Below are 55518 nucleotides of genomic sequence, written 5' to 3'. Positions count from 1 at the left end.
GGGCGAAGGCGGTCAGCGCCATGGAGTCGGCGTACAGGGTGTCCTGGTGGCCGAGGAACCGGCAGTGGTGGAACGCGGACCGGTCGCCCTGCACCTTGATGGCGACGGCCTGCGTGCCGGTGATGTCGGGGTGGTCGGCGCGCAGCCAGTCGTTGGCGAAGGTGATCCAGCGGGCGGTGAAGCCGTCGGCCTGCACGGTCGTGGTGGCGGACCCGGTGGTGCCGTAGGTGCCGCCGCCGGGTTTGGGGGTGCCGGCCGCGTTGTCGTACACGATCACGACGTCACGGGGGTTCTCGGAGGCGCCGATCCAGGTCGCCTCGGTCCGGGTGACGTCGACGGCGACCGTCTCGCGGTAGGTGCCCGGTGCGATGACCAGGGTCCAGCCGCTGCCGGTGGCGGCGGCCACGGCGGCCCGGACGGAGGTGTGGTCGCCGCGGCCGTGCGGATCGACGTACAGGGTCTTGGGGGTGAGGCGGGCGGCCGGGGAACCGTACCGGCCGAACGGGCGGGGCCGGGCGGCGGCCCGTGCGGGGCCCGACGCGAGGCCGAGCGCTGCGCCCGCGCCGAGGCTCACGGTGAGGAAACCCCGGCGGGAGAGGGGGAGGTGGGGATGCGAGGGCATGCGGCTGCTCCTTCGCGGTGCGGCTCGTGTGAAGGGGAGGGCGGGCCGGGGCGGTGGGTGCGCCCCGGCCCGGTTCGGGAGCGTCAGCGCAGGCGGCCGGCGCCGGCGCAGTGGTCGACGATCCCGGGGACCGCCTTGGCCGGGTCGACCTCGGTGCGCAGGGTCGGGGTCCAGCCCGCGCCCGACTGGAGGATCTCGCCGGGGATCTCCGCGTTGTGCACGGCGATCAGGTCGACGGCCTTGCCGTTGACGCGGTTGCCGGCGGCGGTGACGGGCGCCTCGTTCCACTTCTTCAGCACCTTCGCCGGGCTGATCCCGTCCGGCAGCGTGAAGGCGTTGTGCTCCGCGACGAGCTGGGACTCCTTGCCGATGCCGAAGCTGTAGACGTAGGAGTCGTCGGCGACGAAGTGGTTGTTGTAGGAGTCGACCTGCCCGAAGCGGACCCGGGGCGCGCGCTCGACCAGGTTCGAGAACAGGTTGTGGTGGAAGGTCACCTTCAGCTTGCCCCGGTCGCCGGCGGCGGTGGACTCGCTGTCGCTGTTGCCGATCAGGATCGTCTTGTCGTGCTCGGTGAAGACGTTCCAGGAGGCGGTGACGTAGTTGGAGCCGCGGACGACGTCCAGCTCGCCGTCGTGCTGCTGGTACAGCATGCCGAAGTACGTGGGTGCCGCACTGTCGGGGTGGCTGCCGTCGGTGAAGGTGTTGTGGTCCAGCCAGACATGGGTGGACCCGTAGACGACGGCGGTGTCGTACTCGGAGTTCCAGTTGCCCTTGGAGCCGTCGGTGGGGTCCCACTGCGGGAAGCAGTCGACCGGGCTCTCGAAGCTCAGGTTCCGGATGATGACGTTGTCGACGCCCTTGATCTGCAGGCTGGCGCCCTTGAATCCGGCGTTCCTGCCGATCCCGATGATGGTGGTGTTGGCGGGGACATTGGCCTTGATGGCCTTGTCCTGGTTGGCGGCGGAGACGCGCCGCAGCCCCTCGGGACTGTCGGCGGGCTCACCGCTCAGGTCCTCCTCCAGGCCCCACTTCTCGGGTGCGTACTTCTCCAGGTAGGCGGAGAAGTCGTACCCCGGCGCGGCGAAGGCCTCGCAGCCCTCGGAGACGGCGTCGATCGTCCCCTTCACCTTGATGATCTTGGGGGCGCTCCCGCCTGCGGCCAGGGCGGCCTTGAACTCCGCCCAGGTGGTGACGGTGTACACGTGCTCGGCGTCGGCCGCGGCACCGCCCGTGGTGCCGGTGCCGTAGGAGCCCCAGCCGTCGTTCGCGGCCAGCGTCTGACGGGTGAGGTCACGGGGGCCCGCCTGGGCGCTGGTGCCCGTCACGGACAGCGCGAGGGCGGCGCAGCCGACGACGGCGACCGCCCTCACTATGGCATGCCCATGCCATTTCTGTGCTCTCATTGTGCGGCTCTCCTTCTTCAGGATCGGGGGGTGTTACGCGGCGGCCTCCGGCCAGGTGATCCAGGACTCGGGGATCTGCGCGTCCAGCCGGCGCACGTCCCGGGGCGCCAGCACCCGCGTGCGCAGCAGCTCCCGCACGACGAGCCGCGCCACGGCGATCGCGCCGGGCGGGTTGAAGTGCGTGTTGTCCTGCTCCGTCGCGGTCCAGTTGAAGTACTTCTTCGTCTCCTCGACCCCGAGCTGCTGCCACAGCGCGATCGACAGCGCCTGGACGTCGAGCAACGCCACGCGCTCCTCCTCGGCCAGCGCCCGCATCGCCGCCGGGTACTCACCGTGGCTCGGCAACGCCTTGCCCTCCGCGTCGAACCTCCGCCGCTCCACCGACGTGGCCAGCACGGGCCGCGCCCCACGGGCACGGGCGCCGTCGATGTACCGGCGCAGATAGTCCTGGTACGTCGTCCAGGGCTCGGTGTAACGGGCCGGGTCGTTCGCCTTCTCGTCGTTGTGCCCGAACTGGATGAGAAGGAAGTCCCCCGGCTTGATCTCCCCGAGAATGACGTCGAGACGCCCTTCGTCGACGAAGCTCTTGGAACTCCGCCCGTTCACCGCGTGATTGGCGACGGGCCGGTCATCGTGCAGGAAGAACGGGAATGCCATGCCCCACCCGGTTTCCGGGGCTGCGTCGGCGTACTTCTGGGCGGCGGTGGAATCGCCGGCGATGTAGAGGGTGCGGGAGCGGCGACCGCCGGCTTGTGCGGTGCCGGTGGCGGAGAGGGCGAGAGGGAGGGCGGCGAGGGCCGCGTAACTGACTTGTCTTCGCGTAAGAGACACGAAGGGTGCCTTTCCGATCGGGGGTGACCCCCGCGCCCCCGAGGGGGCGCGGGGAACTGCGCGACCGGCCACAGACGACCCGCAGCCGGCCACCGGCATACAGGACCGGGCTCTTAGCCCTGCTGCTGCTTCCACTCGGCCTGAGCCTCATTCAGCTGATCGGCCAGCGTGTCCAGGAATTCCTTGGCCTTCATCTTCCCGAGCAGCACCTTCTGGAAGTTCGGCTCGTTGTCCGCCTTGGAAATGGTGTTCCAGTCCGGCAGGTAGTACGGCAGCTGCACAATCGTCGTGGAACCGTCGCTCAACGCGTCGGCGGCCAGCTTCGTGGGCTCGGCCTTCGAAATCCACGCGTCCTTCGCCGCCTCCGTGTTCGCCGGCACCTGTCCCGCCGACTCGTTGAACTTCGAGTTCTCCTCGTGCGAGAGCGCGAACTCGATGAACTTCCAGGCGGCCTCCTTGTTCTTCGAGCTCTTGAAGAGACCGATCCCGTCGACCGGGTTGGAGACCTGCACCCGCTTCCCACCGGGCCCGATCGGCTGCGGAATACCCCGGAACTTGTCGACGCCGAGCGCCTTCACGTGATCCTGGTAGGAGCCCAGGTTGTGGTTCAGCATCCCGATCTTGCCGGCGTCCCACTGGGCGACCATCTTGGTGAAGTCGTTGTTCAGGTCGGCGGCCGGAGTGGCCTTCTTGTACAGCCCCACGTACTTCTCCAGGGCGGCCACGTTCTTCGGGTCGTTGACCGTCGTCTTGTCCCCGTCCCAGAACGACGTGATGCCGGACTGCCCGTACATCGCGTCCAGGGCCTGGGCGATGGAGCCGGCACCGCCACGGATGGTGTAGCCGAACTCGTTCTTGCCCTTGTTCGTGAGCCTGTCCGCGGCCTTGAAGAACGTGTCCCAGGTCGTCGGCTCGTCCAGCCCCGCCTTCTTGAACAGGTCGGTGCGGTAGTACAGGACGCCGTTGTTCGCGGAGGTCGGGATCGAGTACAGCGTGCCGTCGCCGCCGCCGGCGGCCTTCAGGGACTCGACCATGTCCTTGTTGAGCTTGCCGTTCAGCGAGGACTTGCCGAGCCGGTCGTCCAGCGGCTCCAGCGCGTTCTGCGCGGCGAACCCGGCGAGCATCGCGGCGCCGACGCCGCCGACGTCCGGCAGGCCGCCGCCCTGGATGGCGGTGTCGACCTTGGACTGGTACTCGGTGGAGGCGATCCCGACGTAGTCGACCTTGATGTCCGGGTTCGCCTTCTCGAAGTCGGCGATGACCTCCTTCCAGATGTCCGTGCGGACACCGCCATTGTTGTCCCAGAAGACGATCTTGCCCTTGCCGCTGCCCTCGGAGCCCTTGTCGCCGCCCGCCCCGCTGCCGTCGTCACCGCAGGCGGTGGCGGTCAGCGCGAGCACGGCCCCCAGGGCGACGGCGGCCGACGTCCGGCGCCTGCCTGTGCTTTCGGTGCGATTGCTGATCTTCATTGGTCGGCTCTCTTCTGCTTCTGGATCCAACGGAGATGTGACGTTGTGGGGGGTCAGTGGCGGGCGTGGGGTGCCCAGTCGTCCGTGCCCTTGAGGTAGGCGGCGACGGTGTGGGCGCGGGCGTCCTCGTCGCTCATCTGCGGACGGTCGGCGGTGACCGTCGCGCCCGGGCCGTAGTTGCGGTACTCGGTGAGCCGAGCGTCCTTCCAGGAGAAGCCGCTCATGTCGGTCCAGGGCGAGGACTTGATCGCGGCGGGCAGCTCCGTGTCCCGGATCAGCACCTGGGCGACCGCCGCCGGTTCGCCGCCCGGGTGCCAGGGACGCCCGAGGTGGAAGGAGTCCGCGGGCGCGTCACTCACCACCTTCGACCGTGTGATCAGGAAGCCGTACGGATTCCCGGTCCAGGTCGAAGCGGCGGTGATGTAGCCGTTGTTCGTGGCCGAACCCCGGCTGAGCGCGCGGATGACGGAACCCTCGATCACCGTCGTCGCCCGCCCGTAGATGAAGTCGACATCGCCCTCGATGTACGAGTCGCGGATGTAGACCCGGCTGATGGTGGTCAGCTTGGGACTGTCGGTCATCAGGGTGTCCTGGTTGCCCAGGAAGGCGGTGTCCTCGAAGACGATCCGGTCGCCGGTCGTCTTCATCGCCAGCGCCTGCTCGCCCTTCAGCTCGTGCGCGGCCTCGTCGAAGTCGTTGCTGAAGGTGAGGTTGCGCGCCGTGACGTCGTTCGCGGCGATCCGTACGGTCGCGCTCCCGGTGGAGCCGCCGTACTCGGCGGGCGTGTCGTAGACGATGACGGTGTCGGACCGGTCGTGTCCAGTCCCCCGCAGCACGATCTTCGGCTTGCTCGCGGGGATGAACACCTTCTCCCGGTAGGTGCCGGGCGCGACGGCGATGGTCACGGGCACGTCGTTGCCGTCGGGCACGGCGTCCACCGCGGCCTGGACGGTCGGGTAGGCACCCGGGACGTGCAGCACCACGGAGTCACCGATCCGCTTCTGCGGCCCGGAGAACCGCTTCACCAGCGCCGGCACGGCCGCCGCCGGATCCAGCCGGTAGGCGTAGAACTCCCGCGGCTCGAAGGCGGCGCCCCACGCGTCGTGCCGCCCCGTCGTGTTCTTCAGGATCGACCCGCGCTGCACCAACTCCGCTGTGGCGTCTGCCTGGTAGGGATGCTGGACACCGTCGTAGTAGCTGTTCTCGATGACCATTCTGGTCCTGCCCCGCGACCAGTTCCCGTACGTCCACACCGGGTCGCCGTCGGACACCTGCGCCGAGAGGTAGTTGTTGTACAGGTGCGCGTAGGCGCAGTTGTCCGCCGAGGGGTTGCGCTGCTTGGTGCCGGTGAACCAGTTGTGGTCGATGGTGATCTGCGTCCGGACGTTGCTGGTCCAGCCGATCCCGAGCGCCTTGTTGTGGTTGCTGAACCGGTTGTGGGAGACGGTGACGTACTGGCTGTCCTTGCGGATGTCGAGCAGCCCGTCGCCCATGTGCGTGAAGCGGTTGTGGTCGATCCAGACGTGGTCCACGGAGTCCATCTGGATCGCGTCGAAGTCGGTGGTCTTGCCGTCCCAGTCGCCCTCGACATAGGAGTCACGGATCGTCAGGTTGCGGATGATGACGTTTCTCGTGCCGGGGCCCAGATGCAGCTCGCCGTGGACGATCTCGCCGGTGTCGCCGACGCCGATGATCGTCTTGTCGGAGCCGACCACGATGTCCGAGCCGAAGGGTGCCACGGGAATCGAGCCCGCCACCCGGATGACGTACGGCTCCTCGGCCGCCGCGTACTTGGCCAGCGAGGCCTGGTCGGTGACGGTGACGACCTTGCCTCCCGCGCCGCCGGTGGTGCCGCCGGCGAGGGAGGCGAAGCCGTGCGGCTGGTCGGTCCAGCGCTCCGCGGCCGGTGCTGTCCGAGCAGCGGGTAAGGCACTGGCCTCCCCGATCGCCCCGAGGCCCAGCGCGGCGACCAGGCCGATCACGGTGGCCACGACCTTGCCGTGCCCCGATCTCGGCAAGCGCTTGCCATGGAGGTGCGTCATTGCGGCTCCCAACAGGCGTACGGGTGAGTTATGCGGGTGTGACTCTGAACTGTGTGAAGGTCGCCGCGCCGGCGTGCCCCTGACCGGCGGGCGCGAGGGCGAACAGGCCGAGCAGGGCGCCGACCCAGCGCCAGGGGGTGGCGGCGAAGACCTGACCGGAGGGGCGGGAGCCCTCCCCGACGTCGTAGGAGAAGCGACAGCGCGCCCCGGCGCCGATCTCGATCCGCAGCCGTGCCCGTCCCTCGGGGGCGAGCCGCGGATGGTCGGCGTCCCGTTCCCTCTCCGCGACCGCCTCCGCGAACCGGTGCACCAGGTGCACGGTCCCGTCCGCGCCCCGCTGGAGCCCGATCCAACCGAACGCGTCGCCGAGCACCGCGAGCCCGGCCCGCGCTCCCGGCTCCTCGCTGTCCAGCCGTAGCTCCACCTCGACGGCGCAGGGGGTGCCGGGCAGCCGCTGGGTGAGCACGTTCGGCAGTGTGCGCAGGTCGTGCGCGGTGGCCGAGCGGACGCAGGCCAGCCGCAGTCCGTCCCCGGAGTGCTGGGTGGCCCAGCCGTCCTGCGGGTTGGCGGTCCACTGCCACTGGCGGCCGAAGCGTCCGCCGGGGAAGTCGTCGTCGGTGGCGGGCGCGGCGGTCGGCTGAGGCGGCAGGCCGGGCCGCCGGTGTACGGCGACGGGGGCGCCGTCGTCGCCGAGCACCGGCCACCCGTCCGCACCCCAGCGCATCGGCTGGAGGTGGACGACCCGGCCGTAGGCGCCGCGCTGCTGGAAGTGCAGGAACCAGTCCTCGCCGGACGGGGTGCGCACCCAGCCGCCCTGGTGCGGCCCGTTGACGTCGGTGTCCTTCTGTTCCAGGACGACCTTCTCCTCGTACGGCCCGAAGAAGCCGCGCGAGCGGAAGGCGCCCTGCCAGCCGGTCTCCACTCCCCCGGCGGGGGCGAAGATCCAGAACCAGCCGTCGTGCCGGTAGAGCTTGGGTCCTTCGAGGGTGAACCAGCCGGGGATGCGGTCACCGTCGACGATCATCTTGCCCTCGTCGAGCAGCTCGGTGCCGTCGGGGTGCATGCGGTGACCGGTGAGCCGGTTCTTGATGCCGGAGCGGGACTTGGCCCAGGCGTGGACGAGGTAGGCCTCGCCGGTCTCCTCGTCCCACAGGGGGCAGGGGTCGATCAGGCCCTTGCCCTCCTTCAGAAGGTGCGGACGGGTCCAAGGTCCCCTGATCTCAGGGGCGTTGACCTGGAAGATGCCCTGGTCGGGGTCGCCCCAGAAGATCCAGAAGCGGTCGTCGTGATGCCTCAGCGAAGGGGCCCAGACGCCGCAGTCGTGCCGGGGCGTGACGAACTCCTCAGCCGGTTCCAGGCGTTCGAGGGCGTGGCCGACCAGGGTCCAGTTCACCAGGTCGCGGGAGTGGAGCAACGGCAGGCCGGGCGCGCGGCCGAAGCTGGAGGCGGTCAGGTAGAAGTCGTCGCCGACGCGGACCACGTCCGGGTCGGACCAGTCGGCGTTCAGGATGGGGTTCGTATACGTTTCGGCGGTCACGGGCTCACCGCCTTCCGTACGAGGGCCGCGGCCGCGTCCCGGTCCAGGCGGCCGTCGGCGACGACGGTGACCACCCGGCGGACGACCGTCTCCCCCGGCGGGATCGGCAGCCGCTCGTCGTACGCCAGCGAGGAACCGACCCCCGGGTACTCCTCGGCGCGCACGAACCACGGGTCCCGTCGGGTCTGTTCGGTGGCCCCGGCGAAGACCAGGGTCCAGGTGCTGCCGGCGAGGGCGAGCCAGCCGGCGGGGCGGCCGTGGACCTCGGCCTCCCCCTCGCGGTCGGCCGTGAAGACCTCCGGTGCGGCGGACTCCTTGCGGGCCCGCCAGAAGAACCCGCCGTAGGCCGCGCCGGGGCGCCCGTTGGTGGCGGGGCTGCCGATCGACAGCGTCTCCGGCGTGACGTTGGTCAGGGAGAAGGTGAAGTCCAGCGCCCAGGCGGCGCCGGTCAGCTCCGTGGCCGCGACCGTACGGCGCTCGCGCAGCAGCTCGGCTCCGGACGCCACCCAGCGCAGCTCCTCCACGAAGCCGTCGGGGTCGCGTAACTGGAAGGAGACGTGCCGCTGGGCGCCGTGGTTGTCCAGCTCGGTCGGGCCCTGGTCGCGGACGAAGGTGCGTCCGCCCCAGAAGTTGTGCCCCTCGACGTCGGGAACGGCGACACCGACGCCGAGGTGGTGTGTGTGGTCGGCGGGGCTGAGCTCGGTCACCGCCGTGCCGGCCAGGGTGGTGACGGGGTGCAGGTACGGGCGCGGGGAGTGCCGGGCGGGCAGCTCGGGGCGGGTGACGTACCGGCCGACCGGTCGGCCCGCCACGCGCAGCACCACGGTGTCGTTTCCCGTCACCGGGCGCTCACCTCCTTCGGCAGGTGCTGTGCGGGGAGCGCCCAGGGGGCGCCCAGCTCGGAGTAGAGGGAGAGGGTGTCGGCGGCGGCCGCGACGAGTCCGTCGATGCCGGGGACGACCCGGCGGTTCTCGCCGGGGATCCGGTGCCAGGCGGTGTCCGGCAGCGCGGCCGGGTCGGGGGCCTGGCGGATCGCCTCCACGACCTGCATGAAGGCGCCCGTCCCGTCCGGGGTGACGAGGAGGCCGGCCCCGGTGGTCAGGTGGTCGACGAGGTTCTCCAGCAGGTCGGTGCGGCCGTACTCGTACTCCTCGGGGCCGTGGTCGGCGCGCTGGAGCAGGACGCGGTCCTGCTTGTACCAGAAGGTGATCCGGCCGCGGCTGCCGTGCACGAGGACGTACGGTTCGTCGGCCCGCTCGGCGCACAGGGTCGCGGCGACGGTGACCGGGTGGCCCTGCGCGGTGGTGATCCGGACGCAGGAGGTGTCGTCGGACTCGATGTCGTTGGCGTGCAGCAGCTCGGTCTCGATGCCGGTGACGTCCTCGGCGCGGGTGCTGCCGCCGAGGGCGAGTGCGGTGGCGACGGCGTGCGCGAGGGGGTTGGTCAGTGCCCCGTCGATCACGTCGGCACCGTTCAGCCGCCGCTTGCCCGCCCAGGGCGCGCGCCGGAAGTAGGCCTCGTCGCGTACCCAGGCGCCGGCCCCGCCGAGCCCCACCAGCTCGCCGATCGCGCCCTCGGCGACCAGCTCACGGATCGCGGGCAGGGCGTGCGAGCCCAGCGACTGGAACCCGATCTGGCAGGCGACGCCGGCCTCGGCGACACCGTCGGCCATCCGCCGGTACTCGGCGTACGAGGGAGCGGGCGGCTTCTCCAGCAGGAGGTGCACGCCCCTGCGGGCGGCGGTCAGCGCCAGGTCGGTGTGGGTCGGGATCGGCGTGCAGATCACGGCGATCCGCGCGCCGGTGGAGTCCAGCAGGGCACCGAAGTCGGGGGACTGCTCGGGGGCGCCCAGGCCGTCGAGCTCGTCCTCCGTCAGGGGGGTCAGCTCGCAGATGCCCGCGAGCCGGACGAGGCCCTTGTCCTGGAGCCGGCGGATGTTGTTCATGTGCCAGCGGCCGTGGCCGCGGGCGCCCGCGAGGACGAGGGACAGTGGTTCGCTCATGGGATCCTCCCCGCGCCTGCGCCGCGAGCCACCTCTCGATCGGCCTGAGCGGCGCTGTCGATCGCTGTGTGCCGGGTGGGTACCCAGCCGACGTCGGCGGTCAGGTCGCGCTCGCTGCCCGAGTTGTAGGCGTTGTGGATGGCGAGCAGGTCGACCGGGTAGCCGTTGAAGAGGGTGCCGGACTGGTGCAGGGCGCTGCCGTTCCAGCTCTTGACCAGGTCGGCGACCTCGACGTGGCCGGGTGCGGTGAAGGCGTTGTTCTCGGCGTAGATCGCCGATTCGGTGGAGACGCCGAGGGAGTAGCGGTAGTCGGTGGCGTCCTCGGGGATCACGTACCGGTTGTTGTAGAGGTGCACCTGGCCGAAGCGGACGCGCGGTGCGCGCTGGACGACCGAGGAGAACTCGTTGTGGTGCAGGGTGACCCTCAGCTTGCCGCGGTCGCCGGTGGCCGTGTCCGCGTTGCCGATGAGGATCGCCTTGTCGTGCTCGGCGAACCGGCTCCAGGAGACGGTGACCAGGTCGGAACCGTTGGTGATGTCGAGCAGGCCGTCGTGGCGCAGGTAGTTGCGGGCGAAGTAGGTGGGTTCCTTGGCGTCGGGGTGGCCCTTGTCGGAGGCGGTGACGTGGTCGATCCAGACGTGGGTGGCGCCGCGCAGCCAGAGGGTGTCGTACGCCGTCTTCCAGTCGCCGAGGCCGCCGGTGTTGGGCTGCCAGACGGGGAAGCAGTCGTAGGCGTCGCGGAGCTCCAGGTTGCGGACGATGACGTTGTCCGCGTCCTTGATCTGGAGGCTCGCGCCCTTCAGGACGGCTCTGTCGCCGAGGCCGACGATGGTGGTGCGGGAGCCGACGGGCAGCACGATCCGCTCCGCCTGCTTCGCCGCCGAGGCCTGACGGGCCTCCTCCTGCGGCCCGCTGGGCCTGGCGGAGCCCCAGGTGCGGGGATCGTAGGCGGCCAGGTACTTCTTCAGGCTGTAGCCGCCGGTGGCGTAGTCGGCGCAGTCCAGGTGGTCGCCGTCGTCGTCGGTGCCGGCGTCGATGGTCCCGGCGATCTTGATGATCTTCGGGGTGTCGCTGCCGCCGTCGAGGGCGCGGACCAGCCCGGCCCGGTCGGTCACCGTGAAGACATGGGCGTCGTCGGCCGCGGCGCCTCCGGTGGTGCCTGCGCCGTCAGAGGCCCAGCCGTCGTTCGCGGGAAGGGTGTCGCGGCTGATGTCCCGGGCATCGGCGTGCGCGGGCACGCACAGCAGTCCCAACAGGCCGACGATGACGGCGATGTGACGTACTCTCATCCCTTCACCGCCCCCGCGCTGAAGCCGGTGATCAGCCACTTCTGGATGAAGGCGAAGACGATCACCACGGGCACGGCGGCGATGATGCCACCCGCCGCCAGTGCGCCCAGGTCGACGCTGTCCGCGCTCATCAGGGTGTTCAGGCCGACCGGGATGGTCTGCTTCTCCTGGTTGTTGAGGAACATCAGGGCGAACAGGAAGTGGTTCCAGGAGTGCACGAAGGCGAAGGAGCCGACGGCGATCAGACCCGGTCGCAGCAGCGGCAGGACGATGATGCGGAAGGCCGTCATGCGATTGCAGCCGTCGACCCAGGCCGCCTCCTCCAGGGAGTACGGCACGTTCTTGATGAAGTTGCTGATCAGGATCATCGACAGCGGCAGCTGGAAGACCGTCTCGGCGATGATGACGCTGCCGAGGGAGTTGATCATCTGCAGCTCGGCGAAGATCTCGAACAGCGGGACCAGGAGCAGGGCGCCCGGCACGAACTGGGAGCACAGCAGGCCGAGCATGAAGGCCCGCTTGATCTTGAAGTCGAACCGGGCGAGGGCGTAGCCGCCGGCCAGCGCGACGATCGTCGTCATCAGCAGGGTGGCGACGCCGACCAGCACGCTGTTGCCGAAGTAGGTGCCGAACTGCCGCTCCGTCCACACCTTCTCGAAGTGGTCGGAGGTGATCGGCCAGGGCACGAGCGAGGTGGAGCCGGCCGGGCGCAGGGCGAACAGCAGGATCCAGTAGAACGGGATGAGCGTGAAGATCAGGTAGACGCCGAGCGGCAGGTAGATCTGCCAGCGGGGGACCTCGTCCCAGGCGGGGCGGCGCTTCTTCGCCGGCCGCCGCGGTTCGGGGGCGGCGCGCACGGGCGCGGGCTCGACCTTGGTGGCCTCCTTGATGCTCACTTGTTCTCGCCTCCGAACTTGCTCAGCCGCAGATAGACGATCGAGCAGAAGAGCAGAATCACGAACGCGACCGTGGTCAGGGCCGACGCGTAGCCGAAGTTGTGGGACTCGACGCTGGTGTTGGCGATGTACAGCGGGAGGGTCGTCGTCTCCCCGGCCGGTCCGCCGCCGGTCAGCGTGTAGAGCAGGTCGACGTTGTTGAACTCCCACACCGCGCGCAGCAGCGTGGACAGGATGATCGCGTCCTTCAGGTGCGGCAGCGTGATGTGCCAGAACTGCTTCAGCCGGCTCGCCCCGTCGACCTCGGCGGCCTCGTACAGGTCCTTCGAGACGGACTGGAGGTCGGCGAGGATGAGGATCGCGAAGAAGGGGACGCCGCGCCACAGGTCGGCGACGATCGCCGCCGGGAACACGGTGGAGGTGTCCGACAGCCAGCTGGTGCCGTAGTCGCCGATGCCCATGTCCGCGAGGTAGCGGCTGATGCCGGTCTGGGAGTTGTAGAGCAGCACCCAGATCGCGGAGGTCAGCACGCCGGAGACGGCCCACGGGGAGAAGACCAGCGCGCGTCCCACCGCCCGGCCCACGAAAGTCTGGTTGACGATGAGGGCCAGCGCGAGCCCGAACAGCAGCTGCAGCCCGACCTCGACGAAGACCCACTTGGCGCTGAAGACCAGCGTGTCCCAGAACTGCGGGTCCTTGGTGAAGATCTGGACGAAGTTGTCGAAGCCCGCGTAGCCGTTCCGCCACGGCTTGGTGGGGTTGTAGTTCTGCAGGCTGTAGTAGAAGACGCTGATGACCGGGTAGGCGATGAAGCCCAGCATCAGCAGGGCCGCCGGCGCGATCAGCAGGTACGGCAGCCTGCGCGGCGTGGCGGAGGCACGGCGCCGCTGGGGTGGCGCGGGCGGTTTCGCCACGGCTGCGGCTTGGGCCATGACTGTTCTCCGTTCTCAGTACGTCGTGCTTCGTCGTGCTTCGTCGTGCTCGGTCGTGCTCGGTCGTGCGTTCGCGTGCGGGTGAAGCGCTTTCTCGACGGGCGTGGTGCGGTGACCGGGTGGGGCGGTGGTACGGAGGGTCAGCCCGCGTACGGGTCCGCGACCTTGCCCGGGCGGGCCAGGAACTCGAAGTCGCAGCCGGTGTCGGCCTGGGTGATCTGTTCGTTGTAGAGCGCGCCGTAGCCGCGCTCGTACCGGACGGGCGGCGGCGTCCACTCGGCCCTGCGCCGCTGGAGCTCCTCGTCGTCCACGTGGAGGTGGAGGGTGCGGGCCTCGACGTCGAGGGTGATGCTGTCGCCGGTGCGGACCAGGGCGAGCGGGCCGCCGATGTACGACTCGGGTGCCACGTGCAGCACGCACGCGCCGTAGCTCGTGCCGCTCATACGCGCGTCGGAGATCCGCACCATGTCCCGTACGCCCTGCTTGAGCAGGTGGTCGGGGATGGGCAGCATCCCGTACTCCGGCATGCCCGGCCCGCCCTTGGGCCCGGCGTTGCGCAGCACCAGCACGCTGTCGGCGGTGATGCCCAGGGACGGGTCGTTGATGGTTCGCTGCATGGTCCTGTAGTCGTCGAAGACGACCGCGGGACCGGTGTGCTTGAGCAGGTGCGGCTCGGCGGCGATGTGCTTGATGACCGCCCCGTCGGGGCAGAGGTTGCCGCGCAGCACGGCGACCCCGCCCTCGCTCGCGACCGGGTTGTCCCGGGGGCGGATCACGTCGTCGTCGTGCACCTGCGCGCCGTCGATCTGCTCGCGCATCGTGTCGCAGGAGACGGTGGGCCGCTCCAGGTGGAGCAGGTCCGGGATCCGGGAGAGGAACCCGGGCAGACCGCCCGCGAAGTGGAAGTCCTCCATCAGGTACCTCTGTCCGCCGGGACGGACGTTGGCCAGCACCGGCACCGTGCGCGCGATGCGGTCGAAGTCGTCCAGGGTGAGCCGGACGCCCGCGCGGCCCGCCATGGCGATCAGGTGGATCACGGCGTTGGTGGAGCCGCCGAGGCCCAGGACGGTGGTGACCGCGTCCTCGAAGGCCTCGGGGGTGAGGATGTGGGAGAGCTTCCGGTCCCGGTGGACCAGCTCGACGATCGCCATGCCGGCCTTGGCGGCCATCCGGTCGTGGCCCGAGTCGACGGCCGGGATGCTGGAGGCGCCCGGAACCGTGACGCCGAGGGCCTCGGCGGCGGCGGTCAGCGTGGACGCCGTACCCATCGTCATGCAGTGGCCGGGCGAGCGGGCGAGGCCGCTCTCCAGTTCCTGCATCTCGCAGTCGCCGATGAGGCCGGCCCGCTTGTCGTCCCAGTACTTCCACATGTCGGTGCCGGAGCCGAGGACCTCGTTGCGCCAGTGGCCCGGCAGCATGGGCCCGGCCGGTACGAAGACGGCCGGCAGGTCGACACTCGCGGCGCCCATGAGCAGGGCGGGCGTGGACTTGTCGCAGCCGCCCATCAGCACGGCCCCGTCGACGGGGTACGACCGCAGCAGCTCCTCGGTCTCCATCGCGAGCATGTTGCGGTAGAGCATCGGGGTCGGCTTCTGGAAGGTCTCGCTGAGCGTGGAGACCGGGAACTCCAGCGGGAAGCCGCCCGCCTGCCACACCCCGCGCTTCACGGCCTGCGCGCGGTCGCGCAGGTGCACATGGCAGGGGTTGATGTCGGACCAGGTGTTGAGGATCGCGATGACCGGCTTGCCGAGGTGTTCCTCGGGCAGGTAGCCGAGCTGGCGGGTGCGGGCGCGGTGGCTGAAGGAGCGCAGGCCGTCGGTGCCGTACCACTGGTGGCTTCTGAGGTCTTCGGGCCGCTTCCGTTCGGTCATGTCGGTCATATGGACCACCCGGCGGCGATGGCGGCGACCTCGGCGCGCTCGTTCTCGGGCAGCGGCTTGCTCGGCGGGCGGACCTCGCGGCGGCAGAGCCCGAGGGAGGCGAGGGCCTCCTTGACGACGGTGACGTTGTTGGCGGAGCCGTTCGCGGCGCGCAGTTCCTCGAAGCGGCGGATCTGCTCCCAGACCTTCATGGCGGCCGGGTAGTCGCCGGCGCGCAGGGCGTCGATCATGTTCCGGGAGACGGCCGGGGCGACGTTCACGAGTCCGGACGTGAAGCCGGTGGCACCGGCCGAGAAGTAGGAGGGGGCGTACGGCTCGGCGAGTCCGGCCACCCACACGAACCGGTCGAGGCCGGCGTCGCGGGCGAAGGCGGCGAACCTGGCGGCGTCCGGGACGGCGTACTTCACACCGATGACGTTGGGGCAGGAGTCGGCGAGTTCGGCGAGGCGGGCGCCGGCCAGCTGCGCGTTGCGGATGTACGGGACGACGCCCAGCTCGGGCACGGCCTCGGCGATGGCGCGGTGGTAGTCGACCCAGCCGGCCTGGGAGACATAGGGGTGGACGGGCTGGTGGACCATCACCATCTGCGCGCCGAGTTCGCGGGCGTGGCGGGCGGAGGCGGCGGCGGTGGGCACGTCATGGCCGACGCCGACGAGGATCGCCGCACGGTCGCCGGCCTCGTCGATGGTCAGCTCGGTGACGAGACGGCGTTCTTCGGGGGTGAGGGCGTAGAACTCGCCGGTGTTGCCGTTGGGGGTGAGGGTCGTGATGCCACCGTCGAGCAGACGACGCAACAGGGCCCGGTAGGTGCCCTGCTCGACGGAGCCGTCCTCGGCGAAGGGTGTCACCGGGATGGCCACCACGTCGGCCAGGGCCGCCCGCTGGGTCTCGAACGTCGTTGTCATGCCTGACCGTCCTCTCCCTGGGCCTCGGACCCCGCTTCGGGAAAGGCCCGCTCGACGAACGACGCGATGTGCGCGTGGAGGGCGCTCGCCGCGCCGTCCGCGTCGCCCGCGAGGGCGAGGCGCAGGATCTCCCGGTGCTCGCCGGCCTCCCGCTCCCAGGAGGGGGAGGCGGCCCAGGCGACGGCGGAGACGAGGGCCGCCTGGTCGCGGACCTCGTCGAGCATCCGGCCGAGCAGCGGGTTGCCGCACGGCAGGTACAGGGCGCGGTGGAACTCGCGGTTGGCCAGGGAGCGCTCGGCGGTGTCGGTGGCCTCGTCGGCCCGCGTCAGCGCGTTCTGCGCGGCGTCCAGGGAGGCGCCGCGTCTGACGGCACGCTTGAGTGCCTCGGGTTCGAGGAGCAGCCGCACGTCGTAGACCTCGCGCGCCATGTCCGCGTCCACCATGCGCACGGTCACGCCCTTGTACTGGCTCATCACGACCAGCCCGGTGCCGGCCAGGGTCTTGAGCGCCTCGCGCACCGGGGTCTTCGACACCCCGAACTGTGCGGCGAGCTCGGTCTCGACCAGGGCCTGGCCCGGCGTCAACTGCCCGGTGAGGATGCGGCGTTTGATCTCCTCCAGCACGTACTGCGTGCGGGAGGGGATCGGCGTGGGCACAGAGGTCATGCGCGCCTCTCGGATCTCGTCGATCACATCACGGTCGATCGCGTATCGGATCTCGCGTATCGCGTCTCATATATGACGTACGAAGTACGACCCGTTGAAGGTAGGAGCGGCTCTGTGTTTCGTCAACGCTTCCGGCAAAAGAAGTCGGGGTGACCGGCGGATAGGCCCCGGAGGGTGCGGATGGGCGAGAGATGTCTCAGATGCGCTGGATGTCCCCTTCGCGGGCGGTGGCGGTGGGCCCGCCGAAGGCCCCGGCGGCCCGGACGGTGGCCGCCTCGGCGGTGAGTGCGGGGCCGACGTGGGTGATGAGCAGCTGCCGTGCTCGCGCCGCCCGCGCGCAGGCGCCGGCGTCCTCGGGCGTGAGATGGACCTGTTCGCCTTCGCGATGCGCGTCGATGTCGGCCTCGCAGAGGAACAGGTCGGCGTTCCGGGCGGCCTCGGTGAGGCCGCCGCACGGCCCGCTGTCCCCGGAGTACGCCAGCACCCGCCCTCCGCTTTCGGCCCGCAGCGCGTAGGCCTCGACGTCGTGCGTGACGGCGTGGGCGGTGAGGAGCAGGTCGCCGTGGCGGGCGGTGTGCCCGTCGTGCAGTGCCCTGAAGTCGAGGATTCCGTTCAGAAAACCGGCGTCCGGGCGCCCGGAGAACCCGGCGAGCCGCTGAGCACCGTCACCCGGCGCGTAGACGGGAACGGGCGCGGGCGGAGTGAGCCCTCCGTACGCGTGCCCGTAGACCGCGGACAACAGGTCGGCGATGGGGGCACCGCCCGGTCGAGCGAAGCCGAGACTGGGGGAGGTCGGCGTGCAGGTGCGAGATCCAGATCGCGCTGAGCCGCGCCGGGTCGGTGTGCCGCTGCAACTTCGCGAAGGTGCCGGGACCGGCGTCCACCCACCTCTCGGCGCCACCGTCCCTCAGCAGGTAGCCGGAGCAGGGGCGGCCGGGCCGGGGGTGGGGGGAGGCGGTGCCGAGGACGGTGAGCGTGAGAGGCATGCGGGGAGGCTACGTGCCGCCGGATCACCCGGGCAGGTGGAATTCCGGGTGCCGGAGCCGGTCGTCCAGACACTGACGAGCGGTCCGTATCCGTTTCTCCTGGACCTACCCCTTCCGTGTCCAGCCCGGGTCCCGTCCGCTCAACCCGACGGCCCGGTCCAGGAGGGGCGCGTCGTCCGGGACCGGTACGACGGGGCCGAAGATGCCGCCGCCGCGGTCCTGTTCGGCGGCGGCTGCGGCGAGCAAGTCGTACGACACCCGCAGTGCGGCCGGATCGGGCTCGTAGGGCTGACCGGTGGCTCGGGCGAGGTCCCAGCCGTGGATCACCAGTTCGTCGGCCGCCACGGCTGCGGCGACCGCGCCGGGGAGGTCGATGCCGCCCGCGCGGGTCATGCCGGTCCACGCGGACGGGTCGCGCCAGGCGTCGGCGAGTTCACCGAGGGCCTTGGGCAGCTCCTCGCGCCAGCCGGGGCCGATCTCGCAGGCGGCGGCGTCCGGGGCGGTGCCGGTGGTGGCGCCCAGGTCCTTGCGCGCGGCGTCCCGGAAGGCGACGGCCAGACCGTGGAGGTGTCCCAGCATGTTGCGCACCGCACAGCCGGGGCACGGGGTCTCGTCCGGCAGTTGCTCGTCGGTCACGCCCTCCGCCAGGCGTGCCAGGATCAATGCCTGCGGTCCGAAGTCGAAGGTCGTGTCGGTCATCGCTGCTCCTCACCCGATCGGTTTCTCGGGAGGTAGACCGATGCCGGCCCCGGAACTCATCGCCCGCCCGCCTCTCCCCCAAGGCACCTGCCCGATCACCGAGCAGGGGCCTTAGCCCCACGATGACCAGGTATGACGACGCAAACGACGACCTGGACAGTGGTGCGTGTGCTGCGTGACCGCAACGCCGGTCCGTATCTCGCCGGAGTGGTGGTCTCCGGCTTCGGCACCTCCGCGCTCTGGCTCGCGTCCGGCGTGTGGGTGAAGGACCTCACCGGCTCGGACGGGCTGGCCGCCCTGTGCGTGCTGGCCATGTGGGCCTCGGCCCCGGCCGGCCCGGCCCTGGGCACGCTCGCCGACCGGGTCCGCCGCAAACCGCTGCTCATCGGCACGAACCTGCTCCTGGCCGCCCTGCTGCTCACCCTTTTCGCCGTCGACTCCCCGGACCGCGTGTGGATCGTGTTCGCGGTGCTGTTCGTGTACGGCGCGGCGGGCATCGTCCATGACGCCGCCGAGTCGGCACTCGTCGCCGCCGCCGTCGACAAGCACCTGCTCGGCGACTTCAACGGGCTGCGCATGACGGCCACCGAGGGCATGAAGCTCCTCGCCCCGCTGGCCGGAGCGGGCCTGTACTCGGTGTACGGCGGCCCGGTCGTCGCCCTCCTCGACGCGATCAGCTTCGTCCTCGCCACCGGCTTGTACGCCTGCCTCCGCGTCCGCGAGAGCAGGCCCGAGCCGCCCGCCGCCGGCTGGCACGCGCGGACGGCGGAGGGCGCCCGCCACCTGTGGGCACACCCCCGGCTGCGCCCCCTGGTCGTGGCGGGCGGCGCCACCATGCTGTTCGCGGGGCTCAACGGCGCGATGGTGTACGCCGTCGTAGGCGGCCTCGGCCACTCGCCCGCCTACGCGGGCGTGCTCGCCGCCGTGCAGGGCGCCGGTTCGGTGGCGGTCGGGCTGCTCTCCGGAACCGCCCTGCGCCGGCTCGGCCGCCACCACTTCGCGGCCTGCGGCATCGGCCTCACGGCCGTCGGGGTGGGTCTGCGGGCGGTCCCGGCCGACCCGGCGGCCCTGGCGGGCAGCGCGGCGATCGGCGCCGGGCTGCCCTGCGTGCTGATCGCCGCGCTGACCGCCGTGCAGCACGAGACGCCGGACGCGCTGCTCGGCCGTACCGCCGCCACCGCGAACACCCTGCTGTTCACGCCGAACGTGATCGGGCTGAGCGCCGGGGCCGCGCTGGTCGAACTGGCCGACCTCCGGCCGACCCTGCTGGCCCTGGGTCTCGCGCTGCTGGTGACGGCGGCGGTCCTGCGTCAGAGCCCGGCGAGCGCCGAGCGCACCGTCTCCAGGTCACCGTCCGACGCCAACCCGGCGTGATACAGCCGCACTTCCGTCGCGCCGAGCCGCCGGGCCTCGGTGATGTCCGCCGCGAGCGTGCCGGGGCTGCCCCCCATGCCGGAGACCACGGTGAAGTTGGCGGCGATGACGGCACCGTCAGGGCGCTGCTGCGCGAAGGGGGTCAGCAGGCCGGGACCGCCCGCGCAGGGCACGACCACGCCGTCCGCGACGGACAGGATGTGCGCCGGGTCGACGCCGGGGTTGGCGCCGCAGTGGTACGACACCGGGTCGGCGTGCAGCAGCACCTGGAAGCCGTCGGGCGCGGCGTCCCGGACGGCACGGACCGCCGTCTCCTGGAGCGTACGGGCGGTCTCGTCCCGCCACGCGCGTGTGGCGTTCGCCGTCGTCTCACCGAGCAGCTTCTCCACGCCCGCCCAGCCGCCATCGGAGGGCGCTCCCTGCCACACCGGCTCCAGCGCGGTCCGTACGGCGTCCGCCAGCTCGTCGGCGTCCAGGCCCTTGCTGCCGTAGCCCTCCCGGCAGGCCGGGCAGAAGCACAGGGCCATCAGGTACTGCCCGGCGTCGCCGAGACCGACCCCGCCGGTCTTGTCGTGGGCGTGCAGGTGCTGCAGCCCGTACCAGCCGAGGGACTCCAGCTCCGTACCGCGCGCCCCGGGCCGTACCGCCGCCTCGGCGGCGAGGTCCACCAGGTACGCGCGCGTGGCGGGCTGTGCGATGCACGGCGCCCAGGGGTAGCGGTCGCCGTAGGCGTTGACGACCGAGGTGTCCGGATGCTCGGCGCCCAGGCGGGAGTTGTGTGCGAGCACGACCCAGGTGTGCACTTCGAGGCCCGCGTCCGTGAGTGCGGCGGCGGCCTCGCCGAAGGCGTCGCCGGGTGCCCAGTCACCGGCCGCGTACGGGCGCAGCTCCCGGCCCTCCCAGCGGTCGCCGGCCGGGTAGAGCACGGCCGCGTGCTCGGCGGTGACGACGCGGTGGCTCGGGTGGCGGGGCGTCAGCGCGCGCGTGGAGTGGTAGGCGGCGGCGAGCGTCGCCTGCCGCACGCCGATGCCCGCGATGAACTCCGCGGCTCGCGGATCCCCGTTGACGTCCCAGGGGTAGACGAACGCCGACGCCTTCACATGCCCTCCTCAAGCAGCGCGTACCCGCGCTCGATCAGCTGCGCGAGCTGCTTGACATGATCCTCGCCCGGCTCGTGCAGCGGCGGCCGGACCTCCCCCACGTCCAGCCCGCGCAGCCGTACGCCGGCCTTGACCAGGGAGACGGCGTAGCCGCGGCCCTGGGCGCGCAGTTCGACGAACGGCCGGTAGAAGCCGTCCAGCAGGCGGCGCACGGTCTCCTCGTCGCCGGAGCCGAGCGCCGAGTGGAAGGCGAGGGCGATCTCCGGGGCGAAGCAGAAGACCGCGGAGGAGTACAGCGTGACGCCGATGCCGCGGTAGGCGAGCTGGGTCTGCTCGGCCGTCGGCAGCCCGTTGAAGTAGAGGAAGTCGCCGGGGACCTCGGTGCGGACGGCGCTGACGATGCGCTGCAGGAGGTCGAGGTCGCCGAGCCCGTCCTTGAGGCCGATGATCCCGTCGGTGCGGGCCAGCTCGACCACGGTCTCCGGCGTGAACACGGCGTTGTCGCGCTGGTAGACGACGACGGGCAGCCCGGTCGCCGCGGCCACCTCCCTGTAGTGCCGCAGCAGCCCCTCCTGCCCGGCGATCACCAGGTACGGCGGCAGGGCGAGCAGCCCGTCCGCCCCGGCCGCCTCGGCGAGGCGGGCGTAGCGCACCGCGAGCGCGGTCCCGTAGCCGGCGCCCGCGACGACCGGCACCCGCCCCTCGGCCGCCTCGACGGCCACCCGGACGCAGGCCTCGAACTCCTCGGGCGTCAGCGCGTGGAACTCCCCGGTGCCGCAGCAGGCGAAGACGGCGGCGGCCCCTGCCTCGACCCCGCGGCGCACGTGCGTGCGGTACGCGTCGAGGTCGACGGCGCCGTCGGAGCCGTAGGCGGTGACGGGGAAGAACAGCGGCCCGCTGGGGGCGCTGAGCCGGGCGGCGAGGGGGGCTGACGTCACGGGCTCTCCCGGTGCATGTTTATGATCCACGTCTACATTTCTGAACGTCACCACGCTATGGGGACGTATCAACGCGGGTCAAGCGCGCAAACCCGCAACACAGCAGCGCGTTTGGCGACGTCGCGGCACACTTGACGGGGCTGGGCACCACCCTTAGCGTGTCCACGCATGTGAATGTCGTACGTACATACGCACGACAGCCGATCCCAGGCCGGACTTCGACCGGACGTCACCGGACCACAACCGGACCACAACCGGACATCAAGGAGACCCGAGGATGCCCGCTCCCCGCACCGTTCTGCTCACCGGCGCCGCCGGCGGGCTCGGCACCCTGATGCGGGACCTGCTCCCCTCCTACGGCTACGAGCTGCGCCTGCTCGACCTGCGCCCGATCGACGGTGAGCCGGACGCGATCGTCGCGGACCTCGCCGACAGGGAGGCCGTGCGCGAGGCGGTCCGGGGCGTCGACGCGATCATCCACCTTGCGGGCATCTCCCTGGAAGCCCCCTTCGACAAGATCCTCAAGGCGAACATCGAGGGCACCTACAACCTCTACGAGGCCGCCCGCGAGGAGGGGATCGGCCGTATCGTCTTCGCCTCCTCCAACCACGCCGTCGGCTACACCCCGCGGCCCCAGGGCGACGACCCGCTCATCCCCGTCGACACCCCGCGCCGCCCGGACACCTTCTACGGCCTGTCCAAGTCCTTCGGCGAGGACCTCGCCCAGTTCTACTGGGACAAGCACGGCCTTCAGACCGTCTCCGTCCGCATCGGCTCCTGCTTCCCCGAGCCGACCAGCGTGCGCATGCTCTCGGTGTGGATGAGCCCCGCCGACGGCGCCCGCCTCTTCCACGCGGCCCTGACCGCCGAGAACGTCGGACACACCGTCGTCTACGGCTCCTCCGCCAACACGCGCCTGTGGTGGGACCTCACCACCGCGCGGGCGCTCGGTTACGAGCCGAGGGACGACTCCGAGCCGTACGCCGAGAAGCTCATCGCCGAACAGGGAGAGCTGGACCCCGGCAACCCGGCGCACGCCTGCCTGGGCGGCCACTTCGTGACCGACCCGCCGATCTGGCCGTACTGATCCGGCCACACGGCGGAAAAGAAGCGTTCGCGGGAGCGGGCGGGCAGCAAACGGGCCCGCCCGCTCCCGCATTCGGGCATCCGCGCTGCCCGATCTCACGCCCCGGCCCGCAGCCACGCAGGTCCGCGACGGGCACCAGCCGAGGCGAACGGGCATAAACGGGCAGCATCGACTCCGCAACAGACCTGGTCAGTGCCGCACCCCCGCTGTAGAACTTCCTCCACGGGCCGCACCGGGTCCGAACGGGCATCTCCGGCCCGACCGCCCCCGGAGGCGACCGAGCCGGCAGCACAGCACGGAAGCGGGTGTCGACGATGACCACGGCAAAGACGGCGAGGACCGCCGAGGAACGCCAGCGTGAGATCGTGCGCGTCGCGCGTGCCACCGGCTCGGTCGACGTCACCGCGCTCGCCACCGACCTGGGCGTGGCCAAGGAGACCGTGCGGCGGGACCTGCGCGTCCTGGAGGACCACGGCCTGCTCCGGCGCACCCACGGCGGCGCCTACCCCGTGGAGAGCGCCGGCTTCGAGACGACGCTCTCCTTCCGCGCCACCAGCCACGTCCCCGAGAAGCGCCGGATCGCGGCCGCCGCGGCCGAGCTGCTCGGGGACGCCGAGACGGTCTTCGTCGACGAGGGCTTCACCCCGCAGCTCATCGCCGAAGCGCTGCCCCTGGACCGGCCGCTGACCGTCGTCACCGCCTCCCTGCCGGTCGCCGGCGCCCTCGCCGAGGCCGAGAACGCCTCCGTCCTGCTGCTCGGCGGACGGGTCCGCTCCGGCACCCTGGCGACGGTCGACCACTGGACCACGAAGATGCTCGCCGGCTTCGTCATCGACCTGGCGTTCATCGGCGCCAACGGCATCTCCCGCGAACACGGCCTCACCACCCCCGACCCGGCCGTCAGCGAGGTCAAGTCCCAGGCCATCCGATCCGCTCGGCGCACGGTCTTCGCAGGCGTCCACACGAAGTTCGGAGCCGTCAGCTTCTGCCGCTTCGCGGAGGTCGGCGCCCTGGAGGCGATCGTCACCAGCACCCTGTTCCCCGCGGCCGAGGCCCATCGCTACTCCCTCTTGGGGCCGCAGGTCATCCGCGTCTGACGGCCGAGCCGACCACCGGGCACCGACTTCCAGAACCCCGCCCTCACCCTTCAGGGCACCGCACACCCACCGAAGCCCCCTTTGCCCCCATATGTATGTTCAGGAGCATCACATGAGAACCCAGAGCCGGAGCCGACGGGCGCCACGCACCCTGATCGCCGTGGCCGCCGCAGGAACGCTGATCACCCCACTGCTCGCCGCCTGCTCGGGCGCCGGCGGGTCCGGATCCACCGGCGGCGACTCCATCAACGTCCTGATGGTGAACAACCCGCAGATGGTGGAGCTGCAGAAGCTCACCGCCGCCCACTTCACCAAGGAGACCGGCATCAAGGTGAACTTCACCGTCCTGCCGGAGAACGACGTCAGGGACAAGATCAGCCAGGACTTCGCCAACCAGGCGGGCCAGTACGACGTCGCCACGCTCAGCAACTACGAGATCCCGATCTACGCCGAGAACGGCTGGCTCCACTCCCTGGACTCGTACGTCAAGAGCGACACCGCCTTCGACCAGGACGACATCCTCAAGCCGATGACGCAGGCCCTCACCGCGGAGGACGGCAAGCTCTACGGCGAACCCTTCTACGGCGAGTCCTCCTTCCTGATGTACCGCAAGGACGTCTTCGAGAAGGCGGGCCTGACCATGCCCGACAAGCCCACCTGGCAGCAGGTCGCAGACCTCGCCGCCGAGGTGGACAAGGCCGAGCCCGGCATGAAGGGCATCTGCCTGCGCGGCCTGCCCGGCTGGGGCGAGGTCATGGCACCGCTGACCACGGTCGTCAACACCTTCGGCGGCACCTGGTTCGACAAGGACTGGAAGGCCCGACTGGACTCCAAGGAGTTCAAGGAGGCCACGCGGTTCTACGTCGACCTGGTCCGCAAGCACGGAGAGTCCGGCGCCGCGCAGTCCGGCTACGCCGAGTGCCTGAACAACATGACCCAGGGCAAGACGGCCATGTGGTACGACGCCACGGCCGGCGCCGGCTCCCTGGAGGCCTCCGGCTCCCCGGTCAAGGGCAAGATCGGCTACGTGCCGGCCCCGGTCGAGAAGACCGACGGCTCCGGCTGGCTCTACACCTGGGCCTGGGGCATCCAGAAGGCGTCCAAGAACGCCGGGAACGCCTGGAAGTTCATCTCCTGGGCCTCCGGCAAGGACTACGAGAAGCTCGTCGGCGAGAAGATCGGCTGGGCCAACGTGCCGGCCGGCAAGCGCGCGTCGACCTATGACATCCCGCAGTACCGCAAGGAGGCGGCCGCCTTCGCGGACGTCACCCGGGACGCCATCGCGAACGCCAGGCCCGAGGACCCGGGCGTGCAGCCCCGGCCCGCGCCCGGCATCCAGTTCGTCGGCATCCCGGAGTTCACCGACCTGGGCACCAAGGTCTCCCAGGAGATCAGCGCCGCGATCGCCGGCCGGGAGTCCGTGGACAGCGCCCTGAGCAAGTCGCAGAAGCTCGCCGAGGCCGTCGGAAAGAAGTACCAGGGATCATGACCGTCACGACTCCCCCCACCCGGGCCGCCACCGCTCCCCCGCGGCCGGCGGTCCGGCGGCCGGACCGTCTGCGCGCGTGGGCCACCCGCGCCCCCCTGCTGCCCGCGCTGATCTTCATGATCCTCGTGACGCAGCTGCCCTTCGTCGCCACCCTGGTGATCTCGTTCTTCGACTGGAACGCGCTGTACCCGGACGACCGTCACTTCGCCGGCTTCGCCAACTACTCGGAGGTGCTCAGCACGCCCGAACTGCGCAAGTCGGTGTGGACGACGGTCCTGCTGACCGTCACGGTCGTGCTCGTGAGCCTGGTGCTGGGTCTGGTGCTGGCGCTCCTGCTGGACCGGAGGTTCCGTGGCCGGGCCGCCGTGCGCACGATGCTCATCGCCCCGTTCCTGCTGGTGCCGATCGCGGCCGCGCTGCTGTGGAAACACGTGCTGTTCAACCCCGAGTACGGCTTGTTCAACGGCGTCCTGCACTGGATCGGAGGGGACGGGGCGGCCCAGCCGGACTGGATCTCCGAGATGCCGCTGACAGCGGTCGAGGCGTCCCTGATCTGGCAGTGGACCCCGTTCATGACGCTGATCCTGCTCGCCGGACTGCAGAGCCGCGACCCGCAACTGATCGAGGCGGCCCGGATGGACGGCGCGAACGACTGGCAGGTGTTCCTCCACATCACCCTGCCGCACATGCGCCGCTACCTCGAACTCAGCGTGCTGCTGGGCTCGATCTACATCGTGCAGAACTTCGACGCGGTGTACACCATCACCTCCGGCGGACTGGGCACCGCGAACCTGCCGTACACCATCTACCAGACCTTCTACCAGGCGCATGAGAACGGCCTCGCCTCGGCGGCCGGCGTCATCGTCGTCATCGGCTCGCTCGTCCTCGCGACCTTCGCCCTGCGCGTGGTGTCGTCCCTGTTCCGCGCGGAGGTGTCCCGCTGATGACCGCCCTCACCACCGCCACCGCGCGACGGCCCCGGCCCCGCGGCCGGGTCCAGGGTGCCGCCCTGGGGATCACCGCGTGGCTGGCCGGCCTCCTGTTCGTGCTGCCCATCCTCTGGATGGTGCTGACCTCCTTCCACTCCGAGGCGGACGCGGCGACCAACCCCCCATCCCTCGCCGCCTCCCTCACCCTGGACAGCTACCGCGCGTTCTTCGGCGCGGGCGGCGGTGCCGGCCCCTGGCCCGCCCTGATCAACTCGACGACGGCGTCGGTGGTCTCCACGCTGCTGACGCTGTGCCTCGCGCTGCCCGCCGCGTACGCGCTCAGCATCAGGCCGGTGAAGAAGTGGACCGACGTCCTGTTCTTCTTCCTGTCCACCAAGATGCTGCCGCTGGTGGCCGGCCTGCTGCCGATCTACCTGTTCGCGAAGAACACCGGTCTGCTGGACAACGTCTGGGCCCTGGTCATCCTCTACACGGCCATGAACCTGCCGATCGCGGTGTGGATGATGCAGTCCTTCCTCTCCGAAGTGCCGACCGCGATCATCGAGGCGGCGCAGATCGACGGCGCGAGGCTGCCGACGATCCTGTGGCGGGTGGTGGCCCCCATCGCCCTGCCGGGCATCGCGGCGACCGCCCTGATCTGCTTCATCTTCAGCTGGAACGAGCTGCTGTTCGCCCGGGTGCTCACCGGCGTGGTCGCCGAGACCGCCCCCGTCTTCCTGACCGGCTTCATCACCAGCCAGGGCCTGTTCCTGGCGAAGGTGTGCGCCGCTTCGCTCGTCATCTCCCTGCCGGTGCTCGCCGCGGGGTTCGCCGCCCAGGACAAACTGGTCCAGGGCCTGTCGTTGGGAGCCGTGAAATGAAGGCCGCCGTCATCGAGTCCGTGGGCAAGGCTGTCGTCACGGAGGTCCCGGACCCGACGCCGGGGCCGCGCGAGGTCGTCGTCGAAGTGGCGGCCTGCGGGCTGTGCGGCACGGATCTGCACATCCTGCAGGGTGAGTTCGCGCCCGAGCTGCCCATCGTGCCGGGGCACGAGTTCGCGGGCGAGGTGGTCGGGGTGGGCACGCGGGTCACGGAACTGTCGGTCGGCGACAGGGTGGCCGTGGACCCGTCCCTGTACTGCCACGAATGCCGGTACTGCCGCACGGGCCACAACAACCTCTGCGAGCGGTGGGCGGCGATCGGGGTGACGACGGCGGGCGGCGCGGCGCGGTACGCGGTGGCGCCGGTCGCGAACTGCGTACGGCTGCCCGAACACGTCCGTACGCAGGACGCGGCGCTGGTGGAGCCGTTGTCGTGCGCGGTACGGGGCTACGACGTGCTGCGTTCCCGCCTGGGGGCCCATGTCCTGATCTACGGCTCCGGGACGATGGGCCTGATGATGCTGGAGCTGGCCAAGCGGACGGGGGCGGCGAGCGTGGACGTGGTGGACGTCAACCCGTCCCGCCTGGAGACGGCCCGGCAACTGGGCGTCTCCGCCTCGGCCGCGAACCCGGACGAACTGGACCGCCCGCAGGGCTGGGACGTCGTGGTCGACGCGACGGGGAACGCGGCGGCGATCCAGGACGGCCTGGGGCGGGTGGCGAAGGCCGGCACGTTCCTCCAGTTCGGAGTCGCCGACTACGCGACGCGGGTCACGATCGATCCGTACCGCATCTACAACCAGGAGATCACCATCACCGGTTCGATGGCGGTCCTGCACAGCTTCGAACGCGCGGCCGAGCTGTTCGCGAACGGTGTGCTGGATCCGGGGACCTTCATCAGCGACCGGATCCCGCTGGAGCGGTACCCGCAGGCGCTGGAGCAGTTCGCGGCGGGGGTGGGCCGCAAGATCGTCGTCGTACCGTAGCGATCCCCTGGGGGGCGGAGCCCCCGGCGGAGTCCAGGGGCTGCGCCCGTGGTGGGGTCTGGGGGCGAAGCCCCCCCGGTGGGGGTCCGGGGCTGTGCCCCGGGTTGGGACGGGTAGGGGCGGCGGGGGCGAGTACACCTCGGCACCGGCCGAATGAGGTCGGTAAGGGAACGGTAAAGCGGTGTGGATCGTTCACCCGGCATGACAGCTATGACCCCCGGCTCGAACATCCCTCTCTCCGCCGCGCGCGTGACGGTGGACGTCGCCGCCCCGGTGCGGCTCGACGTATCGGGCCTGCTGCTCACCGCCGACGGCAAGGTGCGCTCGGACGACGACTTCATCTTCTACAACCAGCCGAGCGGCCCCGGCGTGACCTACCGCTCCGGCGGCGGCACCGCCCCGGACGCCATCACGGTCGACACCACCGCCGTCCCTCCGGGCATCGAGAAGATCGTCGTCACCGCCAGCCCCGACGCCCCGGGCCAGACGTTCCAGGGCATCGAACCGACGGCCACCATCCGCAACGCCGACGACACCTCCGTCCTCGCCACCTTCACGCCCCCGCAACTCGGCACCGAGACGGCACTGGTGGTCGTGGAGATCTATCTGCGCAACGGCCAGTGGAAGGCCCGCGCCGTCGGCCAGGGGTACGCCAACGGCCTCGCCGGCATCGCCACCGACTTCGGCGTCACGGTCGAGGAACCGGCTGCCGCCCCGCCCCAGCCGACGGCCCCGCCGCAGCCGGTCGCCCCTCCGCCCGCCGCCACGCAGCCGCCGGTGACTCCGCCGGCCCCGCCCGCCGCACCCCCGGCACCGGCCACCGCCCCGGGCACCGGGAAGATCAACCTCGACAAGGGCCGGGTCAGCCTCCAGAAGAACCAGACCGTCTCCCTCGTCAAGGGCGGCCGCCCCCTCCTCTCCCAGGTCCAGATGGGCCTCGGCTGGGAGCCGGCGTACCGCGGCAAGGACATCGACCTCGACGCGTCGGTCATCGCCTACGGCCCGCAGCGCAACCACATCGACAGCTGCTACTTCGGCAAGCTCCAGATCGTCAACGGCGCGATCCGCCACTCCGGCGACAACCTCACCGGCGAGGGCGGGGGCGACGACGAGGTGATCACCGTGGACCTCGGCCGTCTTCCGCAGGACGTGACCGGGCTCGTCTTCACGGTCAACTCCTTCTCCGGCCAGAAGTTCACCGAGGTCGCCAAGGCCTACTGCCGCCTCCTGGACGCCGCGACCGGCGAGGAACTCGTCCGTTTCGACCTCACCAACGCCGAGCCGCAGACGGGCGTGATGATGGCGAAGCTGATCCGGCAGTTCTCCGGGGAGTGGGAGATGACGGCCATGGGCGACTTCGTGAAGTCCCGTACGGTACGGGGCATGGTCAAGCCGGCGGCTCAGGCGCTCTGAGCGAGGGCTCGTACGACGTCGTGGGCGCCCTCGTTCAGGGGGCGCCCGGCCTTCAGCCCTCCGGCCCCGGCCGCAACCCCTCCATCAGCAGCGACAGATACCGCCGGATGCACTTCCCCTCCGCATCCGCCAACTCCGACGCCGTCGCCACCCCGTGCGCCAGCCGCAGGACGTCGACCGGCTCGACGTCCCTGCGCAGCGTCCCCTCCTCCTGCGCCGCCGTCGCCAGCCTTGCCGCCGCGCCCCTCATCGACTCGCCGCAGGCGGTGACCACGGCAGTGCGGCCGTCCGTGACGGCCGACCCCAGCAACGCCTTCAGGCCGCGCACCTGGATCATCCCGGCGCTGAGCTCGTTCAGCCACTCCACCAGCGCCTCACCCGGCGGCAACCCGGCCGCCAGGACGTCGGCGCGAGCCGCGATCGCCTCGATCCGGTCGACGTACGCGGCCTCCAACAGCGCCTGACGCGTGGGGAAATGCCGGTAGAGCGTGCCGGACCCGACCCCCGCCCGCTTCGCGATGTCGTCCAGCGAGGCGTTCTCCCCATGCTCGGCGAAGGCCTCCGCCGCCGCCTTCAGCAACCGCTCATAGTTGCGCCGAGCGTCCGCACGCATGGGCCTGGGCTGCGTCATCCCGCCACTCCTTGCAAACCGGGGGCCCTCTCCGCATCGTATCCGACACCCTCGGGGAGAGCCCACGGCCGGGACCTGCCACCCAGGCCCTGTCGTTTGAATCATCCCGGCGTCGCAGGGCCTAGAACAGCGCGCTGTACCCGTTGAGCGCGGGCTGCCCGCCGAGGTGGGCGTAGAGCACCGTCGAGTCCCGCCCGATCTCGCCCCGGGACACCAGGTCGATCAGCCCGGCCATCGACTTCCCCTCGTACACGGGGTCGGTGACCATGCCCTCCGTCCGCGCCGCGAGCCGCATCGCGTCCAGTGTCGTCTCGTCGGGGATGCCGTACGTGCCCGCGTGGTACCGCTCGTCCAGTTCGACGTCCGCCTCCGTCAACTCGCCCTGCACACCTATGCATCGCCCGGTGCGGTGGGCGATCCGCGCGATCTGCTCCCGAGTGCGGGCGGGGTTCGCGGAGGCATCGATGCCGATGACCCGTCGCGGCCGCCCACCCGCCTCCTCAAGTGCACGGAAGCCGGCGACCATGCCGGCCTGGGTCGACCCGGTCACCGAGCAGACGATCACGGTGTCGAAGAAGACGTCCGACTCCCGCTCCTGCTCGGCCACTTCGTACGCCCAGCGCGCGAAACCGAGGCCGCCGAGCGGATGGTCGGAGGCTCCGGCCGGGATGGCGTACGGCTTGCCGCCCGCCTCCTCGACCTCCCTCAGCGCCTGCTCCCAGCTCTCCTTGAAGCCGATGCCGAACCCGGCCTTCACCAGCCGTACGTCGGCCCCCGCGAGGCGGCTGATCAGGATGTTGCCGACCTTGTCGTACACGGCATCGGGCCAGTCCACCCAGCTCTCCTGCACCAGCACGCACTTCAGCCCGGCGTGGGCGGCCACGGCGGCGACCTGGCGGGTGTGGTTGGACTGCACCCCGCCGATCGAGACGAGCGTGTCGCAGCCCTGGGCGAGCGCGTCGGCGACCAGGTACTCCAGCTTGCGGGTCTTGTTCCCGCCGTACGCGATGCCGGAGTTGCAGTCCTCCCGCTTGGCCCACAGGGAGGCGCCGCCCAGGTGTTCGGTCAGGCGCGGCAGCGCGTGCACGGGCGAGGGACCGAACAGCAGCGGGTAACGCTCGTACGAGGAAAGGGACATGCGTCCTCCCGGGGTCGGGTCTAGTCGGCCTGCTCTTCGAGCCCCCGCCAGATCTCCGCCGTCACGCGGACCGCCTCGCCCACGTCACCGGCCGCACAGGCTTCGATCAGCCGCTCGTGCAGCCCCGCCGAACGGCAGCTGCCGCCCTCGCCGAAGCGCCGCCGTTCCAGGCGGCGGATGAGCGGGGTGTAGCGGGCGATCGTCGCGGCGGCGGCGCGGTTGCCGCTGACCCGGACGAGGACGTCGTGCAGGTCGTCGTCGGCGTGCAGGGCGGCGTCCACGTCGCCGGCCCGGACGGCGGTCGCGAACCGCTCGTTGGCCGTGCGCATCGCCTCGATGTCCGCCGCGAACAGCCGGGGCACGGCGACCCGTGCGACCAGCTCGTGCATGGCACCGACCACGGCGGCGGCGTCCCTGACGTCGGAGGCCACGACCGGAGTGACCCGTGTGTAGCTCTGCGGCTTGCTCTCCAGCAGCCCCTCGTCGACGAGCCGTGAGAACGCCTCGCGCACCGGCGCCCGGGACAGCCCGAGCCGCTCGGCGAGGTCGGCGTCGCGCACCACCGCGCCGGGTTCGATCTCCCCGGTGACGATGGCGTCCCGGATCACCTCGTAGGCGCGGTCCCTGAGCAGGGTGCGGCGCACGGGTCGGATGGCCTCCACGCGCTGAAATGTTAGATGTCAGCCAGGGGCCGGACAAGGCCCGCACCCGAAGGCGCGGGCCTCGTCCCGCTCAGGCAGCCCAGGGCCAGTCGGCGTCCCGTGCCGCCTCCAGCAGCGGAACCATCCGGAACGCGGCGTCCGAGAGGCCGCCGAAGGTGTGCCGGTTCCCCTTCCCCGACGGGCCGTGGCCCGCCCGGTACCCGGCGAGGTTCCAGGTGTAGACCGGCACGTGCGGCGGAACCTGCTCGGTCGGGTCGCCGTGCCGGCTGTACGCGTACTGCTCGTCGGTGACGATCAGCACCCGGTCGTGCTTCTTGTAGTGCCGGCGCACCGCCTCGGTCGTGTCCGTGCCTCCCAGGTCGCCGAAGCGGTCCAGGATCTTCAGCACCGACTCGCCCCTGCGGAACTTCACGCGGTCGCTGCTGGTGCCGAACTCGACGAGATCGGCGTCCGCCGCCCGCAGCGCGAGCGCCGTACCGAAGACCGCCGCCGCGTCGGCCCGGGTGAGCTGCGAGCGGTCGGACATCCGCGAGTAGAACATCGACCCCGAGCGGTCCACGAGCACCAGTGTCCGGCCGGGCAGCGCGGGCACGTTCGCCAGCGAGTGGCCGAGGGCCCGCTCCAGCGCGTACGACCAGCGCAGCGACGGCGCGTACTGGTACGCGGCGAGGTACCGGAACGGGAACTGCCGGGAGCGCGCCACCTCGGCCGGGTCGCTGATCCGTGCGGCGACCTGCTCCGCCACCTCGTCGGACACCCCGGCCTCGTCGAAGTTCCGCAGGTTGCGGACGAGCGCCATGGCGCCCATGGACGGGATGACGGCCTCCCAGGCCGCCTTGTCCATCGGCCCCTGCAGCCAGCCCGCCAGCATCTCCCAGGTGATCCCGGCCGCCGCGAGCCGCTCGGCGCCGTCGGGCGCGGTGACGACCGCCCGCCGTTCGGCGACGGGGAGGGCCATCAGCTCGCGGTGCGCGGTGAGCACACGGTTCGAGGCGGGCGGCAGCGCGGTGTCCGGGTTGTGCCGGCGGTCGAGCGCGTACTTGAACAGCTCGCCCTGCCACGGCTTGTCCGCGTCCGGCGCCGCGTGCACCAGGTTGAGGATGTCGCCGAAGCGGTAGCCCTTCGACGCCGTGTCGTACTTCAGCAGCGCCTTGCCGCTGTAGAGGCGCCGTACGGCGTCGGCGATGCCCCGCTTGACCGGCTTGGGGACGGCGCGGCCGTGCACCGAGGTCCAGTACGCCAGCAGCTCGCCGGGCTCGTCGGGTCGCTGGAGCACGGAGGCGATGACCTGCCGGTTGGCCGGGCCGTCCGTCGCGCCCGCGTCCAGCCGTGCCTTCACGTACTCGGCGGCGCCCACGACCGAGGCGGTGCGGAGGTTGCCCTCGCCGCGCAGCCAGCCGAGCAGGCCCGCGGTCCACGCCGGGTCCGTCACGGCGAGCTCGCGCACGAGCCGGGTGAAGCGGTCGTCGCGGTCGGCGCCGGCCTCGTAGAACGTCTGCTGCGAGACGAAGTGGGAGACCGCGAGCAGGAAGAGCTCGGAGCGCGCGTCGCGCTCACGGCCCCGGCCGCCCTCGTACGTACGGAGCACACGCCCCGTGGACGTCACCCGGGAGGTGGGCCCCGCCTTGGCGGCCTTGGTGTTGAATCGCGCCATGGTGAATTCCCCCGAATTCTTTGTCGGTTACGGAGGGAGGCGCAGCAAAAGGAGGGTGCCCGAGATCAGGGATCGGCGACGGAGCACCACCGAACGCGTCTTCCATTTCCGCCACATCGGCCCGGAGCCGATGACGGGATTCGAACCCGCACCATTTCTGATTCGGTCCCTGAAGTATCCGCTGCCTGCGCACCGGGCACCCACCGAGAACTGCGCCTCCCGAGATCAAGTCGGCCGCGGCGTGGGATTCTTGTGAGAGAAGAAGTAGCCGCAGCCCGCGCACCGGGAGGTGCATGAAGTTGTGGTGTCCAGAGATCGAGGCCGGCGGAACCGACAAGGTGCTCTGCCTCTGAGCTACACCGGTTCGTGGTACCGGTGGCGGGATTCGAACCCGCGGCCGCCCCATTATGAGTGGAAGTAGGTCCTGCCTTCGCACCTGGACGTGCATCACTCTAAGAGGCGTACCGCGGGATCAGCGAGCGAATTAATTACCGATTCTGGCGCTTCCAGGGCCCCGTGATGGCGAGCATGATGCCGGGCGTCTGGATGTTGGCGTACAGGGTCCTGCCGTCGGGCGAGAAGGTGACGCCGGTGAACTCGCTGTACTCGGGCTCCTCCTCGGTGCCGATGTTCAGCTCGTTGCGGGCGATGGGGTACGTGCGGCCGCTGTCGGTGGCGCCGAACAGGTGCTGGACGCCCTCGCCGTCCTCGGCGATGACGAGGCCGCCGTACGGGGAGACGGTGATGTTGTCCGGGCCGTCGAAGGCGCCGTCCGCCGACGGGTCGGGGTTGACGCCGAGGAGGACCTTGAGGGTGAGCGTGCGGCGCATGGGGTCGTAGAACCAGACCTGGCCGTCGTGCTGGACGGGGCTCTCCTCACGGGCGTACGAGGAGACGATGTAGGCGCCGCCGTCGCCCCACCACATGCCCTCCAGCTTGCGGGCCCGGGTGACCTGGCCGTCGGTGAACTGCTTGCGCACCGGCGTGGTCCGCGCGTCGCGGTCGGGTACGTCGACCCAGTCGACGCCGTACACCGTGCCGGTCTTGGTGGCGCGGGAGAGGTCGTCGACGAACTTGCCGCCGGAGTCGTAGCACTTGGGTGCCTGGAGGATGCCGGCGTCGTCGGCGAGGGTGCGGAACTTGCCGCGGCCGTACTCGAATCCCTTGGGCGGGGTCCAGCGGTAGAAGAGGCCGTTGGGGCCCGCGGCGTCCTCGGTGAGGTAGGCGTGACCGCGCTTGGGGTCGATGACGACGGCCTCGTGGTCGTAGCGGCCGAAGAACTTCAGCGGCTTGGGGTCGCGGTTGGCGCGCCGGTCGAGGGGGTCGACCTCGAAGACATAGCCGTGGTCCTTGGTCATGCCGTTGACGCCGGCCTTGTCGGAGTTCTCCTCGCAGGTCAGCCAGGTGTCCCAGGGGGTGCGGCCGCCCGCGCAGTTGGTGGAGGTGCCCGCGATGCCCACCCACTCGGCGACGTGTCCGTCGGGGCGCACCTCGACGACGGTGCAGCCACCGGAGGCGGCGGGGTCGTAGACCAGGCCCTGGATGAGCGGCACCGGGTATTTCCAGTTGGCGCGCGGGCCCTTCAGCTCGTGGTTGTTGACCAGCAGGGTGGTGCCGCGGGGGCCGTCGAAGGTGGCGGTGCCGTCGTGGTTGGACGGGGTGAACTCGCCGGACTCCAGGGTGGTCCTGCCGCTGTAGGTGATGATCCGGTACGTGAATCCGGCGGGCAGCGCGAGGATGCCCTCCGGGTCGGGCACCAGCGGTCCGTAGCCGACCCCGCCGTACGCGTCCGCCGACTCCTCACCGGCGCTCTCGGTGTCGGTGGACGCGAGGGCGCCCGGGGCGGAGGCGAGGGCGCCGACACTCCCCGCCAGCGCGACACCGGCACCGGTGATCGCGGATCGTCTGGCGAAGTCCCTGCGGGTGAGCGACATGGTGTCTCCTGTGACGGTGGATGCCGTGGAGGGTGGCGGACCTCGGTCGGCGACACCGTCCCGCCCAGGGCTGAACGGCGGTTGAACACCCGACGACGCGCCAGGATCCGACGCACGTCGCGACGGCGCCGCCCCCACGGGACCGCCGGTCACGCTCCGACGCCTGGCTCACCACGACACCCGCACACGAAGCGACCGCAGCCCCACGACACCGGGCCACCAGGCCACCGGCCGGTACGCCCCCGGGCCGCCGCCAGCCCGCCCAGCCGGCACACCACCCGGCCGCCAGGCCACAGGCCACCGGGCCACAGACCACCGGCCGCAAGCCGCAGACCGCCGAGCCACAGGCCGCAGACCGCCAGGCCACAGGCCACAGGCCACAGGCCACCGACGGAGCCTGCCCCCACCGTGCGGCCGGCGAGGCGGGCTGTGCCGCCGTGGGGCCGGGCGCTCCGGTCAACCGCCTTGCTGTGACCGCGCCTTGAACGCCGCCTTGCGCGCCTCCTTGGCGATCCGCTTGTCCGGATGCAGCCGTCCCATCGCCTCCAGCACCTCCGCGGTGGCCGGGTGGTCGACCCGCCAGGCGGCGGTGAAGAAGCCGCTGTGCTGCTGTGCCAGCCCCTGCACCAGGGCCGTCAGTTCGTCGGAGTTGCCCTCGGCGGCGAGCTGTGCGGCGACCGTGTCGATGGTCAGCCAGAAGATCATCGCCTCGGACGGCGCGGGCACGTCACGCGCCCCGTGCTCGGTCAGCCACACCCGGGCCAGCCCGCCCAGCTCGGCGTCGTCGAGGACCTCCCGCAGCGCCGGCTCCGCCTCCCCGCCGACCAGCGACAGCGCCTGCTGGCAGCGCAGCCGCCGCAGTGGCGCACCGGCGTCCGAGCCGCGTGCCGCGGACAGCAGCTCCCGTGCGGCGGTGAGGGGCGGGCGGCGGGCGAGCCACTGCTCGGTCTCGGCATGTGCCGCCCCCGGCGGGAACGCGGCCGTGCCGTCGAGCAGCGCGTCGGCGCCCTTGTCGGCGAGGTCCCCGACCGCCGGTGCCTCGAACCCGGCCTCCAGCAGCCGGGCCCGCAGCCCGTACAGGCCGAGCGGCGTCAGCCGCACCATGCCGTAGCGGGAGACGTCGGTGTCGTCGACCGGCGCCGCGGGCTCTTCCTCCGCGTCGGCCATGAGGGCCTCGTCGACGGGCTGGTACTCCACGAGCCCCGCCGGCTCCAGCAGCCGGAACTGGTCGTCCAGCCGCATCATGGCGTCGGACACCTGCTCCAGTATGTCGTTCGTGGGCTCCTCCATGTCGCTGGGCGCGATCACTGAGGCGGCCAGCGCGGGCAGCGGCACCGGGGTGTCGCCGGGACCGTCCTCGCTGACGGTGAGCAGGTACAGGCTGCCGAGCACGCTGTCGAGGAACTCGGCCTCCGCCTCCGGGTCCCAGCCCAGCGAGGAGAAGTCGATCTCACCGCCCGCTTCCACCGCCTCGGCCAGTCCGTCGAGGTCGGGCACGCTCGCGTCGGCGAGCACCGTCTCCAGGGCGCCGAGCCACACGCCGAGCACGTCCTGCGGCGAACCGCCGGTGAGCAGCGCCAGGTCCTCGCCCGCGGCGACGGTGCCCTCCTCCTCGTCGACGACCTCGACGAGCCCGGTGTCCACGGCGACCCGCCAGGCCTCGCTGGCGTGGGCGGCGGCATCGTCCCCGCTCAGCCCGAGCACCTCGGCCGCCGCGGGCAGCTGCTCGTCGACGAGCCCGCCCCCGGCGTCGACGCGGGTGTCCGGCCCGGCCCAGCGGGCGAGCCGGGCGGCGCGGGAGAGCAACGGCGTGGACAGCGCGTCGCGGGCCAGCTCCGCTTCGGGGTGCAGCCGTACGGGCGGCAGGGTGGAGCTGTCTGACATCTGCGGGTTCTCCTAGGACATGTCGTACGACTCAGTCGCTCAGCCTAGACGGGTTTCCACCCATGCCGCCCGGTTCATCTCCCGGTAGGGAACCGTACATGGCTGAAACCTTGACAAGTGGCCTGAGCAGGCAGGAGATTGACGCGCGTAGAAATCGGGGGGACAACTGTTCACCGCACTACGCGCGTCACCCCGCTCCACGCTCCGCCCTCGTCCCGGCGCTCTGTCATGTCCCCGGAGGGAATACCGTTGCCGAGCAAGTCGTCCGCGCGTCTCGCCGCGCTCACCGTCGCCGCCGTCTGTTCCGCGGCGTCCACCGTCGTCCTCACCTCGCCCGCGCACGCCGACTCCGTGCGCATCCATGACATCCAGGGCAGCACCCGCATATCGCCGTACGCCGGCAAGCAGGTCACGGACGTGACCGGAATCGTCACCGGCGTGCGCACCTACGGCTCCTCCAGAGGCTTCTGGATCCAGGACCCTGAGCCGGATGCCGACCCGGCCACCAGCGAGGGCGTCTTCGTCTTCACCGGCTCCACCCCGAAGGTCGCCGTCGGCGACGCGGTCACCGTCTCCGGCACGGTCTCGGAGTTCGTCCCCGGCGGCACCTCCTCCGGCAACCAGTCCCTGACCGAGATCACCCGCCCCACGGTCACCGTCGTCTCCGGCGGCAACGCGGTCCCGGCCCCGACGGTCGTGGACGCACGCTCGGTACCCGACGTCTACGCCCCCGCCGGCGACACGACGGCGAACGGCTCGATCAACGCGCTGCCGCTCAAGCCCGCGACGTACGCCCTGGACCACTACGAGTCCCTGGAGGGCATGAACGTCCGGGTCGCCGACGCGCGCGTGGTCGGCGCCACCGACCCGTACACCGAGCTGTGGGTCACGGTGAAGCCGCGCGAGCACGCCAACCGCCGCGGCGGCACGGTCTACGGCTCCTACGACTCCCAGAACACCGGCCGCCTGCAGATCCAGTCCCTGGGCAAGGCCGCCGACTTCCCGTCCGCGAACGTGGGCGACACCCTCACCGGCACCACCGTCGGCCCGCTGGACTACAACCAGTTCGGCGGCTACACCCTCGTCGCCAACGAGATGGGCACCCTCAAGAGCGGCGGAGTACAGCGCGAGACGACCCGCAAGCAGTCGCGCGGCGAGCTGGCGGTGGCGACGTACAACGTCGAGAACCTCGACCCCTCCGACACCACCTTCCCGGCGCACGCCGCCGCGATCGTGAACAACCTGAAGTCGCCCGACATCGTGTCCCTGGAGGAGATCCAGGACAACAACGGCGCGACCAACGACGGTACGGTCGCCGCCGACCGGACGGTGACCGAGCTGATCGACGCGATCGTCGCGGCCGGCGGCCCCAGGTACGACTGGCGCTCCATCGACCCCGCGGACGACGCCGACGGCGGCGAGCCGGGCGGCAACATCCGCCAGGTGTTCCTGTTCAACCCCGAGCGGGTGTCCTTCACCGACCGCGCGGGCGGCGACGCGACCACCGCCACAGGCGTGACCAAGGTCCGCGGCACGGCACAGCTGACCGTCTCCCCCGGCCGCGTCGACCCCACTGACCCGGCCTGGACGAACAGCCGCAAGCCACTCGCGGGCGAGTTCGTCTTCCGCGGCCGCACGGTCTTCGTCATCGCCAACCACTTCAACTCCAAGGGCGGCGACCAGGGCCTGACCTCCCAGTACCAGCCGCCGGCGCGCAGCTCGGAGGTCCAGCGCCACCAGCAGGCGACGGCGGTGCACGCCTTCGTCAAGGACATCCTCGACGCGCAGAAGAACGCGGACGTCATCGCCCTCGGCGACATCAACGACTTCGAGTTCTCCGAGACCGCGAAGATCCTCGAAGGTGACGGCGAGCTGTGGTCGGCGATCAAGTCGCTGCCGAAGAGCGAGCGGTACACCTACGACTACCAGGGCAACAGCCAGGTCCTCGACCAGATCCTGGTCAGCCCGTCGATCCGGCGCGGCTGCGACTTCTCGTACGACAGCGTGCACGTCAACGCGGAGTTCCACGACCAGATCAGCGACCACGACCCGCAGGTCCTGCGCTTCGAGCCGTAGTCCAGCCGCCAGGGCCGCCCGGACACACCCGTCAGGCGGCCCTCCCCGGTCTCCCGTCAGTCGGGAACCAGTCCCAGGGCGTACGAGTACCGCTGCCCGGTCACCCCCTCCACCGCGGGATACGTCCGCACGCGCTCCCACTCCTCCCCACCCGGCAGAGCCAGGGCCTCGTCATAGGCCTCGGCACTCTCCCACTCGGCGTAGTTCAGGACGTGGGTCCCGTCGTCGCTCAGGTGGAAGTGCGCCGACACGAGCCCACGGTGCCCCTCCGGATCCGCGGCCAGGGCGGCGAGGACCAGGTCGACCCACTCACGCCGCCGCCCGGACGCCCCCTCCTCGAAGTCGATCCGCACGGTCACGATCAGCCCCGGCACCCGCGTGTCCCCCACGGCACGCTCGTGACTGCGGTACCGCCGGTAGCGGTCGAGCCTCACCCGTTCGATCCCCGGCACGGCGGTGTCGATCTCGTCGACGCGCTCCTGCCGTTGCGTCTTCACATACCCCTCGAAGTCCTCCGCCCTCCGCCACTGGGAGTGATGCAGCAGCGTCGTCCCGTCATGCCCGGCATAGACGTAGTACCCCAGCCCACCCCGGACGGGCCAGGGCCCGCGCTCCCAGGTGGCGGCGATGGCGTCGACCGCCTCGCGCTGCCGCTCAGGGGTGCCGACCCGCCAGGTACTGAACAAGGTCAAGCCGGCCTCCGGCCGGATCAACTCCGGATGGACATCGGTACGCCGCGTCATCTCACCCTCCACAAGTCCCTGCGAGAACTCCTGCACCACCCACCCTTCAACCTCAACCAAGATTCAGGTCAAGTAGGGGATTGCGGTGCGCAATTGGGGAGACCCGCCTGGTCATGGACGAGAAGGACGGCCCGGGCCGATTGCCGGCCGCCTCCTGGCGGGCGGTGGCGCGGCGCACTTTCAAGGAACTCCTGGACGACGAACTCTCCGACCGCGCCGCCGCGTTGACGTACTACGGCGTCCTGTCCCTGTTCCCGGCGCTCCTGCTGCTGGTGTCCCTGCTGGGCGTGGTGGGACAGAGCGCCACGGACAAGATCCTCGACAACATGGGGGACTTGGCACCGGGCCCCGCCCGCGACATCCTGCGCGACGCGGTGATCCAGCTCGGCGACACCGGCGGCACCAGCGGCGTACTGGCGATCATCGGCCTGCTGGCCGCGCTGTGGTCGGCCTCCGGCTACGTCGCCGCGTTCATCCGCACCTCGAACGCGGTGTACGACCTCCCGGAGGGACGCCCGGTCTGGAAGCTCACGCCGCTGCGCCTGGCACTCACGGTGAGCCTGATGCTGATGCTGGCCGCGAGCGCCCTGATCGTCGTCTTCACCGGCCCGCTGGCCGAACGGGCGGGCACGGCGATCGGCCTCGGTGACGCGGCGATCGCCCTCTGGGGCATCGCGAAATGGCCGGTCCTGCTGGTCCTCGTCATCATGATGATCGGCCTGCTGTACTGGGCCGCCCCCAACGTCCGTGGCCGCGGCTTCCGCTGGATCTCCCCCGGCAGCGTCCTCGCCACCCTCGTCTGGCTGGCCGCGTCCGGCGGGTTCGCCGTCTACGCGGCCAACTTCGGCACCTACAACAAGACGTACGGCACCCTCGCCGGTGCCATCGTCTTCCTCGTGTGGCTGTGGCTGAGCAACCTCGCGATCCTGCTGGGCCTGGAGTTCGACGCGGAGCTGGCCCGCGAGCGGGCGATCACCTCCGGAGGTTCACCGACGGAGGAGCCGTACGTGGAGCCCAGGGACACGCGCAAGTGGCCTCCGAGGTGGAGGGCGGCGCGGGGGCACTGACCGTTCGGCCGGGCGGCGGCACCCCACGGCCCCGACCCACAACCTCCGCCCGTAGGCCTCCGCCCGTAGGCGCAACGCGCACCCCCGCACACCCGCACGCGTCAGCGATGCAGACGCCACCCCCACACATACCCATGACGACGACGATGCTGCCGCCGCCGCAGCACCCCCATCGCGGCAACCACCGCTCCCGCCGCCGCCCCGGCCACCAGCACCGGACGCGGATGCCGCACCCCTGCCTGGACCGCCGTACGCACAGACCCCGTCACGCCGTGCTCCACGGCATGACCCGCCCCCTTCGCCCTGTCCTGGACGGTGTGACCGGCCTGGGCGGCACTGCTGCGCAGTTGTACCGTCATCGCCCCGGCCCGGTCCCTGAGGTCGGCGGCCCGAGCCTTGGCGCGGCCCTTCACATCCGCCTTCCCCGCCAGCTCCTCCACGGTGTCGCCGAGTTCGCTGCGCGTCTGCTCGATCTGCCGCCGCAGCTCATCCGGCCCCTTGGCGCCACGCATCGCGTCATCCGTCATCGGTGTGCCCTTCCCCTGATCTCCTCGACGTCGGCCCTGACGCTGCCGATGGCCTCCTCCGGCGTCGGCGGTGTGGCGCGGCGCAGCTGCTTGCGGCCGGTCACGGCCAGCACCCCCGCGATCACGAACAGCACCGCCGCCACGATGAGCGCGGAGGCCCATACGGGCAGCGCCAGCGAGAGCGCGGCGGCGGCCGTACCGGCCAGCGCGAGAAAACCGGCGTAGGCCACGGCGCCCGCGGCGCCGAGCAACCCACCGCCACGTCCGGCGCGCCGTCCCTTCTCCGCCAGCTCCTCCTTGGCGAGCGCCACTTCCTGGCGTACCAGCCGGGAGAGCTGTTCGGTGGCCTGACCGACGAGTTCGCCCACGGAGTGGTGCCCATCGTGCACAGGCTTGTGTTCGATCGTCCCGGTCACGGTGTTCCGCCTCCTCTCGGTTCAGAACCCCCGAGTACCCGGACCGACCTGCGCTACCCCCTGACGTCCACCCTCATTGCCCCGGCGTCCCGGCCCCGCCCCCACGCTCACCGAGCCGCGCCAGCTGGGTCTGGAACCAGTCGAGCCGAGCCTGCAACAGCGCCGCCTCGGCGACCAGTTCGGGAACCCCGAGCCCTTCACCCCCCGCCAGCCCCGCCGGCACCACCACACCTTCACCCGCACCCGCACCCCCACCCGGACGCGCGACCACCCGCAGCCCGCCCCCCGCCACCCCGGCGAACCCACCGAGCGACACAGACGTACGCCCCCGCACACAGCCCGCGCAGGAGGGCACCAGCGCACGCCACCCGGGTCTGCCCCACCCCGCGTCGGCCAGCGCCACCGCGCCCCCGCCGCACGAGCAGGGCCCGACGGTGACCGTCCGGACCCGCTGGCGGGCGTACCGGAAGCCGCGCTCGAAGCGGATGTAGCGGCCGAGCACCAGGACCTCCAGCAGTACGGCCGTCCGATGCTCGGCCGTGCACAGCAGCGCCTCGGCCGCCGTACGGTCGTGCACGCAGTGGAAGCCGCAGTCGCAGCGGCGGTGCGGCGGCCGGTGCCGCAGGCCGTAGACGCAGGACGCGTCGGCCAGGACTCCGTACGGCAGCGCACCGCCGAGCGACACACCGGTGAACCCGCCCTGCGTGCCGTCCTGCGACAGCACAGGGTGGGCGATCTTGTATCCGGTCGGCGGCTCCGCAGGGCGTTCCTCCGGAAGCCGCAGCCTCATCGGGCGGCCGGCACCTCTGCGGGCACGGGCGCCGTGGGCTCCTGGACCTCCTCGGCCACCGGAACCTCGTCAGTCACCGGGACGACTTCCTCGTGTGTCTGCGGCCGCTCTTCCGCGACTCCGGTGGCGAGTGCCTTGCCGAGCTTCATGACGCCTCCCATGACCATGGAACAGGACGTGAAACACCATGGTGACCCATGAAGGCCCGCTCTGCACATAGAGCCTGGGCGAATCAGACAGGCCTTCGCGTCCCCCCTCCGCACCACTCATTTCACAGCATCTCTTAGCGATACCTCGTAGAAAAATTAAGTGGAGCTTCACAATCTGACCGCCGACACTACCCCCATGACCACACCAGGCTCCGCCACCCCACCCTTCGGCCGCGCCCTCTGCGCCATGATCACCCCTTTCACCGAGGACGGCGCTCTCGACCTCGACGGCGCGCAGCAGCTCGCCGACCGGCTGGTGGCGCAGGGCTGTGACGGCCTGGTCCTGTCCGGCACGACGGGCGAGTCGCCCACCACGACCGACGCCGAGAAGTCCGCGCTCATCACGGCCGTGAGAGAGGCGGTCGGCGACCGCGCCTCGATCGTGGCCGGAGTGGGCACGTTCGACACCCGGCACACCGTCGAACTGGCGCAGGCGGCCGAAAAGGCGGGCGCCAATGGCCTGTTGGTGGTCACGCCGTACTACAACAGACCCCCGCAGGACGCGCTGGAAGCCCACTTCCGGGACGTCGCGGACGCCTCGGGACTCCCCCTGGTGCTGTACGACATCCCGGGCCGCACGGGCACCCGCATCGAGCCGAAGACGATGATCCGGCTCGCGGACCACCCTCGCATCGTGGCCGTCAAGGACTGCGCCTACGACCTGCTGGGCACCCAAAGGGTCCTGGCCCAGACGGACTTGGCGTACTACACGGGCTGCGACGAGTACGTCCTGGCGCTGTACGCGATCGGCGGCGCCGGCTACATCGGCACGGTGGCGAACGTGACGCCGTATCACTTCCGCGCCGTCCTGGACGCGTTCGACGCGGGCCGCACGGCCGAGGCGGCGCGGCTGCAGCGGCAGACCAGTGAACTCACCGAGCTGATGATGGCGTCGGGCCTCCCCGGAACCGTCACCGCCAAGGCCCTCCTCAACACCCTCGGCCTGCCCGCGGGCCCGGTCCGCGCACCGCTGCGACCCGCCGGCCGGGAGACGGCCGACGGGTTGCGGGCGGCGTACGAGCGACTGGTCGCCACCGGCCCCTGAGGACGCCTTGCGGGTCAGCGCTCGGCGAAGAGGGGCTGCCACTCCTGCCGGTCGGGTGTCTCGTTGGGCTCACGCACGCCGCTGAGCGGTACGACCTTGTCGCTGCCGATGGTGACCAGCACCAGCCGGGGCCGGTAGAACTCCGAGCCGGAGGCCCGCTCCCAGGCGATGAGCCGCCTGTCGTCCGCCCAGGCGAGGAGTTCCGCCCCACGCACCTTGGTGATCTCCTTGCCGGTGCGCGGGTCGACGATCTTCGACCATGACTTGTCCTTGGTCTCGGCCGCCAGGCCGAGCGCGGCGAGCCGGCCGCTCGGAGACAGCCGCGCGCTGACGGTCGACCGAAGGTACCGCTCGTGCGCCGGCGCGGCGACCTCGTCGCCCGCGAGGTCGTAGAACTGCTGCAGGCCGTCCCGGCCGCCGATGACCTGCGCGTACACCGTCCTGCCGTCCCGGCTGAAGGCGAAGTCCTGGCGGGCGTTGATGTCGCGTCGGCGCTCGACCGGGCTCCAGGAGCTCTTGCCGGAGGCCAGGTCGACGACGTAGAAGCCGGTCCGGCTGGGGTCGCCGAACCGCCATGCCCAGAGCCCCGTCTCCTGGCCGGAGGTGTCCTTCGCCGCGCCGTCGGCCCCGGTCAGCTTCTCCAGCAGATCGGGATTCTCGTCGTACGTCGTCGCGACGAGCCTGCTCCCGTCGCGCGAGTAGGCGAGCCCGCCCACCCCGTGCTCGACCGGGATCCACTGCTCGACCTCCCCCGTCGTGAGGTCGAGCAGGCCGATCCGCTTGGTGGGCAGCTCCCGCTCCAGGACGGCGGCGGTACGCAGACCGGGCGCGACGGCGACGAACGACCACCGGTCGTCCTTCTCGTACCTGCCGGTCCTCGGGTCGAGGAGCCAGTAGGTGCGGACGGAGACGCCCTCCTTGCCCGGCCGCTCGACGGTCTCGGTGGTGTAGTACGCGGCCAGCGCCGACTTCCCGGCCGCGATCAGGTCACGCGGCGGCGTCTGGTCCGGGTGGGCGTGGATGTCCTGCCGCTCCAGCACGCCGGCGGGGCGTACGTCGTCCTTGCCGGAGTCCAGCACCGGCACCGCCACGGCGACCGCCACCACCGCGGCGGTGGCGGCGGCCACGGACGCGAACCTGCGGGTGCGGCGGCGCCGGCGGGCCACCAGCACCCGGTCGGCGAAGCCCGGTACCGCAGGTCCCTGTTCGCCGGCCTGGTCGCGCAGCGCGTCCCGCACGAGTTCCTCGACGTTCACGAACGCACCTCCACGGTTGAGTAGTCACGGGGCGGCCGCTGCTGCCCGGCGTCCGCCGGGCCGAGTGCGGCCAGCTCGGGCGCGAGGGCGCGCAGCCGGGCGAGCGAGCGGTGGGTGGTGGACCGTACGGTGCCGACGGAGCAGCCGAGGATGCGGGCCACCTCGGCCTCGGGCAGGTCCTCGTAGTAGCGCAGCACCAGCACGGTGCGCTGCCGCGCCGTCAGCCGGGCCAGGGCGCCGCGCATCACCAGGCGCAGCTCGGCCGCGGCCGAGCCGTCCGGATCGGTGCCGGTCTCCGGCGGCTCGGCGACGCTCAGCTCGCGCCTCGGCCACTTCAGCCGCCAGCGGCTGACCTGCTGCCGGTACAGGATCTGCCGGACGTACGCCTCGGGCTCGTCGATGCGGTGCCAGCGGCCGGCCGCCTTGATCAGCGCGTTCTGCAGCAGATCCTCACCCGCGTGCCGGTCACCGCCGCTCAGCAGGACCGCCGTCTTCAGCAGTGCGGACGACCGGTTCGCCACGAAGTCCCGGAAGCTCTCCTGTGCCTCGGCATCCATCGTCACCTTCTCTTCCCCCGGGGCGGACCCTGTGCCCTGCCCCTGTGCCTCTTGTGACGCGCGCGCCGACGCCCCGCTATGCCACCCCGGCCGAAGAAACCATCGATCCGGTGAACGACCGGGGCCCGTACCGCGTCCTGCGCGGTACGGGCCCCGGCCCTCGGCGGGAGAATGCAGCCCGGGATCAGCCCGGGATCAGGTGGATCAGCCGTGGATCAGCCGTGGGATCACCCCCAGCGATAGCCGTCGCCGAACAGCAGCGTGTGCTCCAGCACATCCTCCATCGGGTCGTCGACCTGGCCCATGTTGACCAGCCCGATCCGGGGACCGTTGTGCGAGCCGGTGTTGGTCTCGTCGGCGTGCGCCGTGCCCGCCGGCAGCCAGCAGACCAGGGCGGCGGCACCCACCCCGGCCAGCCACCGCGCCACGGCCCTCACCCTCACGTTCCTCATGCCCCAGCCCCTCGTCTCGTCGGTTCGGCTTCTGATCGGACTCTGCGTCCACCTGCTCATCTGCTGGAACCATCGCGAGGTCACGCCCGGTCATCCGTACGTGCCCACCGGGGCCGCCGCGCACTAATCGGTGTCAAGCGCTTCCCGGACAGCCTGTCGAAATGCTGCCCTGGGAGCTTGAATCGCCACCATGGCGGCATCGAATCTGTTTTCCCACTTCGTCAGACCACGTTGACGTCCGCTTCGCAGGACATCCCACCAATCGGTCCCCGCCGCGTCCAGCTCATAGACGGCATCCATCAGCGGCTCCGCCGCACGAGTCACCTCCCGGGGCCCGGCGACGGAGACGGCAGCCACAGCGGCATTGAACTCGGTCCACAGTTCATGCGCCCGAAGGTAGCGTTCCTCCCGCAGCGCCTCGTCACTGCTCTTGCTGCGAAGGGCGTCACCAGCCAGCCACCAGCCGGCCGAAAGCCGCTCACAACAGTCCAACATCGACGTATACGCCTGCCGGCGCATGTCATCGCGCCAGCGGTCACGCTCCGCGCGTTGCTGATGACGTTGCCCAAGAATCGTGAACCAACTCGCGCCGAGTCCACCGACGGCGCCCACTGCCGCGCCGATCACTGCCGCTAAGCCCGAATCCACAGCGCCAGTAGATCGCCGGAAGAGATCTGCCGCAAGATCGCACGGTGCCTGCACCCCCCATCGCTGTCAGTCCCGAGCTGTACGGTCCACCCATGGCTGAGAGACCGACTACGAGCTGGCGGCTCGGCATAGCCGAGGAAGCCGAGGAGCTTGCCGCCGGCACCCTGGATCCCGAGTGCGGAGCACGGCGTCGATGTCGTCGCCCTGACCGCGCGCCACGGGCTGGGCCGGTACCAGCTCACGGACAAGTGGCGGAAGTGGTAGGGCCGCTCGCCGACGTTGCCCGGGCAAGGACTGCCGGCAGCAGATGTGCAAGCGCCCACGCCTCGCTGGCAGACTGCGCCCCATGAAGCAGCCTGCCCGTCTGCCTTTGACGCCGCGGCCCATGCCCCCGCTCCGCGGCGACGAGTCAATCGTGGGCGTCCCGGACGCAACCGTGGTCGACTTCTGGCGTTTCGCCATGCCAGACCTCCGTATGAACAACACACGCGGCCTGTTCGCCGAATTCCTGGTCCACCAGGCGGTCGGCTCCCACAAGCCCCGTGTGGAATGGGCAAGCCACGATGTCGAGACCGACGACGGACTGCGCATCGAAGTCAAGGCCGGCGCCTACCTACAGGCCTGGGAGCAACGGACACCGTCCCCAATCCGCTTCAGTGGGCTCCGCGCTCGCACGTGGTCACCTGATGACGGTTACTCAGAGGAAAAGTCGTACAACGCCGACGTCTACGTTTTCGCCGTCCAGACCGCCCGTGAACACGCCGTCTACAACCCACTCGACACGGCTCAGTGGGAGTTCTACGTACTCCCCCACCCAGTAGTCGCCGCCCTGGACGTGGACAGCGTCAGCCTGGGCGCGGTTCGCGCGGCAGCGGGTCCACCGGTGTCCTTTCCCACCCTCAATGACTGCATCCGGTCGGCTGATCCCCGCCCAGGCACGACCTGCGGCTGACGGCCGAAGCCCGTGCCCGAGTACTCGCCCGCAGCCTCGGCCGACGAAACCGCAGTTCAGCCGGAAGATCCTCCAGCCGCTCTCCTGAAGCGGTGCTCACGCACGAGCGCCCTCCCCGGCCGTCCTGGGCCGTGGAAGGGCGCTCGACGACGACCAACGCCGACAGCTACCGACCGCTCGACAGCGGACTGGACGTCGATCGACAACGCGGCCGCAGCTCACGGCCACCCATGATCAGTTGTGGCTGTGCAGGATCTCGTTCAGCCCGCCCCACACCGCGTTGTTCGGCCGCGCCTCGACGGTGCCCGTGACGGAGTTGCGGCGGAAGAGGATGTTGGACGCGCCGGACAGCTCACGGGCCTTGACGATCTGGCCGTCGGGCATGGTGACGCGGGTGCCGGCGGTGATGTAGAGGCCGGCCTCGACGACGCACTCGTCGCCGAGCGCGATGCCGACGCCCGCCTCGGCGCCGACCAGGCACCGCTCGCCGATGGAGATGATCACGTTGCCGCCGCCGGACAGCGTGCCCATGGTCGACGCGCCGCCGCCGATGTCGGAGCCGTCACCGACCACGACACCCGCGGAGATACGGCCCTCGACCATCGACGTGCCGAGCGTGCCCGCGTTGAAGTTGACGAAGCCCTCGTGCATGACGGTGGTGCCCGCGGCGAGGTGCGCACCGAGCCGCACCCGGTCGGCGTCGGCGATGCGGACGCCCTTCGGGACGACGTAGTCCGTCATGCGCGGGAACTTGTCGATCGAGGTCACCTGGAGGTGCAGCCCCTCGGCACGCGCGTTCAGCCGGACCTTCTCGATGTCGTCGACGGCGACCGGGCCGAGGGAGGTCCAGGCGACGTTGGCGAGGAACCCGAACATGCCGTCCAGGCTCTGGCCGTGCGGCTTGACGAGCCGGTGCGAGAGCAGGTGCAGACGCAGGTAGACGTCGTGGGCGTCGATCGGCTTCTCGTCGAGGGAGGCGATGACCGTGCGGACCGCGACGACCTCGACGCCCCGGCGGGCGTCCGGCCCGATCGCCGCGGTCGCCCCTCCGCCGAGCAGCTCCGCGGCACGCTCGGCGGACAGCCGCTCGGTGCCGGACGGGCCGGGTTCGGCGACCAGCTCGGGCGCGGGGAACCAGGTGTCGAGGACGGTGCCGTCAGCGGCGATCGTGGCGAGGCCGGCGGCAACGGCGCCGGTGGTGCTGGGAGCAGTCGTGTCGGTCATGACGGCAACCTAACCGGCGGGGGGCCGGGGAGGCGAACCGGTGCCGGGGTGTCTCACGTGGCGGGCGGGACCGACGGTCACCCGTCGGCGCGGGGCGCGGCGGTGGTGACCTCCGGGCGAGGCCCGGTCAGGGGCACGGCACCCTGCGCCACGCCGGTCCCGGACCGCCTCCACCGCCCGCTCACCAGCACAGCACCCCCGGCTGCCGCCGCCAGACCCGCGCAGACCGGCCACAACACGCCCGGCGCCGCCTCGTACACCGCCCCGCCGAGCGGCGCCGCCAGCACCATCCCGCTGATGGACACGCCGGAGTACAGCGACTGAAAACGCCCGAGGACATGCTCCGGCGCCTGATCGGCGACGTACGCGGTGGCGGTCGTCTTGTAGAGCAGCTCGCCCAGGGTCAGCAGCACCATCATCGCGACGGCCGTCCCGAGGCCCGCCCCGAGCAGCAGCACCCCGTACCCCGCGCCGACCAGCAGCAGCCCGGTGCCGACGATGTGCAGCGGCGACCGGCGGCGCAGGGCGAGCGCGGCGGGCAGCTCCAGGCACAGGCACACAGCGCCGTTGACCGCGAGCAGCGCCCCGTACACGCCCACGCCGAGCCCGTGGCCTGCGAGGAAGACGGGGAACGTCGAGTACTGCTGACGGTAGACGACGTCGACGACCAGGATCGCCGCCAGCAGCACCAGCACCGCCGGGCGCGCCCGCAGCGCCGGCCACACACCACCCCGGCCCGGCTTCGTCCGGCCGGCTCCCCGTGCCGGAACCACCCGGGCGGTCCAGCAGGCGAAGCCGAGGCCACCGAGCCCTTCGGCGACGTACAGCCAGTCGTACGACAGCCGTGTGGCGACCAGCGCGCCGAGTACGGGCCCGACGGCGAACCCGCCGTTGCCCGCCGTACGCACCAGGGCGAACGCCTGCCGCCGCGCCCCCTCGGGCACGACGACCGCGACGAGCGCGGAGTTCGCGGCGCGCTGCACGCCGGCGGCGTACTCCGCGAGCGGCAGTACGGCGTACAGCGCGAGCGTCGGCAGCACGGGCACGGCCGCCAGCAGCGCCCCCGCCGCGGCGGCGGCCGTCAGCAGCACGCGCCGGTGCCCGAACCGGTCCCCGAACCAGCCGCCGGTGAAGTTCCCCGCGACCAGCCCGACTCCCCCGACGCCGCTGATCAGGCCCGCCTCGCCCGCGCCCAGCCCGCGCTGGCCGGTCAGGTAGAGGAACAGGTAGGCGAAGCCGACGCTCACGGCGCTGTTCACGAAAGTGCCGCAGGCCAGCAGCCACACCGTACGCGGCACGTCCCTCAGCGCTCCCACCCGTTCCCCCCGTCCAGTGAGTTCATTTTGGGAACTGACTATGTCAGCATGACAGCCTCGGGTCAACGGCCGACGGAACCGACGGCGGTCGAGGTGAACGAAGGGACGAGGGTCATGGCCCGCAGGACGAGCCTGGAGGATTCCACCTGCGCCATCGCACAGGCCCTGGACGTCGTCGGCGACTGGTGGACCCTGCTGATCGTGCGGGACACCGCCCGCGGAGTGCACCGCTTCGACGAGCTGCAGCGCGAACTGGGCCTGTCCCGGAAGGTGCTGACGGAGCGGCTGCGCCTGCTCGTCGAGGCGGAGGTGCTCACGCGCGTGCCGTATCAGGAGCGCCCCGTGCGCCACGAGTACCGCCTCACTCCGCGCGGCCGGGCGCTGCTCCCCGTCCTGGTGGCGCTCCAGGACTGGGGTGACGCCTGGATCCTGGGCGACGGGAGCACGACGGCCACGGCGGCGGAGGCCTCCACGGAGGCCCGGCGGGTCCACGAACTGCCGGGCGCCCGGATCCCCGAGCTGTACCTGCCCGACCACGAGGGGGAACCGCGCGACCCGGTCGCGCCGGACACGCCGTACACGGTCCTGTACTGCTTCCCCGGCGCCTTCGCCCGCGCCGACGCCTGTCCGCCGGGCTGGGCGGACATCCCCGGCGCCCCCGGCTGCACCCTGGAGTCCTGCACCTACCGGGACCGGCTCGCCGAGTTCACCGCCGCGGGCGCCACCGTGCACGGGGTCTCGACCCAACGCCCCGACGAGCAGCGCGCCTTCGCCGAGCAGGAGCGGCTCGGCTTCCCCCTGCTCTCCGACGCCGGGCTGTCCCTGATCGCCGCGCTCCGGCTGCCGACGTTCCGGGCGGCGGGCGTGAGCCGGCTCAAACGGCTGACGCTGGTCGTCGACCGCGAACGGGTCGTCCGGGATGTGCAGTTCCCGGTCACCGACGTCACGGGAAGCGTGGACGCGGCGCTGGCGACGGTCCGCCGGCTCAGCGCTCGGGGATGACCCGGGCCAGCACCTCCCGCGCGTAGGCCTCGTCGTACGGCACGTCCGTCAGCAGCACCTGCAGACAGATGCCGTCCATCAGCGCGACCAGCGCCCGTGCCGTGACCGGGTCCGTGCGCCGGGCGAGCCGGTCGGCCAGGTCCCGCGCCCACTCGGCGGCCACCGGACGCAGGGCGGGGCGGCGCAGGGCGGCGAGGTAGAGCTCGTACTCCAGCTCGACCCCGGTGCGCTCCCCCGCGAGCCACTCCCCCATCCAGCCGGCCAGTTCCGCGGCCAGGTCGGTGCGCGGGTCCTCCAGGCCGCCGCGCGAGGCGACCACCTTGGCGAAGCCCTCGTTGGCCTGCCGCAGCGCGGCGACCATCAGCTCGTCGAGGGTCTTGAAGTGGTACGTCGTGGAGCCGAGCGGCACATCGGCCTCGGCCGCGACGGAGCGGTGGCTCAGCCCGGCGAGCCCCTTCTCCCCCACGACCCGGATCGCCGCGTCGATGATCCGCTGCCGCCGCTCGGGGTCGTAGCGCCGGGGCATCAGTGCGCTCCTCCCAGGTTGAGCACCACCACACCGACGATGATCAGCGCGATGCCGACGGCCTTGGCGACGGTCACCCCCTCCCCCAGGAACATGATCCCGATCGTGGCGATGGCCGCGGTGCCGACGCCGGCCCAGATCGCGTAGGCCGTGCCGACCGAGAGGGTCTTCAGCGTCTGCGCCAGCAGTGCGAAGGACAGGAGGTAGCCGAGGAGGGTCAGCAGCGACGGCCACAGCCTGCTGAACCCGTCGCTGTACTTCATGGCGGTCGTCCCGGCCACCTCGGCGGCGATGGCTCCGGCGAGCAGCAGGTATCCCATATGTACGAGTGTACACATCGATGTGTACACCTGTACACACCCGCGTTCCGGCCCGTACGGCCGTGCACACCTGCGTCCCGGCCCGTACGGCCGTGCGCACCGCCGGTTCAGCCGCCCAGCCGGTCGAAGCCGAAGGGCGCGAGGGACCCCGGGCGGCGGCCCGTGCGGACGTACTCGGCGAGCCGGTCAGGCCCACCAGGTCGTCCGGGTCGTCGAATCAGCGGCCCAGGTAGTGCCGGGTCGCGAGGGCGACGGCGACGACGCGGCGCCAGTCGAGGCGGTTGTTGTTGCCGCTCAGCTCCATCGTCCCGCCGATGCGCGTGGTATCGGTGAGGCCACGGCCCGGCGCTCACCGAAGTACAGGGTGTGCCGGGGCGCCGGGTCGAGGCCGACGGAGAAGCTGTAGCCCTTGCCCGCCTGGAGGGGCAGCTGATGCCCGAGCGCCGCCAGCAGAGGACGGTTGACCCGGCGAGATCGCAATGTGGAAACCGCTGACCCAAACAGCTACTGGTAAGTCACCTCGTCTACTACTGTGTCACCACTCTTTACCGAACCCTCACAACACCAGCGGCAGCCGTTGGCCGTAGCCACGCGCGCGCCGCCGAAGGAACAGCGCATGCCAGAGAAGGACCCCCGGCCCACTCCCTCCCAGCCATGGGAGAACGGCTGGGCTCCCGACACCTCCCACATACCCGGAACCCGGCGGCTCTGGCTGGCCGGCGCTCTGGCCCTGGCCACGGTCGCGGCGTGCACGACCGCGCTCCTGGTCACGCGCACGCCCACTGACAAGGCGTCACCGCCGGTACCGGAACCCAAGTCCGCCACGACGGTACCCGGCCTGATCTTCTTCGCCACCGACTCGGCCACGCCCACCGCGAAGCCCCACGCTCCGTCGGCCCGGCCCACCACGGCGGCACCCTCCTCCGGCCGGCCCACCCACAAGGCCTCGCCCTCCGCCAAGCCGTCGAAGGCCCCCGCACCGAAGGAGAGTTCCGCCAAGAAGCCGAAGCCCGAGGCCGTCCACAAGTCGGTCCGCTCGGTCAACTACCCGGACCGCTACTGGCATGTGAGCGGCGGTTACGTCAGGCTCGACCCGGCCGGCTCCGACCAGGCCCGGCAGGACGCCACCTTCACCCTGGTCAAGGGCCTGTCCGACGCCTCCTGCTACTCGTTCGCCACGGCCGACGGCGCCTACCTCCGCCACCGCTCCTTCGTGCTGCGCGCGGAACACGACGACGACTCGTCCGTCTTCCGCCGCGACGCCACGTTCTGCCCCCGTGCCGCACCCCACTCCGGGGCGGTGATGCTGGAGTCGGTGAACTACCCCGGCCGCTTCCTGCGCCACCAGAACTTCCAGCTCCGCCTCGACCCGTACCAGCACTCCGGCCTCTACCTCGCGGACTCGGCGTTCCAGCTGGTGGACGGGCTGGCCTGAGTCGTCCTCAAGGGGAGGGTACGAGAAACGGCGACGCCCCCGAGGGACGTCGCCGTTCATACCGGCCGGTGGGTGTCAGACGTTGAACCCGAGCGCCCGCAGCTGCTCGCGGCCGTCGTCCGTGATCTTGTCGGGGCCCCACGGCGGCATCCAGACCCAGTTGATGCGGAGTTCCTTGACGAGGCCGTCCGTGGCGGACTTGGCCTGGTCCTCGATGACGTCCGTCAGCGGGCAGGCCGCCGAGGTCAGGGTCATGTCGACGGTGGCGACGTTCGCCTCGTCGTCGATGTGGATGCCGTAGATCAGGCCGAGGTTGACGACGTCGATGCCCAGCTCGGGGTCGACGACGTCCATCAGGGCCTCGCGGAGCTCCTCCTCCGAGACCGGCTTCATCTCCACGGTGTCGCTCATGCCGTCTTCCTTTCGGCGTCGGCTCCGCCCAGCACCTGGGCCGTCGCGTCCTTCCAGGCCATCCAGCTCAACAGGGCGCACTTGACCCGGGCCGGGTACTTGGACACCCCGGCGAACGCCACCGCGTCCTCCAGGATGTCCTCCATCGCGTCGTCGGGCTCGATCCTGCCCTTGGACTGCATCAGCTCCAGGAAGGTCTCCTGGATCTTCCGCGCGTCGGCCAGGTCCTTGCCGACGAGGAGTTCGTTCAGCACGGAGGCCGAGGCCTGGCTGATGGAGCAGCCCTGGCCCTCGTAGGAGACGTCCTCGATCTTCGTGCCGTCGTACTTCACACGCAGGGTGATCTCGTCGCCGCACGTCGGGTTCACGTGGTGCACCTCGGCGTCGCCATCCCGCAAGCCCCGCCCGTGCGGGTTCTTGTAGTGGTCCAGGATGACTTCCTGGTACATGGAGTCCAGCTTCATGCGATCGCTCGTCCCGTCAGCCGAAGAAGTTCCGTACGTGCTCCAGGCCGTCGACCAGCGCGTCGATCTCCGCCGGCGTGGAGTACAGATAGAACGACGCTCGCGTGGTCGCAGGAATTCCGTACCGCAGGCAGACCGGGCGGGCGCAGTGGTGACCGACCCGGACGGCGATGCCCTGCTCGTCAAGGACCTGGCCCACGTCGTGCGGGTGGATGTCACCGAGCGTGAAGGAGATCGCCGCGCCCCGGTCCTCGGCCGTGGTCGGGCCGATGATGCGCAGGTCGGGGACGTCCGCCAGCCGCTTCACCGCGTAGTCGGTGAGCGCGTGCTCGTGGGCGAGGATCCGGTCCATGCCGATCGAGTCGAGGTAGTCGATCGCCGCGCCCAGTCCGACCGCCTGCGCGATCGGCGGGGTGCCCGCCTCGAACTTGTGCGGGGCGGGAGCGTACGTCGACGAGTGCATCGACACCGTCTCGATCATCTCGCCGCCGCCGAGGAACGGAGGCAGGTCCTCCAGCAGCTCCTGGCGGCCCCAGAGCACGCCGATGCCGGTCGGGCCGCACATCTTGTGGCCGGTGAAGGCCACGAAGTCGGCCTGCAGGGCCTGCACGTCCAGCGGCATGTGCGGCGCCGCCTGGGAGGCGTCGACGCAGACCAGCGCGCCGACCTCCTGCGCCCGGCGGACTATCGCCTCGACCGGGTTGAGCGTGCCGAGGATGTTGGACAC

At 71.1% G+C, this 55518-nt stretch carries 53 protein-coding genes and 1 pseudogene (2 of these 54 running past the window's edge); 14 read left to right on the top strand and 40 right to left on the bottom strand.

The genetic code is table 11. The features are described from left to right. From NW895_RS08295 to NW895_RS08220, 16 genes and pseudogenes are all read right to left on the bottom strand, one after another. Positions 1 to 622, bottom strand: the 5' portion of a protein-coding gene (locus NW895_RS08295; protein ID WP_289934680.1) for a pectinesterase family protein. 506 nt of this gene lie to the left of the window's left edge; 622 of the gene's 1128 nt are visible here — the first part of the coding sequence; the start codon lies at positions 620 to 622; the stop codon falls past the left edge of the window. An 83-nt stretch (positions 623 to 705) separates the two neighbouring features. After that, positions 706 to 2025 (bottom strand): polysaccharide lyase family 1 protein, encoded by a 1320-nt coding sequence (locus NW895_RS08290; protein ID WP_289934679.1) that lies wholly within the window; start codon positions 2023 to 2025, stop codon positions 706 to 708. A 33-nt stretch (positions 2026 to 2058) separates the two neighbouring features. Next, positions 2059 to 2856 (bottom strand): rhamnogalacturonan acetylesterase, encoded by a 798-nt coding sequence (locus tag NW895_RS08285; RefSeq protein WP_289934678.1) that lies wholly within the window; start codon positions 2854 to 2856, stop codon positions 2059 to 2061. A 113-nt stretch (positions 2857 to 2969) separates the two neighbouring features. Next, positions 2970 to 4325, bottom strand: coding sequence for a sugar ABC transporter substrate-binding protein (locus NW895_RS08280; protein WP_289934677.1), 1356 nt, complete (start codon positions 4323 to 4325; stop codon positions 2970 to 2972). Positions 4326 to 4378: 53 nt separating this feature from the next. After that, positions 4379 to 6367, bottom strand: coding sequence for a pectinesterase family protein (locus NW895_RS08275; RefSeq protein WP_289934676.1), 1989 nt, complete (start codon positions 6365 to 6367; stop codon positions 4379 to 4381). A gap of 28 nt (positions 6368 to 6395) precedes the next feature. Then, entirely contained in the window at positions 6396 to 7904 is a 1509-nt protein-coding gene (locus tag NW895_RS08270; protein ID WP_289934675.1) for a glycoside hydrolase 43 family protein, read from the bottom strand. After that, complete coding sequence (locus tag NW895_RS08265) at positions 7901 to 8746, bottom strand: PmoA family protein (RefSeq protein ID WP_289934674.1); 846 nt, start codon at positions 8744 to 8746, stop codon at positions 7901 to 7903. Before NW895_RS08265 ends, NW895_RS08270 begins: the two co-directional genes overlap by 4 nt. Next, positions 8743 to 9906, bottom strand: coding sequence for a Gfo/Idh/MocA family oxidoreductase (locus tag NW895_RS08260; RefSeq protein WP_289934673.1), 1164 nt, complete (start codon positions 9904 to 9906; stop codon positions 8743 to 8745). Before NW895_RS08260 ends, NW895_RS08265 begins: the two co-directional genes overlap by 4 nt. Then, positions 9903 to 11195, bottom strand: coding sequence for a pectate lyase (locus tag NW895_RS08255; protein WP_289934672.1), 1293 nt, complete (start codon positions 11193 to 11195; stop codon positions 9903 to 9905). The genes NW895_RS08260 and NW895_RS08255 overlap by 4 nt, the downstream gene beginning before the upstream one ends. Next, on the bottom strand, positions 11192 to 12091 hold the full coding sequence (locus NW895_RS08250; RefSeq protein WP_289934671.1) for a carbohydrate ABC transporter permease: 900 nt from the start codon (positions 12089 to 12091) through the stop codon (positions 11192 to 11194). The genes NW895_RS08255 and NW895_RS08250 overlap by 4 nt, the downstream gene beginning before the upstream one ends. Next, complete coding sequence (locus tag NW895_RS08245; RefSeq protein WP_289934670.1) at positions 12088 to 13023, bottom strand: sugar ABC transporter permease; 936 nt, start codon at positions 13021 to 13023, stop codon at positions 12088 to 12090. The genes NW895_RS08250 and NW895_RS08245 overlap by 4 nt, the downstream gene beginning before the upstream one ends. Before the next feature lie 140 nt (positions 13024 to 13163). Then, on the bottom strand, positions 13164 to 14894 hold the full coding sequence (araD, locus tag NW895_RS08240; protein WP_289934830.1) for an L-arabinonate dehydratase: 1731 nt from the start codon (positions 14892 to 14894) through the stop codon (positions 13164 to 13166). Positions 14895 to 14899: 5 nt separating this feature from the next. Then, on the bottom strand, positions 14900 to 15808 hold the full coding sequence (locus tag NW895_RS08235) for a dihydrodipicolinate synthase family protein (RefSeq protein WP_289934669.1): 909 nt from the start codon (positions 15806 to 15808) through the stop codon (positions 14900 to 14902). Further along, positions 15805 to 16473 carry a GntR family transcriptional regulator gene (locus NW895_RS08230; protein WP_289934668.1) on the bottom strand — a complete coding sequence of 223 codons (669 nt, stop codon included), beginning with the start codon at positions 16471 to 16473 and terminating at the stop codon, positions 15805 to 15807. Before NW895_RS08230 ends, NW895_RS08235 begins: the two co-directional genes overlap by 4 nt. Positions 16474 to 16669: 196 nt before the next feature. Beyond that, positions 16670 to 17459 (bottom strand): annotated as a pseudogene (locus NW895_RS08225) (MBL fold metallo-hydrolase). Positions 17460 to 17564: 105 nt separating this feature from the next. Then, a complete protein-coding gene (locus NW895_RS08220) occupies positions 17565 to 18158 on the bottom strand; it encodes a TIGR03086 family metal-binding protein (RefSeq protein WP_289934667.1) in 594 nt (197 codons plus the stop codon). A 132-nt stretch (positions 18159 to 18290) separates the two neighbouring features. Between NW895_RS08220 and NW895_RS08215 the strand changes: the two genes are divergently transcribed. Beyond that, positions 18291 to 19532 carry an MFS transporter gene (locus tag NW895_RS08215; protein WP_289934666.1) on the top strand — a complete coding sequence of 414 codons (1242 nt, stop codon included), beginning with the start codon at positions 18291 to 18293 and terminating at the stop codon, positions 19530 to 19532. Here the strand turns inward: NW895_RS08215 and NW895_RS08210 are convergent. Beyond that, positions 19469 to 20632 (bottom strand): hypothetical protein, encoded by a 1164-nt coding sequence (locus tag NW895_RS08210; protein WP_289934665.1) that lies wholly within the window; start codon positions 20630 to 20632, stop codon positions 19469 to 19471. The two genes, NW895_RS08215 and NW895_RS08210, sit on opposite strands and share 64 nt — an antisense overlap. After that, a complete protein-coding gene (locus NW895_RS08205; RefSeq protein WP_289934664.1) occupies positions 20629 to 21570 on the bottom strand; it encodes a 5-dehydro-4-deoxyglucarate dehydratase in 942 nt (313 codons plus the stop codon). Before NW895_RS08205 ends, NW895_RS08210 begins: the two co-directional genes overlap by 4 nt. Positions 21571 to 21847: 277 nt before the next feature. Here NW895_RS08205 and NW895_RS08200 point away from each other — a divergent pair, with 277 nt between their 5' ends. From NW895_RS08200 to NW895_RS08170, 7 genes are all read left to right on the top strand, one after another. Then, entirely contained in the window at positions 21848 to 22657 is an 810-nt protein-coding gene (locus NW895_RS08200) for an NAD(P)-dependent oxidoreductase (protein ID WP_289934663.1), read from the top strand. Positions 22658 to 22971: 314 nt separating this feature from the next. Next, positions 22972 to 23754 carry a DeoR/GlpR family DNA-binding transcription regulator gene (locus tag NW895_RS08195; protein ID WP_289934662.1) on the top strand — a complete coding sequence of 261 codons (783 nt, stop codon included), beginning with the start codon at positions 22972 to 22974 and terminating at the stop codon, positions 23752 to 23754. A gap of 112 nt (positions 23755 to 23866) precedes the next feature. Further along, the gene (locus NW895_RS08190) at positions 23867 to 25243 is read left to right on the top strand and encodes a sugar ABC transporter substrate-binding protein (RefSeq protein ID WP_289934661.1); all 1377 of its coding nucleotides are present in this window, start codon (positions 23867 to 23869) and stop codon (positions 25241 to 25243) included. Then, entirely contained in the window at positions 25240 to 26187 is a 948-nt protein-coding gene (locus tag NW895_RS08185) for a sugar ABC transporter permease (protein WP_289934660.1), read from the top strand. Before NW895_RS08190 ends, NW895_RS08185 begins: the two co-directional genes overlap by 4 nt. After that, a complete protein-coding gene (locus tag NW895_RS08180) occupies positions 26187 to 27053 on the top strand; it encodes a carbohydrate ABC transporter permease (RefSeq protein WP_289934659.1) in 867 nt (288 codons plus the stop codon). The genes NW895_RS08185 and NW895_RS08180 overlap by 1 nt, the downstream gene beginning before the upstream one ends. Continuing rightward, positions 27050 to 28039: a zinc-dependent alcohol dehydrogenase family protein gene (locus NW895_RS08175; RefSeq protein WP_289934658.1), complete on the top strand. Its 990-nt coding sequence runs from the start codon at positions 27050 to 27052 to the stop codon at positions 28037 to 28039. Before NW895_RS08180 ends, NW895_RS08175 begins: the two co-directional genes overlap by 4 nt. 210 nt (positions 28040 to 28249) lie before the next feature. Then, a complete protein-coding gene (locus NW895_RS08170; RefSeq protein ID WP_289934829.1) occupies positions 28250 to 29452 on the top strand; it encodes a TerD family protein in 1203 nt (400 codons plus the stop codon). 52 nt (positions 29453 to 29504) lie between these two features. On the opposite strand, the gene NW895_RS08165 is transcribed toward NW895_RS08170, so the two are convergent. The 6 genes from NW895_RS08165 to NW895_RS08140 all read right to left on the bottom strand — a co-directional run bounded on the left by NW895_RS08165 (position 29505) and on the right by NW895_RS08140 (position 37355). Then, positions 29505 to 30083, bottom strand: coding sequence for a TetR/AcrR family transcriptional regulator (locus NW895_RS08165; protein ID WP_289934657.1), 579 nt, complete (start codon positions 30081 to 30083; stop codon positions 29505 to 29507). A 121-nt stretch (positions 30084 to 30204) separates the two neighbouring features. Beyond that, the gene (locus NW895_RS08160; protein WP_289934656.1) at positions 30205 to 31221 is read right to left on the bottom strand and encodes a 1-aminocyclopropane-1-carboxylate deaminase; all 1017 of its coding nucleotides are present in this window, start codon (positions 31219 to 31221) and stop codon (positions 30205 to 30207) included. Positions 31222 to 31241: 20 nt separating this feature from the next. After that, a complete protein-coding gene (locus NW895_RS08155) occupies positions 31242 to 31883 on the bottom strand; it encodes a GntR family transcriptional regulator (protein WP_289934655.1) in 642 nt (213 codons plus the stop codon). Positions 31884 to 31953: 70 nt separating this feature from the next. After that, positions 31954 to 33537 carry a TROVE domain-containing protein gene (locus tag NW895_RS08150; RefSeq protein WP_289934654.1) on the bottom strand — a complete coding sequence of 528 codons (1584 nt, stop codon included), beginning with the start codon at positions 33535 to 33537 and terminating at the stop codon, positions 31954 to 31956. A gap of 488 nt (positions 33538 to 34025) precedes the next feature. Then, positions 34026 to 35471: an alkaline phosphatase PhoX gene (locus tag NW895_RS08145; RefSeq protein WP_289934653.1), complete on the bottom strand. Its 1446-nt coding sequence runs from the start codon at positions 35469 to 35471 to the stop codon at positions 34026 to 34028. A gap of 456 nt (positions 35472 to 35927) precedes the next feature. Continuing rightward, positions 35928 to 37355 carry a hypothetical protein gene (locus NW895_RS08140; RefSeq protein WP_289934652.1) on the bottom strand — a complete coding sequence of 476 codons (1428 nt, stop codon included), beginning with the start codon at positions 37353 to 37355 and terminating at the stop codon, positions 35928 to 35930. 249 nt (positions 37356 to 37604) lie between these two features. Between NW895_RS08140 and NW895_RS08135 the strand changes: the two genes are divergently transcribed. Then, positions 37605 to 39431, top strand: coding sequence for an endonuclease/exonuclease/phosphatase family protein (locus NW895_RS08135; protein WP_289934651.1), 1827 nt, complete (start codon positions 37605 to 37607; stop codon positions 39429 to 39431). A gap of 56 nt (positions 39432 to 39487) precedes the next feature. Here the strand turns inward: NW895_RS08135 and NW895_RS08130 are convergent, their stop codons facing one another. Continuing rightward, positions 39488 to 40174, bottom strand: coding sequence for an antibiotic biosynthesis monooxygenase (locus tag NW895_RS08130; protein ID WP_289934650.1), 687 nt, complete (start codon positions 40172 to 40174; stop codon positions 39488 to 39490). Between the two features lie 113 nt (positions 40175 to 40287). Between NW895_RS08130 and NW895_RS08125 the strand changes: the two genes are divergently transcribed. Then, entirely contained in the window at positions 40288 to 41241 is a 954-nt protein-coding gene (locus NW895_RS08125) for a YihY/virulence factor BrkB family protein (RefSeq protein WP_289934649.1), read from the top strand. Between the two features lie 101 nt (positions 41242 to 41342). Here NW895_RS08125 and NW895_RS08120 read toward each other — a convergent pair whose 3' ends face one another. The 4 genes from NW895_RS08120 to NW895_RS08105 all read right to left on the bottom strand — a co-directional run bounded on the left by NW895_RS08120 (position 41343) and on the right by NW895_RS08105 (position 43123). Beyond that, on the bottom strand, positions 41343 to 41768 hold the full coding sequence (locus NW895_RS08120) for a DUF3618 domain-containing protein (protein WP_289934648.1): 426 nt from the start codon (positions 41766 to 41768) through the stop codon (positions 41343 to 41345). Continuing rightward, entirely contained in the window at positions 41765 to 42184 is a 420-nt protein-coding gene (locus NW895_RS08115) for a phage holin family protein (protein WP_289934647.1), read from the bottom strand. The genes NW895_RS08120 and NW895_RS08115 overlap by 4 nt, the downstream gene beginning before the upstream one ends. Before the next feature lie 73 nt (positions 42185 to 42257). Beyond that, positions 42258 to 42974, bottom strand: coding sequence for a hypothetical protein (locus tag NW895_RS08110; RefSeq protein ID WP_289934646.1), 717 nt, complete (start codon positions 42972 to 42974; stop codon positions 42258 to 42260). Then, positions 42971 to 43123 carry a hypothetical protein gene (locus NW895_RS08105; protein ID WP_289934645.1) on the bottom strand — a complete coding sequence of 51 codons (153 nt, stop codon included), beginning with the start codon at positions 43121 to 43123 and terminating at the stop codon, positions 42971 to 42973. Before NW895_RS08105 ends, NW895_RS08110 begins: the two co-directional genes overlap by 4 nt. Before the next feature lie 196 nt (positions 43124 to 43319). Here NW895_RS08105 and dapA point away from each other — a divergent pair, with 196 nt between their 5' ends. Continuing rightward, complete coding sequence (gene dapA / locus NW895_RS08100) at positions 43320 to 44228, top strand: 4-hydroxy-tetrahydrodipicolinate synthase (RefSeq protein WP_289934644.1); 909 nt, start codon at positions 43320 to 43322, stop codon at positions 44226 to 44228. 14 nt (positions 44229 to 44242) lie between these two features. On the opposite strand, the gene NW895_RS08095 is transcribed toward dapA, so the two are convergent. The 4 genes from NW895_RS08095 to NW895_RS08080 all read right to left on the bottom strand — a co-directional run bounded on the left by NW895_RS08095 (position 44243) and on the right by NW895_RS08080 (position 47141). Beyond that, complete coding sequence (locus NW895_RS08095) at positions 44243 to 45484, bottom strand: WD40 repeat domain-containing protein (protein WP_289934643.1); 1242 nt, start codon at positions 45482 to 45484, stop codon at positions 44243 to 44245. Next, positions 45481 to 46041: a SigE family RNA polymerase sigma factor gene (locus NW895_RS08090; protein ID WP_289934642.1), complete on the bottom strand. Its 561-nt coding sequence runs from the start codon at positions 46039 to 46041 to the stop codon at positions 45481 to 45483. Before NW895_RS08090 ends, NW895_RS08095 begins: the two co-directional genes overlap by 4 nt. A 227-nt stretch (positions 46042 to 46268) precedes the next feature. Next, positions 46269 to 46493: a hypothetical protein gene (locus tag NW895_RS08085; protein ID WP_289934641.1), complete on the bottom strand. Its 225-nt coding sequence runs from the start codon at positions 46491 to 46493 to the stop codon at positions 46269 to 46271. Positions 46494 to 46616: 123 nt separating this feature from the next. Continuing rightward, positions 46617 to 47141 carry a hypothetical protein gene (locus tag NW895_RS08080; protein WP_289934640.1) on the bottom strand — a complete coding sequence of 175 codons (525 nt, stop codon included), beginning with the start codon at positions 47139 to 47141 and terminating at the stop codon, positions 46617 to 46619. A 346-nt stretch (positions 47142 to 47487) separates the two neighbouring features. Between NW895_RS08080 and NW895_RS08075 the strand changes: the two genes are divergently transcribed. Then, on the top strand, positions 47488 to 48093 hold the full coding sequence (locus NW895_RS08075; protein ID WP_289934639.1) for a hypothetical protein: 606 nt from the start codon (positions 47488 to 47490) through the stop codon (positions 48091 to 48093). Positions 48094 to 48327: 234 nt separating this feature from the next. On the opposite strand, the gene dapD is transcribed toward NW895_RS08075, so the two are convergent. Continuing rightward, entirely contained in the window at positions 48328 to 49317 is a 990-nt protein-coding gene (dapD, locus tag NW895_RS08070; protein WP_289934638.1) for a 2,3,4,5-tetrahydropyridine-2,6-dicarboxylate N-succinyltransferase, read from the bottom strand. Between the two features lie 77 nt (positions 49318 to 49394). Next, a complete protein-coding gene (locus tag NW895_RS08065; protein ID WP_289934637.1) occupies positions 49395 to 50633 on the bottom strand; it encodes an MFS transporter in 1239 nt (412 codons plus the stop codon). Positions 50634 to 50747: 114 nt separating this feature from the next. Between NW895_RS08065 and NW895_RS08060 the strand changes: the two genes are divergently transcribed. Beyond that, complete coding sequence (locus NW895_RS08060; RefSeq protein ID WP_289934636.1) at positions 50748 to 51635, top strand: winged helix-turn-helix transcriptional regulator; 888 nt, start codon at positions 50748 to 50750, stop codon at positions 51633 to 51635. Here the strand turns inward: NW895_RS08060 and NW895_RS08055 are convergent. After that, entirely contained in the window at positions 51619 to 52161 is a 543-nt protein-coding gene (locus tag NW895_RS08055; protein WP_289934635.1) for a TetR family transcriptional regulator, read from the bottom strand. The two genes, NW895_RS08060 and NW895_RS08055, sit on opposite strands and share 17 nt — an antisense overlap. Continuing rightward, a complete protein-coding gene (locus tag NW895_RS08050) occupies positions 52161 to 52481 on the bottom strand; it encodes a multidrug efflux SMR transporter (RefSeq protein WP_289934634.1) in 321 nt (106 codons plus the stop codon). The genes NW895_RS08055 and NW895_RS08050 overlap by 1 nt, the downstream gene beginning before the upstream one ends. Before the next feature lie 616 nt (positions 52482 to 53097). Here NW895_RS08050 and NW895_RS08045 point away from each other — a divergent pair. After that, on the top strand, positions 53098 to 53916 hold the full coding sequence (locus NW895_RS08045; protein WP_289934633.1) for an AbfB domain-containing protein: 819 nt from the start codon (positions 53098 to 53100) through the stop codon (positions 53914 to 53916). A gap of 75 nt (positions 53917 to 53991) precedes the next feature. Here the strand turns inward: NW895_RS08045 and NW895_RS08040 are convergent, their stop codons facing one another. The 3 genes in view from NW895_RS08040 to NW895_RS08030 are tightly spaced (at most 16 nt apart) and all read right to left on the bottom strand, a layout consistent with a single transcriptional unit that may run on beyond the window. Then, entirely contained in the window at positions 53992 to 54327 is a 336-nt protein-coding gene (locus NW895_RS08040) for a metal-sulfur cluster assembly factor (protein WP_289934632.1), read from the bottom strand. Next, positions 54324 to 54791, bottom strand: coding sequence for a Fe-S cluster assembly sulfur transfer protein SufU (sufU, locus tag NW895_RS08035; protein WP_289934631.1), 468 nt, complete (start codon positions 54789 to 54791; stop codon positions 54324 to 54326). Before sufU ends, NW895_RS08040 begins: the two co-directional genes overlap by 4 nt. Positions 54792 to 54807: 16 nt before the next feature. Further along, on the bottom strand, positions 54808 to 55518 hold the 3' portion of the coding sequence (locus NW895_RS08030; RefSeq protein ID WP_289934630.1) for a cysteine desulfurase. It continues 546 nt past the right edge of the window; 711 of the gene's 1257 nt are visible here — the last part of the coding sequence; its start codon lies beyond the right edge, outside the window — the gene reads right to left on this strand; its stop codon occupies positions 54808 to 54810.

This window comes from Streptomyces sp. S.PNR 29, from assembly GCF_030386795.1.
In the GTDB taxonomy this organism is placed as follows: domain Bacteria; phylum Actinomycetota; class Actinomycetes; order Streptomycetales; family Streptomycetaceae; genus Streptomyces.
Note: the sequence above shows the minus strand (reverse complement) of the source record. Positions and strands in the feature narration are given on the sequence as shown.

Excerpts from the sequence above, each read along its gene's own strand:
- NW895_RS08290 (WP_289934679.1), bottom strand. The coding sequence starts at position 2,025 with ATGAGAGCACAGAAATGGCATGGGCATGCCATAGTGAGGGCGGTCGCC.
- NW895_RS08280 (WP_289934677.1), bottom strand. The coding sequence starts at position 4,325 with ATGAAGATCAGCAATCGCACCGAAAGCACAGGCAGGCGCCGGACGTCG.
- NW895_RS08275 (WP_289934676.1), bottom strand. The coding sequence starts at position 6,367 with ATGACGCACCTCCATGGCAAGCGCTTGCCGAGATCGGGGCACGGCAAG.
- NW895_RS08260 (WP_289934673.1), bottom strand. The coding sequence starts at position 9,906 with ATGAGCGAACCACTGTCCCTCGTCCTCGCGGGCGCCCGCGGCCACGGC.
- NW895_RS08255 (WP_289934672.1), bottom strand. The coding sequence starts at position 11,195 with ATGAGAGTACGTCACATCGCCGTCATCGTCGGCCTGTTGGGACTGCTG.
- NW895_RS08245 (WP_289934670.1), bottom strand. The coding sequence starts at position 13,023 with ATGGCCCAAGCCGCAGCCGTGGCGAAACCGCCCGCGCCACCCCAGCGG.
- araD (WP_289934830.1), bottom strand. The coding sequence starts at position 14,894 with ATGACCGAACGGAAGCGGCCCGAAGACCTCAGAAGCCACCAGTGGTAC.
- NW895_RS08235 (WP_289934669.1), bottom strand. The coding sequence starts at position 15,808 with ATGACAACGACGTTCGAGACCCAGCGGGCGGCCCTGGCCGACGTGGTG.
- NW895_RS08230 (WP_289934668.1), bottom strand. The coding sequence starts at position 16,473 with ATGACCTCTGTGCCCACGCCGATCCCCTCCCGCACGCAGTACGTGCTG.
- NW895_RS08220 (WP_289934667.1), bottom strand. The coding sequence starts at position 18,158 with ATGACCGACACGACCTTCGACTTCGGACCGCAGGCATTGATCCTGGCA.
- NW895_RS08215 (WP_289934666.1), top strand. The coding sequence starts at position 18,291 with ATGACGACGCAAACGACGACCTGGACAGTGGTGCGTGTGCTGCGTGAC.
- NW895_RS08200 (WP_289934663.1), top strand. The coding sequence starts at position 21,848 with ATGCCCGCTCCCCGCACCGTTCTGCTCACCGGCGCCGCCGGCGGGCTC.
- NW895_RS08195 (WP_289934662.1), top strand. The coding sequence starts at position 22,972 with ATGACCACGGCAAAGACGGCGAGGACCGCCGAGGAACGCCAGCGTGAG.
- NW895_RS08190 (WP_289934661.1), top strand. The coding sequence starts at position 23,867 with ATGAGAACCCAGAGCCGGAGCCGACGGGCGCCACGCACCCTGATCGCC.
- NW895_RS08185 (WP_289934660.1), top strand. The coding sequence starts at position 25,240 with ATGACCGTCACGACTCCCCCCACCCGGGCCGCCACCGCTCCCCCGCGG.
- NW895_RS08180 (WP_289934659.1), top strand. The coding sequence starts at position 26,187 with ATGACCGCCCTCACCACCGCCACCGCGCGACGGCCCCGGCCCCGCGGC.
- NW895_RS08175 (WP_289934658.1), top strand. The coding sequence starts at position 27,050 with ATGAAGGCCGCCGTCATCGAGTCCGTGGGCAAGGCTGTCGTCACGGAG.
- NW895_RS08170 (WP_289934829.1), top strand. The coding sequence starts at position 28,250 with ATGACCCCCGGCTCGAACATCCCTCTCTCCGCCGCGCGCGTGACGGTG.
- NW895_RS08165 (WP_289934657.1), bottom strand. The coding sequence starts at position 30,083 with ATGACGCAGCCCAGGCCCATGCGTGCGGACGCTCGGCGCAACTATGAG.
- NW895_RS08160 (WP_289934656.1), bottom strand. The coding sequence starts at position 31,221 with ATGTCCCTTTCCTCGTACGAGCGTTACCCGCTGCTGTTCGGTCCCTCG.
- NW895_RS08150 (WP_289934654.1), bottom strand. The coding sequence starts at position 33,537 with ATGGCGCGATTCAACACCAAGGCCGCCAAGGCGGGGCCCACCTCCCGG.
- NW895_RS08145 (WP_289934653.1), bottom strand. The coding sequence starts at position 35,471 with ATGTCGCTCACCCGCAGGGACTTCGCCAGACGATCCGCGATCACCGGT.
- NW895_RS08140 (WP_289934652.1), bottom strand. The coding sequence starts at position 37,355 with ATGTCAGACAGCTCCACCCTGCCGCCCGTACGGCTGCACCCCGAAGCG.
- NW895_RS08130 (WP_289934650.1), bottom strand. The coding sequence starts at position 40,174 with ATGACGCGGCGTACCGATGTCCATCCGGAGTTGATCCGGCCGGAGGCC.
- NW895_RS08125 (WP_289934649.1), top strand. The coding sequence starts at position 40,288 with ATGGACGAGAAGGACGGCCCGGGCCGATTGCCGGCCGCCTCCTGGCGG.
- NW895_RS08120 (WP_289934648.1), bottom strand. The coding sequence starts at position 41,768 with ATGACGGATGACGCGATGCGTGGCGCCAAGGGGCCGGATGAGCTGCGG.
- NW895_RS08110 (WP_289934646.1), bottom strand. The coding sequence starts at position 42,974 with ATGAGGCTGCGGCTTCCGGAGGAACGCCCTGCGGAGCCGCCGACCGGA.
- NW895_RS08105 (WP_289934645.1), bottom strand. The coding sequence starts at position 43,123 with ATGAAGCTCGGCAAGGCACTCGCCACCGGAGTCGCGGAAGAGCGGCCG.
- dapA (WP_289934644.1), top strand. The coding sequence starts at position 43,320 with ATGACCACACCAGGCTCCGCCACCCCACCCTTCGGCCGCGCCCTCTGC.
- NW895_RS08090 (WP_289934642.1), bottom strand. The coding sequence starts at position 46,041 with ATGGATGCCGAGGCACAGGAGAGCTTCCGGGACTTCGTGGCGAACCGG.
- NW895_RS08085 (WP_289934641.1), bottom strand. The coding sequence starts at position 46,493 with ATGAGGAACGTGAGGGTGAGGGCCGTGGCGCGGTGGCTGGCCGGGGTG.
- NW895_RS08075 (WP_289934639.1), top strand. The coding sequence starts at position 47,488 with ATGAAGCAGCCTGCCCGTCTGCCTTTGACGCCGCGGCCCATGCCCCCG.
- dapD (WP_289934638.1), bottom strand. The coding sequence starts at position 49,317 with ATGACCGACACGACTGCTCCCAGCACCACCGGCGCCGTTGCCGCCGGC.
- NW895_RS08060 (WP_289934636.1), top strand. The coding sequence starts at position 50,748 with ATGGCCCGCAGGACGAGCCTGGAGGATTCCACCTGCGCCATCGCACAG.
- NW895_RS08055 (WP_289934635.1), bottom strand. The coding sequence starts at position 52,161 with ATGCCCCGGCGCTACGACCCCGAGCGGCGGCAGCGGATCATCGACGCG.
- NW895_RS08050 (WP_289934634.1), bottom strand. The coding sequence starts at position 52,481 with ATGGGATACCTGCTGCTCGCCGGAGCCATCGCCGCCGAGGTGGCCGGG.
- NW895_RS08045 (WP_289934633.1), top strand. The coding sequence starts at position 53,098 with ATGCCAGAGAAGGACCCCCGGCCCACTCCCTCCCAGCCATGGGAGAAC.
- NW895_RS08040 (WP_289934632.1), bottom strand. The coding sequence starts at position 54,327 with ATGAGCGACACCGTGGAGATGAAGCCGGTCTCGGAGGAGGAGCTCCGC.
- sufU (WP_289934631.1), bottom strand. The coding sequence starts at position 54,791 with ATGAAGCTGGACTCCATGTACCAGGAAGTCATCCTGGACCACTACAAG.